The following is a 57,671-nucleotide window of genomic DNA, read 5'->3' as shown; positions in this document are numbered from 1 at the left end:
CGTGACCAAGAATATGCCGGCCGTTTGATTCGTCGTTGGTGCCCGCACAGCGATCACCGCTGCACGAGCACAGTCAAGGCTTGTGGTGCGCTATTGCGCCCTTGGTGCTACGCATTCTGTTGCAAAAAAGCCAGAAACTCTTTGGCTCGATGGCGCTGGGTAATCCGTCCGATTACTTGGCCGGTCAGGATGTCGAAAGCCGCGTACAGACTCGCCGTACCATGGCGCTTGTAATCATGCGTCCTGCGTTCAACTTGACCTGGGCGTAGCGGCAGCATCGGTTGGTTGCGATCCAACGCCTGGATCTGGGTTTTCTCGTCAACCGACAACACCAGGGCATTATCCGGTGGGTTCAGATAGAGCCCGACCACGTCGACTACCTTGTCGGCGAAATGAGGGTCGTTGCTGATTTTGAAGGTCTTCAGACGATGGGGTTTGAGGTCGGAAGCGGCCCAGACCTGCCGAACCTGCCACGTGGTAACCCGCGCATACTTGGCCATCAAACGGACGCTCCAGTGAGTGGCTTCCTGGGGTACACGCCGGGTGGTCAGTGTCAGGATTTCGTTGATTTTATCGGTCCCAAGTTTGAGTGGCTGGCCGCTGCGCGGCAGATCGCTCAACCCTTCGATTCCTGCCTCCAGATAATGTTTTCGCCACTTGAATACCGTCGGCGGCGTGACCTGCAACTGCTCGCTGACGGCCTTGGGCGTCAATCCGTCAGCCAGTAGAAGCAGGATGCGCGCTCGCTGGACGAGGCTCTGCTCCAGCGTACTCATACGCAAGCAACCTTGCAGGGCGATGAGATCGGAAGGCATTAAAGCGAAGGGGGAAGTCGGCCGGGCCATGCGTATAACCAATCCATGACATTGGACGCACAGTATATCGTTACCATTAGATAAATGAATTAACCGCTCAGTCCACTAGGCGCTTCTGCCTCAACCGGCCGGTGTTGTACAAACGTTGCCTTGACCCTTTTAGAGACCAGTATGTAGGGGACCCAGATAGCGGTGGACACCAATCCGCGGAGGGTTTCCTTGGCCGTGCTGTAGTCGAATATGGGTTCATCCACCAGAACAAACGAGCAAACCCAGGCATCAAATGGAACGTAAATAGCCGAGGTGATGAGCGTGACGATATAAATCCTGGGAAATAAATAGTGTTCGGAGAAGAACAGGTAAACCAAATAACCAAAGGCCGCGATAAAGACTGCATTCATGAGTGTTTCTGAAATCAGGATCGCGCCCCATAGGGTGTTATCCATCGTCGTGCCGGATGAGGTAATGGTACTAAACGAGCCATCTGCGAATATCGGGTAATACACCGTGATAATGGCATAGCTCAGACGCGCCAAGGCTATAAACAGCCCCAAGCCAACCACGACCAACCAACCGCCCAATCCCTTCAGTTGTTTACTTTTTTGCATGTTCGCTCCGCAGTTCAATAAAGTTTTCACGGTAGACAGCCAGCCGTGGCGCGCCACGTGCTCTAAGGTCGATGCCTGCTTCAATGTCGAAACGAGCGCTCCAAAAACTCGCTGATCAGCCCCACCAGCTGCTGTTGAATCACCGCCCGTGGCCGAGCCCCCTCACCATCCCGGCAAATCATGCCGTCGCCCGGCGAATCCGCTTCAATCAACGCCATGCCGCCCGGCTTGCAGATCGCCATGAAACTGAAGTGAGTGGCGTCGGCGAGCTCCACGTATTGCGTCGACACTTTCGGCAAGCGTTTGACTAAGGCGGCGGACTCCAAGTTAGGGTCCATCTCCTCCGACGGCACACCCCCCGCGATTACCAGCGCCGGCACTGGCAATGCCGCCAGGCTGGCGTGGGTGAAACCGCGCGACAGGCCCAGGTCCAACGACACAATGGCGGTGATGCGTTTGTCGCTCAGGTCAGTGGCCAGTTGGACCTTGCCGGCGGTTGTGCCTGCAGGGTCCATCTGCCGATAGCCCATGCAACCGCCAAGCTTCGGGTGGACGTTGCAGTCTCGATTGAACAGGTCTGGATCGAAACGGGCACCGGCGATTTCCAGCACGGTCCAGCCACCGAGTGAGTGGCCCACGGCGGCAATCTGGTTGTGCTTGACCGTGCCAAATTGCGTGGGCTGCGCAAGCACCGCGTCGATGGCACGGCTGAGGTCTTTGGGCCGTTGCCACAACTGCGCGGCGGCGGCGGGGCTGCGATCCTTACTGGTGGTACCAGGATGGTTGACCGCTGCCACGATGTAACCCTGATGGGCCAGTGCACTGGCCAGCCACACCTGGTTGCGCCAATTACCGCCGTAACCGTGGGACAGCACCACCAAGGGATGCTCGCCAGCAGCCGGCGGTGCGTCGGGCACGGCGAGAGCCCCGATGAACACCGCGTTGTCGGCGATCAGCTCGGGCTTGGCCGTGGTGGCGGCGGGGTACCAGACGGCCAGTTGCAGTGTGCGCTGGTTCTCGACATCGGGCAGGGTGGCGGTTTTAAAGCCGATCGGGTTTTCGTCAGCGAATGCAGGGGAGGTCAGGCAAAGCAGCAATATCGCGCAGAAAGCCGTTCTCATTGTTTTTATCTTCCATGATGGGATCGAAGGACCGTGGGGCTAAGGTAGTGCGTAGCGCCCATGATCCGGCGTGATCGTATCGTCTTTTGGGTCGCTGACCTACATCAAAAAACCTATGGAGAAATCGACCGCTGTGGCTTCTGTGGTGAGCGTGCGTTCCCCGCTCACCACAGCGGGAAATGGCAGCCTCAGGGTCATTAGAGACGAGATGTAATGACCACAGTGAACGAGCGCCATGTGGGCCCCCGTGTTGTCTGCTTTTCGATTGATACAAAGTAGATACTCGAAAGATCACGAATGAGAATTAGTGGCAAATAGGAATGACTGGTATATCATGCCCCGCGAATTCTTGGCAGGTTCGCCTTACCGTCCGCTCATCCATCAGGTCAAAAATCCATGCGTCGTACCCTGATTTCTCTCTGCGTGCTTCAGGCGTTTTCCCCTTTTACCTGGGCGCAGGTTGCTGGCACCGAAAATGCCAGCCTTGAACTGCAAGCCATCAATGTCACGGGCGATATGGACTCTGAGACGGCTCAAGGGCCGGTCAAAGGGTATCGTGCCACACGTTCTGCCAGTGCGACGCGCACTGACACCTCAATTCATGAGACGCCTCAGTCCATCAGCGTAGTGCCCAAAGACGTGGTCGAGGACATCGGTGCGACTCGTTTGCAGGAGGCCCTGGACTATGCCGGTGGCGTCGGCCGAGCGAACAACTTTGGCGGGCAAGGGCTTACCAATTTCACTGTGCGAGGCTTTACAACCGCAGAGTTCTACCGCAACGGTTTTCCGATTAACCGGGGCTATCCAAGCATGCCGGACGCCAACAGCATTGAGCGCCTTGAAGTGCTGCGCGGGCCGGCGACCATGCTCTATGGACGTGGCGATCCCGGCGGTACCTTCAACGTGGTCTCCAAGCAGCCTTTGCCTGAGCGTAAGGTCACATTGGGTAGCCAATTGGATGATCAGGGTATGAAGCGTGGCACCCTGGATGCTTCCGGTCCGCTGGATGAGCAAGGGCGTCTGGCCTATCGCCTGAACGTGGTAGGCGAGGGCGGCGACACCTTCCGCGACCATGTCTCAACCGAGCGCTATGGGGTAACGCCTGTGCTGAGCTGGCAGGTCAGTGACGACACCAAGGTGATTTTCGAAGGCGACTTCATGCGTAACAACCATCCGCTTGATCGCGGCCTGACCCGCTTCGCCAACCAGCGCGGTACGCCGTCCCGCGATACCTTCTGGGGTGAAAAATACGCCGGTAATCTGCACAACGATAACAACATGGCTCAGCTGCGTTTCGAGCATATGCTCAACGACAATTGGACCCTGGGCGGTGGTTTCCAATGGCTGGACGGTACGATGAAGGGTAATGCTGTTGAGGCCAACGGTGCTGCCAGCTTGAATGCCGACGGTCGAACACTTCAGCGTAACTTCAACTACCGCAATCTGGAATGGACCGACAAAGACTATCAGCTCAACCTGACCGGGCACTTTTCCACGGGTGGCCTTGATCACACATTGCTGACTGGCGTCGAATATGAAGACTATGACTACAAGTCGATCATCCAGCGCTCCAGCGCCGCAGCGGGTGCTTTTCCAATCGATATCTTCAACCCGGTCTATGGCCAGCCACGTCCGGCGCTGACTCGTACACCGACCCACGATAAAGAAAACCTCAAGACTTACGCGGCCTTCGTCCAGGATCAAGTCGCGCTGACCGAGCGCTTAAAAGTCCTCGCCGGTGCGCGCTTTGAGCGCTTCGAGCATGAGTACGAATCCTACGTGTCAGGCGTCAAACCCTGGAACGCTGCCGACAATGCCGTCACCCCGCGCGTCGGTGTGATGTATGACCTCACTGACACTGTCGCGATCTACGCTGATGCTGCTCGCTCGTTCAAGCCCAACACAGGCGCCAGCCGGCAAGGCGGCGGGTTTGAGCCGGAGAAGGGCAAATCCTACGAAATGGGTGTGAAGTGGGAAGCGCTCGATCAGCAGTTGAGCGTCGACGCGGCGATCTACCAGATAGAGAAGAAAAATGTCCAGAGTGTCGATCCCGTTGACTCAAATTTCAATGTCGCCACGGGTCAGGTACGCAGCCGTGGTTTCGATCTGAATGTGGCCGGCAACCTTACGCCCGAGTGGCGCATGATCGGCGGCTATGCCTATGTGGACGCCGCGGTGACCAGGGACACTGCAGTGCGTACTGGAACGCGTCTGGCAAACATTCCGCGCAATAGCTTCAGCCTGCTCAACGTGTATGAGTTTCAGGATGGCGCGCTCAAAGGGTTGGGCCTCGGCGCAGGTGGGAAATACGTAGCCGAGCGTGCCGGGCAGACCGCCAATAACACGTTCTCGATGGACGCTTACACCGTCATCGACTTGCTTAGTTCCTACAAGGTCAACGAAAAGGTCCGACTCAATCTCGACGTGAAGAACCTGTTCAATCGTGAGTACGAAGAAGGCTCGTTCCTGAACTTCTATGCTTACCCCGGTGAGCCCCGGACGGTGCAAGTGGGGATCTCTTACACCCTGTAGCCAAAAATGAATTAACCGCTCAGTCCACTAGTCTAAGTGCTCAGGTTAAAGAAGAGGCACTACTATTGCACGGGTCTACGTTACAACGGTTACCTGCGCGGTTCGCTTTATCTCTAAGCGTACCTATGAGGGGGCCTCCAATTGGCGACTGGACCTGTTACGACCTGCCAGTTTGGCACAATAAAGTGCCTGGTCTCCTCTTAGGAGAGTGTTTTCGAAAGTCGAATCTCCTACTCGGTACGTAGCTATACCTATGCTAAGCGTCACGTTCAGTTGTAGCTGCCCGATCATGAAAGGCTCGCCCGCCACTTTCGTCCTCAGTCGCTCCGCCAGTCGCTCTGCCTCGTTGATATCCGTATCGGGTAAAACAATCAGGAACTCTTCCCCCCCCCAGCGTAACGCGCTGTCATGTTTGCGTATGGCGCTTGTCAAGCGCCGCGAGAGCAGAGTCAGCACGGCGTCTCCTGTTTCGTGTCCTAGAGTGTCATTAACCTGCTTAAAGTGATCAATGTCGCCTATTAGTAAGCTGTAGCACTCTTCCCTATTGGCGTCGGCATGAATTCGTTCCAATATCCGGCGACCTCCCCGACGATTGCCTAGTGCAGTCAGAGGATCGGTTTCGGCGAGGCGCTGCAAGTCCAGCGCTGCCCGTTCGCCAGTCATCGCGATATAACCGAAGTAGACCAGAATACTGGCCATCTGGTCGAAAGCCATGGACACGATGGAACTATCGTAAGCATTCGCCATGAGCATGCCTGCTAGTATCAGAACGGCGGAGATTCCGAGTATCACGATGTAGCCCGCGAAAGCCATCGCCACCAAGTATTGAGAGAAGATACGCCGATTGGCGGATAACAATATCTCATAAAGAGCGAGTGCTGATATCGCTGCAGAAATTAAGTAAATGAAGGGGAGCGTAACCTTTATTGTTACGCCCACATAGACGGCAAAGGTGTAGAGCGCGCTCGGTAGAAGGGGGAGCAGGGCCAGCCAAACTATAGGGACCGATCGACCATAAAACAGTCGTAGACCGGACCATGAGGTCACCAAGCTTGTCAGGAACAGAGACGTCACTATGAGACTGAGAAGTGGTGATGAATTCGACTTATTACCATAGTAAAAAGTGAGTGCGGTACCAAGGCCCGAGCTAAGCAACGCAACGCTCCAATGCCACAGATAACGAGCGTTACGTTGACTGATCAGCAACACTCCGAAAATCAATAGAATGGTAACGCGACTGATTGTACTGCTGAAGTAAAGCGTTTCGATGCTTAGCATGACGGCTATACCTTGCGTAAACTAACGATGGAGCGTACCGCTCAAATGAAGGCCAGCTAACTCACCGGCATCAGAATCGGTAGCCCAGTCCTACTCCGGCTATCAGTGTGTTCATAGAGACGACGGAGTTGAAACCTTGTCCCTGGAATCGATATTCTGGACTGATCACGTAGCGCAGGCTGGTGCTGAATGACCAGTTCGCGCTCAGGCTGTAATCAAGCCCGGCGCTCAAAACTCCACTTGTAATGCCATGGACATTGAAGTTGGGAATCCCGGCAGCCGGCTTCACATCTCGAGTCCAAGCATGATTTATGCCTAGTCCGAAATAGGGGCTAAATTGTGCCTGAGGGTGTAAGTGGTATTGCAGCGTAAGTGATAGCGCGATATTGGAAATGGTACCTACATCGAAATCGCCCAGTCGCGATCTTCTGATCCGATAGTCGCGCTTAAATGGGCCGCCCTGGATCTCGACGGCCCAGTGTTCTGTCATGAAATAGCTGAGGTCCATCCCTATTATCGCTTGCCGTGGTGTTTCTACCTTCCCGCCAATGGTAGAAATCTCCGACCTCATATCGACAGGAGTGACCTCCAACACCATCATCCGTAGCAGCCATGGACTGGTTCCTTTCTCAAGTGTCAGTTGCGCGTCCTCAGCCGCACAGGCTGAGGACGCTAGAAGCCATAGCGTCCCAGAGATTACGATAGTGCAGACGTATCGCTGAACTGACATGGCTTGATTACCTCCTCTACTAAGCGCCGGATTTATTGCGTTTTTCCCAAAACTGCCCGGCCAGTTCGCTTAGCGCGTTGGATAACTTTGCCACTAACATTACACTTTTAGAGTTGTTCTGAGCTATCTGTACATTGTCGATGGCAGTGTCGTGAATGTGCTTTATGCTCACATTTATATCCTCACTGACAGCCCCTTGCTGTTCGACAGCGGTAGCTATTTGGGTATTCATTTCGACGATCTTGTTTACACTTAAACCTATGTCAGTGAGAGCGTCTGCACCTTGCTGAGCAAGACTCACACTTAAGTGTGCCTGCCGACTACTGCTTTCCATTATGGTAACGGCGTAGTGCGAACTCGCTTGTAATGCGGCAATAATATTTTGTATGTCGGTGATTGAGTCTTGAGTTCGAGATGAGAGGCTTCGAACCTCATCTGCGACTACTGCAAACCCTCGGCCATGCTCCCCAGCTCTAGCTGCTTCAATTGCCGCATTTAGAGCCAGTAAGTTTGTTTGATCGGCTACTGACCTAACGACATCTAAAATGTTTGATATCTCAACGCTCTGAGTTTCTAGTTGACATATAACTTCTGTGGCTTTTTTTATTTCTTGCTCAAGCTCAGCGATATACTGACTTGTTTCGGCAACCTTACTTTGCCCTAACAACGTCTCTTCGTAACCTTTAGAGGCAGCATCGGCAGCGTGTTGTGAGTTATTGGCGACATCTTGGATGCTAGCGGTCATCTGTGTTATGGCGGTGGCAATTTGATCAGTTTCGGCTTGTTGTTTGTTAATCAAAGCCTTGCTTGACTCTATATCATCAAGCAGACTTGCAATATATTCGCTAATTTGATTTGATGCATCACCGATACGCCCAATAACAGCACCAGTTTCAGCTTGTGCCATTCTTAGAGCAAATTCGACTTCACCAAACTCATCGCTGCGTCCTGTGTATAGAACTTGACTAAGAGCATTTTCAGATATGTTTTTCCCCATTTTTACTAGTCGCCTCATTGGGAAAAGTAATGCCGCTATTGCAACCGAAATAAGCAGCCCACTCGTAAGCTCTGCTAAGATCAAGTTAAAAAATGGTACTGTTGTGGTTAGATTTAGCTCCACCATGCTTATAAGAATGCTTGTCCACACCAATATGATCAGCTTTGGGCTTAGGCCTATGGTCCATCTTCGAGATAGAGGTTTTCCATCTCTCAATTTTGAATAGACTTTTTCTGCTGCTTTAACATGCTCAGGTTCAGGCTTGGTTCTCACCGATTGATATTCGATTGTTGAACCATCTTTGGTAATGGGAGTAACGTAAGCACTGACCCAATAGTGATCGCCATTTTTGCAACGATTTTTCACTAAACCCATCCATGAACACCCAGCCTTTAAGGTTTTCCACATATTCTGGAATGCGGCGGGCGGCATGTCAGGATGCCTAACTATGTTATGCGGCTGGCCCAGGAGCTCCTCCACGGTAAAGCCACTAATTTCAATGAAGTCAGGGTTGACGTGAGTAATGCGGCTTTGATCATTTGTAGTGGATAGAATATTTATATTAGGAGGTAGCTCGTGATTACGATTTGTAACTGGTAGATTTAGCCGCATGGTTCCCCCTTGAATCTCAGTTTAAGTTAACTAAAAACTCAACTATTTTTCTCAGCCCGTCGTGGACGCTACCAGGCGAACGACACTGATCATCTATAGAATCCATTACGTTTATACAGTAATGGCTAAAGGCCACCTTTGCACGATTTATCTAAGGAAATCCTGAAAAAAACTTCCTGATTTGGCAAGATCTCCGGGCACCAATCGCCGAGCTTTTCAATGAGGCAAATGACCTTCGCCGATGCCGAGTACGCCGGTAAGCGCAAGCAGACCCGCAAGGAATTGTTCCTGATCGAGATTGATCGGGTCGTACCCTGGAAGGGTTTGATTGCCCTGATCGAACCTCATTACCCGAAGGGCGAAGGTGGTCGTCCGGCCTATCTTTTGATGCCGATGCTGCGGGTTCATCTCATGCAGAATTGGTTCGGTTACAGCGATCCTGCGATGGAAGCCGCACTGTACGAGACGACGATCTTGCGCCAGTTTTCCGGTCTGAGCCTGGAGCGGATCCCAGATGAAACTACCATCCTCAACTTCCGTCGCTTGCTGGAAAAGCACGTGTTGGCCGCTGGTATTCTCGGCGTGATCAATGGCTATCTGGGCGACCGTGGCTTGTCGCTGCGACAAGGCACCATCGTCGATGCCACGCTGATTCATGCGCCCAGTTCGACCAAGAACAAGGACGGCAAACGCGACCCTGAGATGCATCAAACCAAGAAAGGTAACCAGTATTACTTCGGTGCCAAAGCTCACATTGGTGTCGACGATGAGTCAGGGCTGGTGCACAGCGTGGTGGTCACTGCTGCCAACGTCGCCGACATAACCCCAGTCGACAAACTGCTACACGGTGCTGAGAACGTGGTCTGCGCCGATGCAGGCTATACCGGTGTCGAGAAGCGCGAAGCGCAAGATCGAGAAAGCCCAAGCCCAGGTTCGCGCCAAGCTTGAGCATCCATTTCGAGTGATCAAGCGTCAGTTTGGTTATACGAAAGTGCGTTTCCGAGGTTTGGTGAAAAACACTGTGTTGAGGCTGATGCCGATTTGACCCGCTTGCCGACGCGGGACTGCCCCTGATGGGTCAAGGTGACTTCGCCAGACGCTTACAGCTAATCGACACTGACAACCGTAAATCCCAGCTCTCAAAGTATCCTCAGCAATTTCCGACAATCCTCAAAGGCGGAAATCGGGCCTAAGGAGGAGGGCAGTCATTAGTCCTCAGCTGACCAGCTTCGAGCGACTGACGTGGCGGTCCTCTAGCAGCAGCCGTAGGTAGAGCGAGCACTCCTTCATGCACTCAAAGTCTTGAGGGGCACTGGGCGTAGAGTGTGAGAAATCCCGATGAAATGCGGGTTTGATCATGTCAAAGCCCATCGCAACACGTCTCGCAGAAGGTTCAACGGTGGTATTACGGTGAAGCCGGAAACCTCTGCACATGTGGGTGTACGATATTGTCTAAAATATTTCGGTCGAGAACGGAGCTAGCGCCCAATGAGTGATGCATTGCCAACTACGTTGATATGCCGGGATGCAGGTGATAGCAGCGGGGACATCGTCATAGATATCCCACCGGATAGACTAGCGGCAATGGGCGTCGGTTTGGGTGATTTCTTAAGCATCGAGTTGGTCGAAAGATCGATAGTGCTGAAGCCAATTTGTCGAATCAAAGCTGAAGGTCGGGTTGACTCAGCAGGCCGGTCGCTCGCCCAACTGCTCTAACAGTGTCACTAGATAACCGTATAAATCGTGTCTGAGTCTCAGGAGGCTTCGGTAGCGCTGAGATGGAAGAAAATATCCAAATGCGGGAACCATTCCGCAATTTAGATTTTTACTTCTCTGAAATTTCGATCTTCACTTCCGGGTACCCCGCGAGCTACTCGATTGAAGATCCATGACATGCCCCATCATTTAACATAATATACATTATGCGAACCACGCCAATTGGATGTCAGGCCCTATGGAGGTCAAATTTCAAGGCCTTAAACATATCCTCTGTGGAGTCTGCTGATGTGTTCGCTGCAATACACACATCCTCTCGCTACACTCGCATCTGCTGCAATCCAATCCATCAAGGTTCAATCCATGGGCACGTCAGTCGTACCGAGTTGTTTGTTTGCTGCGATTGATGCGGTTTATCTGCCGGCTGGCTTGAAATGCTCGGAAGATATTTCTCCTGACGTTGAGGCTAGAGAGTACGGCGGTTGTCGATTCATGCTGGGAACTCGCCAGGTTGTGTTCCGTGTCGCCAAAACCACCCCGACCAAGATTGGTCAGTTCGTGACGCTGTGGAAACGACCCTATGCAACGAGTGTGATTGCTCCGCTGGATAGCAACGATAATATCGACTTCGTTGTGATCCACGCGACTGGCACCGAACAAAGTGGTCAGTTTGTATTTGACCGTGCAACGTTGCTGTCCCATGGCGTGATGTCCATAAATGGCGTCGGTGGCAAGCGTGCTTTACGTGTGTATCCGCCCTGGAGCCGACCTATTGCCAAGCAAGCGTTACAGACTCAGCGGTGGCAACTCCAGCATTTCGTGACAGTTGACCCCTCAGACCAGGCCTCGTTACAGCATATAAAATCGTTGTTCAGGTCCTCGTTAAAGTGAGCGTATGCCCTATTCCAGTCCTTCTCACATGACTGTTAGTTATAACTCAACTAAATAGGTATTTAGTTGAGTTATATAAATCAGCTGTGATGCTCAAAGCCGAAATCGATCCACCGACTGCGACAATTTCCCCGCCAACGCAGACAACTCGTCCGTCGTCGAGGCTGTCGTGCCGATCACCTGGCTATTACGCTCCGACATACTGGCAATCATCTCCACTTGATGGGCAATTTCGTTGCTGGCCAGGCTTTGCTCGCTGATGGTGCGGGAGATGTCGTTGACCAATTCGGTGGTGTTGAGGGTGGCCTGGAGAATCTCGCGGATGGCGCGCTCGACTTCGGCGGTCACGGCCATGCCCTTGTCCACTTGAGTGACGCCCTCCTCCATGCTGGTCACCGCTTCCCGGGTGTTTTGCTGGATGCGACCGACCATGCTGGCAATCTCCTCGGTCGACGCGCTGGTGCGTCCGGCCAGGCTGCGCACCTCATCGGCGACCACCGCAAAACCGCGTCCTTGTTCACCGGCGCGGGCGGCTTCTATCGCGGCATTCAGGGCCAGCAGGTTGGTTTGATCGGCAATGCCCTTGATAACCTGGATAATGCTGTAGATCGCCTCGGATTCCTTGTCGAGCGTGCGGATCACCTGGGCTGATTGCTGCGCCGAGCGGGCAATGCCGTCCATGTCACTGACCACCTGATGGATCACCCGACCGCCGTCCTTGGCCAAGGCTTCTGCCTGGTTGGCCATATTCAGTGCGCGTGCGGCATGTTGGGTGATTTCCTCGATGCTGGCGGTCATTTCACTGGCGGCCGCCGCCATGGTGCTGGCGGCGGCGCTTTGCTGCTGACTACTGCCCGCCACTTCATGGCAACCCTGGCTCAGTTGCTCGCTCATGCCATTGACGCCGTGGGCATTACTGCGCACCACTTCGATCATGCCGCGCAAATCCCCCTGCATGGTGGCGAGGCTGCGTATCAGCGCGCTGGCCTCGTCCTTGCGATGGGGCACGACAATCGGCTCGCTCAAATTGCCATGGGCAATACTGTCAGCGATTCGGCTCGCGGCCTGCAACGGCCCCATGATGCTCCGGGAGACCCATCGGCCCTGCACCAGGAGCAACAACAGGCTTGCGATCAACACCACAGCCAAGGTGAAGTTGGCGTTGCTGATGGTTAGCCGGGTGCCAATGCTGGTTTGCTGCGTATTGTTTTCGATCAGTTCGCTGAGGGTAGCCATTTGACCCTCCAACTGGCTGAACGCTGTATTGAAGGTCTCCAGTTCGCCGCGAGCGGCCTCCGGGTTGTCCAGCGCGAGTGCGACAATACGTTCACCGGCGTTGATATAGGTATCCAAGCTGGGTTTGATTTTTCCCAGGCTGGTCTTTAACGTTTCGCCCAACGGCAGCTTAAGGTTGTCCTCCAGCACCTGCCGAAAGTGCTCGGCATGCTCCTTGAGTGAACTGCTGACCTCGGCTTTGGTGCTAGTGCTTTTCCCCAACCCGACTAACATCGCCGACAACACGTCGGCGCGCAGTGCGTCGTGCATCATGTCGGCTTCCATGTGGTTGCGCAGCACCGTCATGATGACCTGATTGTCCTGCACCGCATCGGCCATACGGGTGTTTCCCAGGTAACCGGCCAGGCTCATGATCAAGGCGGTGATCAATCCAGTCGCAATCAATAGCCATAAGCGTAATTTGATCGTCATGCTAGTCATCCCCGTAGACTTTACAGTCGGTTGGGAACCCAACCACTTGACCGTCGTTGATATTGTTATCGGAATTGGCTCTCTGTATTGAAGCTCAATTGCACAGATCTGCGCAGTCGAACTCGAAGTCTTCCCCAGCTTGTTTGCGTGGGAGCGGTTCTTTAAGCTGGCCAACCTTTGCTTCACGCGGAACTGCTTATGCCTAAACGTATCGCCCACCTTGCTTTGCTGCTTGGTCTGATCACTGCCGTCGGCCCCTTCGCCATTGACATCTACCTACCGGCGCTACCGACCCTGGGCGCCAGCCTGCAGGCATCGCCGGCAGCGGTACAGATGAGCCTCACGGTGTTCTTCATGATCATCGGCGTCTGCCAGTTGTTTTATGGCCCGATCAGCGATGTGTTCGGGCGCAAGCCGCCGATCTACGCCGGGTTGCTTATCTTCGCCGTGGGCAGTATCGGCTGCGCGCTGGCACCGAGCATCGAAGTGCTGATTGGTTTTCGCGCCGTGCAGGCGTTTGGCGCGTGCGCGGGGATGGTGATTCCCCGGGCGATTGTGCGCGACCTGTATACCGGCCATGAAGCGGCGCGGCTGATGGCGTTGCTGATGCTGGTGATGAGTGTGTCGCCGATCCTCGCGCCTTTGGCGGGCAGCCTGGTGATTACGCTATGGAGTTGGCGTGAAGTGTTTGTCGTGCTGGCGGTGGTGGCCGTGTTGTGCCTGGTCATGACCATCGTGCAATTGCCTGAAACCCATCCCGCCGAGCGCCGATTGGGCAAGACCTTGGGTAATGCCTTCAGCAGTTATGGGGCGTTGCTGCGCGACCCGGTGTTCATCGGTTTGTCGGTGGTGTGCGGGTTTGGCCTGGCGACGTTCTTTGTATTTATCGGCAGCGCGCCGTTCGTATACATCGAGTATTTCGGGCTGACCCCCACCCAATTCAGCCTGTGCTTTGCGCTGAACGCCGCGTCTTTTTTTGCCATGAGCCAGCTCACCGCCCGCCTGAGCGCACGCTTGGGCCTGGCGCCGCTGATTCGCTGGTCGGTGGTGGGCGTGGCCGTGGTGATGGTGTTACTGGCCGCTACGACGCTATGGGGCAGCCACCTAGGCTTGATGATGTCGCTGTTGTTTATCGGTTTCGGTTTCCTCGGCTTGCTGTTGCCAGCGGCCGGCGTGTTGTCCCTGGAAGACCACGGCGCGGTGGCCGGCTCCGCATCGGCGTTGCTCGGGGCGATCCAGATGATCACGGCGGCCGTCTCCATGACCCTGGTGGGCGTCTTTGCCGATCACACCCCGGCGCCGATGCTGATCGGCATCGCGCTGTGTGCCGTTGCGGCGCTGCTGACCACGCTGTGGACCTTGCGCCGTCTGCCGGCGCACTTGCTGGCCGGTGCGCCGCCCTCCTCCTGAGCCAAGCCCGGCGACGACCGCGCGTTTTTCACCGGTCGCCGCCGGCTAAAGATCAAACCGATCCACCGCTCGCCGCCGCTCATTGTCGTCACGCACGTCGTAGTTCGCGGTGGTCTGGATATTGGTGTGGTGCGCCAGTTTCTGCGCGATGGACAGGTCATGTTCCTCAATCACCCGCGTGATGAAGGAGCGCCGGAAATCATGGGGCATGATCTTCACCCCCACCTGCTGACCGCGCTGGCGGGCGATGTAGTAAATCGCATGCTTGGTGATGCGTTCGCGGGTGATATGGCTGCCCCTGCGGATGCGGTTGAACAGGAAGGAATCGTCCTGCTCGCCTTCCTTGAGTTGTTCGCGCCGGAATTCGAGCCAGGCCTGCAATTTGGCGAAGGCCCAGCCCGGCGCGTATTTGATCAGTTCCTTGTTACCCTTGCCAATCACGCGCAGGCTGCGCTCGTCAAAGTTGATCTGTGCGAGGTCGAGGTTGACCGACTCCGACTTACGCATGCCCGAGCCGTACAAAATACCGATCACTGCAGCATCGCGCAGGCCCTGGGGCCGTGGGTCGGCGGCGCAGACGTCGATCATTTCGCGGATCAGCGTGCGACGCAGGTTGCGCCCCTGGCTCAGGCGTGTGCCGGGCGCGGCCTTGACCGTGCGCATTTTCAGCAGGTGTTCCTGGCTGATCAGACTCATGCGCCAGGCTTCGTTCATCACCCCGCGCACGGCGTTTACATACAGCGACGAGGTGTTGGGCGCGTAGCCGTCCTCGCGCAAGGCCGCAACCAGAGCGATCACGTGTTCGGGTTGCAGCAGGTGCCAGTCGATGTCTTCAAGGTTGATATCCTCGAAGCCGAAGCGGTCGGCGGCGTCCTGCAGCACGTAGCGCATGGTCAGTTGACTGGAGGGCGCCAGGCGGGTGAGGTAGAGGGTCAGCGGGTTGCGGATTGACTCAGTCAAAGTAGATAAGCCTTTGGATTAAATATCTCGAACAAGCCTTTGTTTATTCGAGATATTCATTGAATTGACGAGGGCCGAGTCTAACGCACCATCGGCCCTGGCACCCAATCACGGGGCGGTCTCTTCATCCCCGCTCGATTCCTGAGGCGGGGTCTGCGCCTGGCTCCATTCAGCATCCTGCTTCTGCATCAGCGCGAACCAGTGCTGGCGCATGAATATCAGGTAGGCCTGCGGTGCCTTGGCAAAATCCTTCTCGTCGCTGTAGCAACCTGGCAAAGGCAATTCAGTGCCCTGTTCCTTGTACTGGCTGACCAGTGCCTGTTGCCCGGCGATGCTGCAATCCTTGGGCAGCGGCATGCCACGCAGTGCTCCTGCTTCTTCGTCCCACCAGGCGGCGCCGACCCGGTCGACACCACGCAGGCGGTACTTCTGCGACTTGCCGACATGCATGATCAGCTTGAATTCATTGGGGCTCACATCACTGGTGCAGGTGCGCGTGTAGCCCACAGTGGCCTGGGTGGTGCCGTCGCCGGCAAGGTCGGTGACCTTGGTCGCCGCCATGTCGAAGCGCATCGCGGCATCGAATTCGCAGCGCTGCACGTCGTCGTAGAGCATCCAGAGGCGTTTGGGGCGGTCACCGTCGATCAAATACTGGGCCGCATAGACAAGCGCCGACTGGGTGCCGTCATCCTCGCGCTGGCTGATTTGCTCGGCCAGCACCAGTAGGTTCTTGCCCTGGCGGTCGTCCCAGGTATAGGCGGCGACCTGCTTGCCTTGCACTTCAACCCCCTCTGGCACTTGAGCGAGCGTGGTCAGCGGCACGCCCTCATCAGCGTATACGGGGGTGACGCAGGCTGCGCTCATCAACAATCCCATCAACACGGGCCGCCATTGGCCGCCTAAACGCTGCACGCTATTCATCCGAGTACCCTGGCAAGAGATGGCTTACTTTACCGGCACTTGAGGGGCAATGCAGAGAAGATTCTTCAATAAACATCAGTAACGGGGGATGCTATTACGTGCAGCGCCGATCCGGGTCCGCTCCGTTGAGCCCAGCGCCATGCAAAACGTTCCTATTCCGCCAAATTAGCAACGTCCTCAGTACGTTAGTCATTTAGCTGAACCCTAGCTGTCTACCTGTCAAATAAACGATTTTTTCATTAGGCTTTCATATTCGTTGAACATTTTTACGCTTAATCTTGGCCGCAGGACTTGAGAACGAGCCGCACTGTGCCGACTAACTTGTTGATTCCCCTTTACCTTTGTGGTTTTTGGTCTTTACTCTCGTATACACATGGAAGGTCTCAATAACCCACCAGGATGGTCGGATGAACACCATAATTCCACACCAGGTTTAACCACGCACCTGCCTTTTCGGCCAGTGACTGTTGTCTTTACGCTCCAAGTTGCTCAACCCCCGAGGTCATGAATCTTTGAAACCCTACCCTATTCATTGTGTGTCGATCGTTATCCCGGTCTACAACGAACAAGAAAGCCTGCCTGAATTGCTGCGTCGCACGACGGCAGCTTGCAAGCAACTGGCCTACGAATACGAAATCATCCTGGTCGATGACGGTAGCCGCGACAAATCCGCCCAATTGCTCGAAGACGCTGCCGCCGAAGACGGCAGCAACGTGGTCGCGGTGATCCTCAATCGCAACTATGGCCAGCATGCGGCGATCATGGCCGGTTTCGAGCAGTGCCGAGGCGACGTGGTGATTACCCTCGACGCCGACCTGCAGAACCCGCCGGAAGAGATCCCGCGCCTGGTGGAACAAGCCGCGCTGGGCTACGACGTGGTCGCCACCGTGCGCAACAACCGCCAGGACTCGGCCTTTCGCCGCTGGCCGTCGCGCCTGATCAACCTGGCCGTGCAGCGCTCGACCGGCGTCGCCATGACTGACTACGGCTGCATGCTGCGCGCGTACCGCCGCACCATCGTCGACGCCATGCTCGCCTGCCGCGAACGCAGCACGTTTATCCCGATCCTGGCCAACGGCTTTGCCCGTCACACCACGGAAATCCTCGTACACCATGCCGAGCGCGAACACGGCGAATCCAAATACAGCGCCATGCGCCTGATCAGCTTGATGTTCGACCTGCTGACCTGCATGACCACGACCCCACTGCGCCTGCTGTCCATCGTCGGCTTCGGCCTGGCGGGCCTGGGCGTTCTGTTTGCGTTTGCGCTGATCGTCCTGCGTCTGGCCTTTGGCGCTCAATGGGCCGGCGACGGCACCTTCGTGCTGTTCGCGGTGCTGTTCGTGTTCACCGGCGGCCAGTTCATCGGCATGGGCCTCTTGGGTGAATACCTGGGCCGCATGTACAGCGATGTGCGCGCCCGCCCCCGATTCTTTATTGAAAAAGTGCTGCGCAACCAACCGGCAGCACCGGCACCCGTAGTCGTCGTTGACGGCCTGGTGTCCTCCCATACCACCACTACTTCCCCTTCCGATCAGGTTTCGTCATGAATTCAAAAGCTGTTGTCTTCGCTTACCACGATATTGGCTGTGCTGGCATTGAAGCCCTGCTGACTGCCGGTTACGACATTGCCGCCGTATTCACCCATGCCGATGACCCCAAGGAAAACAATTTCTACGGTTCAGTCGCGCAACTGTGCGCCCGCAAAGGCATCCCGGTGCATGCGCCGGAGGACGCCAACCACCCGCTGTGGATCGAGCGCATTGCCAAGCTCAACCCGGACTTCATCTTCTCCTTCTACTACCGCAACCTGCTGAGCGAACCCCTGCTGGCCACCGCCCGCAAAGGCGCGTTCAACCTGCACGGCTCGCTGCTGCCGAAATACCGTGGCCGCGCACCCGCCAACTGGGTCCTGGTCAAAGGCGAAACCGAAACCGGCGTGACCCTGCACCGTATGGTCAAGCGTGCCGATGCCGGCGCGATCCTGGCCCAGCAGAAAGTCGTGATCGAGCGCTCCGACACCGGCCTGACCCTGCACGCCAAACTGCGTGACGCCGCCAGCAGCCTGCTGCGCGATGCCTTGCCGCAACTGGCCGCAGGCAAACTGACCGAAACCGCCCAGGACGAAAGCCAGGCCACTTATTTCGGCCGTCGCACCCCGGCAGATGGCAAGTTGGAGTGGCAAAAACCGGCTGAAGAGCTGTTCAACCTGGTACGCGCCGTGACTCAACCGTACCCGGGCGCTTTCTGCGCCGTGGGCGAGCACAAGCTGATCGTGTGGCAAGCCGAAGTGGTCCAGGGCAACGAAGGCCTGGCGCCTGGCCGCGTGATCAGCGTCAACCCGCTGCGCATCGCGTGCGCTGAAGACTCGCTGGTGATCAAGTTCGGTCAGCGCAACGACAACGGCCTGTACCTGGCCGGTCCGTCCCTGGCCAACGAATTGGGCCTGGTGGACGGTTCGGTCCTGCGCGGCGCCGAGTCTGGCCGCAAGCCACGTCGCACCCGCGTGCTGATCCTGGGCGTGAACGGCTTTATCGGTAACCACCTGTCCGAGCGCCTGCTGCGTGACGACCGTTACGAAGTCTACGGCCTGGACATCGGCTCCGACGCCATCGAGCGCCTGCGCAGCCACCCGAACTTCCATTACGTGGAAGGCGATATCAGCATCCACACCGAGTGGATCGAGTACCACATCAAGAAATGCGACGTGGTCCTGCCGCTGGTGGCCATCGCCACGCCGATCGAATACACCCGCAACCCGCTGCGTGTGTTCGAACTGGACTTCGAAGAGAACCTCAAGCTGGTTCGCTACTGCGTCAAGTACAACAAGCGCGTGATCTTCCCATCGACTTCAGAAGTCTATGGCATGTGCCAGGACCAGTACTTCGATGAAGACACCTCCAACCTGGTGGTCGGCCCGGTCAGCAAGCAACGCTGGATCTACTCGGTCTCCAAGCAACTGCTGGACCGCGTGATCTGGGCCTACGGCGCCAAGGGCCTGAAATTCACCCTGTTCCGTCCATTCAACTGGATGGGCCCGCGCCTGGATCGCCTCGACTCGGCACGTATCGGCAGCTCCCGTGCGATCACCCAGTTGATCCTGAACCTGGTGGAAGGTACGCCGATCCGCCTGTTCGACGGTGGCGAGCAGAAACGCTGCTTCACCGACATTGCCGACGGCATCGAAGCCCTGGCGCGCATCATTGATAACGACAACGACGTGTGCAACGGCCAGATCATCAACATCGGTAACCCGGAAAACGAAGCGAGCATCCGCCAGTTGGGCGAAGAACTGCTGCGTCAGTTCGAAGCTCACCCACTGCGCAGCAACTTCCCTCCGTTCGCCGGTTTCCGCGACGTAGAAAGCAAGGCGTTCTACGGCACCGGTTATCAGGACGTGGCCCACCGCAAACCAAGCATCGAAAACGCCAAGCGCCTGCTGAACTGGGAGCCAACCGTGGAGATGAGCGAAACCATCGGCAACACCCTGGACTTCTTCCTGCGTGAAGCCATGCTCGAAATCGCGGACAAGCGCTGATGCAGGCAGGTCTTCGCATCGACGTCGACACTTACCGTGGCACTCGCGAAGGCGTGCCACGGTTGCTCGAGGCCCTGGATGAAGCCGGGGTGAAAGCGACGTTTTTCTTCAGTGTCGGGCCGGACAATATGGGGCGCCACCTGTGGCGCCTGATCCGCCCGCAATTCCTGTGGAAGATGCTGCGTTCCAACGCTGCCGGCCTGTATGGCTGGGATATCTTGCTGGCCGGCACCGCCTGGCCGGGCAAGCCGATCGGCCGTGACCTGGGGCACTTGATGCGCCAGGCCAAGGCCGCCGGGCACGAAGTCGGCCTGCACGCCTGGGATCACCATGGTTGGCAGGCCAACGCCGGACGTTGGAGCGACGCACAGTTGATCGAGCAGATTCGACGCGGTGTGGACACCTTGAGCGACATCCTCGGTGAACGTATCGACTGTTCAGCGGCCGCCGGTTGGCGCGCCGATGAACGCGTGGTGCAAGCCAAGCAAGGCTTCAACTTTCGCTACAACAGCGATTGCCGGGGCACCAGCCTGTTTCGTCCAACCCTGGCCGACGGCAGCGCGGGCACCCCACAGATTCCGGTAGACCTGCCGACCTTCGACGAAGTCGTCGGGCCGGTGGTGGCTGCCAAGGATTTCAACGGGTTCATCCTCGACCGCTTCGCGCAGTCGAAGCTGAACGTGTACACGATCCATGCAGAAGTAGAAGGGATTCTGATGGCCAATGATTTTCGCCAGTTGCTAGCCCAGGCAGGGCAGCGCGGCATCGATTTCAAACCGCTGGGCGACTTGTTACCGGCGGACGTCTCCACCCTGCCCCAGCAACAACTGGTGCGTGGCGCCCTGAGCGGCCGTGAGGGTTGGCTCGGAGTGCAGCAGGCATGATCCGCCGTTGGGCGCTGCCCCTGCTGTTGCTGGCATTCGGCGCATTTTATCTGTTGCCACTGGCCACCCATGGCCTGTGGATTCCGGATGAAACCCGCTATGCACAGATCAGCCAGGAAATGCTGCTGACCGGCAAATGGGCTTCGCCGCATTTCATGGGCATTCGCTATTTCGAAAAGCCGGCTGCCGGTTACTGGATGATCGCGCTGGGCCAGGCGATCTTCGGGCAAAACCTGTTCGGCGTGCGGTTTGCGTCGGCCTTGAGCACCGGGCTCAGCGTGCTGTTGGTGTACCTGGTGTCGCGCCGGTTGTGGAATGACCCGCACAAGAGCCTGGTCAGTACGGTGCTGTACATGAGCTTTGTCAGCGTCGCGGCGCTGGGCGGTTATGCCAACCTGGACCCGCAGTTCACCTTCTGGGTCAACCTGACCGGCGTGGCGCTGTGGTTTTGCTTCGACAGCAGCACACGCAGCGGTCGCGTCTGGTCCTGGGCGTTGCTCGGGGTTGCCTGTGGCATGGGCTTCATGACCAAAGGCTTCCTCGCGTGGCTGCTGCCGGTGCTGATCGCCCTGCCCTACGCGATCTTGCAGAAGCGCCTGCGCGACTTGCTGGGTTATGGCCTGGTTGCCGTCGCCGTGGCGGTTGCCATCAGTCTGCCCTGGGCACTTGCGGTGCATAGCCAGGAGCCGGATTACTGGAACTTCTTCTTCTGGCACGAGCATATCCAGCGCTTTGCCGGCGAAGACGCGCAACACGCCGAGCCATTCTGGTACTACCTGCCACTGCTGGTCGCATTCAGCCTGCCGTGGGTGGCGCTGTTGCCGTCCACCGTCAAGCAGGCGTGGCAGCACAAGCGCACGCCTAACATCGCCTTCCTGCTGCTGTGGCTGCTGATGCCGCTGGCGCTGTTCAGCCTGGCCAAGGGCAAGCTGCCGTCCTACATCATGCCGTGCCTGCTGCCGCTGGCGTTGCTCATGGGTAACGCGCTGAGCGACAAACTGGCGCAGGCCCAAGGCCGCGCCTTGCGCATCAACGGTTGGCTGAACCTGACCCTCGGTGTTGTGGCCTTGCTCGCGCTGACGTGGTTCCAACTGAAAACACCGCTGTACGAGCACGGCCAGGAAACACTCGGCCTGGTGCTGGTGTTCGCCTGCCTGTTCGGCTGGATCATCGTCAACCTGCTGCAGGCTGCACGCCCATTGAAATGGTGGGCCGCGCCGGCGCTGGGCAGTTGGTTGCTGGTGGCGTTGGCCCCGGCCGCGCTGCCCCATTCGGTGGTGTACAACAAGACCCCGGATCAATTCATCATTGACCACCTGCCGGACCTGCAGCCGACGTCCGCCCTGCTCAGCAATGACCTGGGCGCGGCATCGGCCCTGGCATGGCGCCTGCAACGCGCTGACGTCACCCTCTATAACACCGTCGGTGAAGTGAAATACGGCCTCGCCTACCCGGACGCCGCCCAGCGTAAGGTGGACCTGACCCAGGTCCAGCAATGGATGAGCGAAGCCCGCCAAAAAGGCGCGGTGGGTGTGGTGATGCGCGTCAAAGGTGACGACGAGATCGCCGAAGTGAACCTGCTGCCCCAGGACGGCAAGCGCTTTGAGCAAGGCAATCTGGTGATCCTGGTTTTCCCGCAGGCTGCGCCATGATCACCCTGTTCTTGTTGTTAGCCGCCTGCCTGCTCACCTGCATGGGCCAGGTCTCGCAGAAGTTTGCCGTGGAAAGCTGGCGCGACCAGCCTGACGGTTGGGCGCTGAAACTGCGCTCAGCCTGGTTATGGGCAGCGCTGCTGTGCCTGGGTTTCGGCCTGCTGGTCTGGCTGCTGGTGCTGCAGCGCCTCGAAGTCGGGATTGCCTACCCGATGCTCAGCCTCAATTTCGTATTGGTCACGTTAATGGCGCGCTTCGTATTCAAGGAGCACATCGACACTCGGCATTGGCTGGGCGTGGCGCTGGTAATTGCTGGCGTCGTGCTGCTGGGGCGCCAAGTATGAGCCGGGTGCGCGGGTTTACCTTTGCCCTGGGCAGTGTCGGCCTGGTCAGCGCCGCCCAGTTGGGGATGCGCTGGAGCATGACGCGCCTGCCCCTGCCTGACGAATGGCTCGGCGCGTTCAGCAGCAACGCCATCGATCTGGGCGCCCTCGGCGTGGTGAGCCTGGCGATCCTCGCTTATGCGCTGTCGATGCTGTGCTGGCTCTGTGCGCTCAAGGATTTGCCCCTGGGCCGCGCCTATTCGCTGCTCAGTATCAGCTACGCGCTGGTCTACCTGTTGGCCGCCAGCCTGCCGGTGTTCAACGAACATTTTTCGCTTTCAAAAACCCTGGGGGTGGCCTTGGTCATCCTCGGTGTACTGGTTATTAACTCTCGTCGTGCTAGCGCAGCAAGCCCCAGGAATGCCCCATGAAAATCAGTGTATTTGGTAGTGGTTACGTCGGTCTGGTACAAGCCACTGTATTGGCCGAAGTCGGTCACGATGTCATCTGCATGGACGTTGATCAAAACAAGGTCAAGCTGTTGCAGCAGGGCCATGTGAGCATTTTCGAGCCAGGGTTGGCGGCGATGGTCAAGGAGAACCTTGAAAGCGGACGGCTGAGCTTCACCTTTGATGAAAAGCTCGCCGTCGAACATGGCGAGGTGCTGTTTATCGCCGTGGGTACACCGTCGGATGAAGACGGTTCGGCCGACTTGAAATACGTGCTGTCGGTAGGCGATGCGGTCGCCCGCCATCGGATCGAGCCGGTGATCCTGGTGGAAAAATCCACCGTACCCGTCGGCACCGGCGACACCTTGCGTGCCCATATCGAAAAGGCCATGCACGGCACCGGGCGGTCCCTGGAGTTCGATATCGTCTCCAACCCGGAATTCCTCAAGGAAGGCTCGGCAGTTGCCGACTGCCGCCGCCCGGACCGGATCATCATCGGCTGCGAGCGTGAAGAAGTGCGTGAAGTCATGCGCGAGCTGTATGCGCCCTTCAACCGCAACCACGATCGCATCATCTTCATGGACCTGCGCAGCGCCGAACTGACCAAGTACGCCGCCAACTGCATGCTGGCCACCAAGATCAGCTTTATCAACCAGATCGCCGAGCTGGCCGAACACCTGGGGGCGGACATCGAAGCGATACGCCTGGGCATCGGCGCCGACTCACGCATCGGCTATCACTTCATCTACCCCGGCTGCGGCTACGGCGGCTCGTGCTTCCCCAAAGACATGCGCGCCCTGATCCACAGCGCCAAGCAGGCCCATTGCTCGAGCGACCTGCTCGAAGCCGTCGAAGCGATCAACCAGCGCCAGAAGAGCAAGCTGTATGAACGCATCAACGCCTTCTTCAAGGGCAACCTGCGCGGTAAGACCTTCGCCCTGTGGGGCCTGGCCTTCAAACCTAACACCGACGACATGCGCGATGCCCCGAGCCGCGTGCTGATCGAAGCGCTGTGGGCTGCCGGTGCCACCGTGCGCGCATTTGACCCGGAAGCCATGCAGGAAACCCAGCGAATTTACGGTGACGACCCACGGCTGATGTTGATGGGTACTCCGGAATCCACCCTGAGCGGCGCCGATGCGTTGATCGTCTGCACCGAATGGCAGCAGTTCAAGGCACCGGACTTCGACCTGATCTACGAACGTCTGAACACCCCGGTGATCTTCGATGGTCGCAACCTGTATGACGGCGAGCGCCTGGCGCGCAAAGGCTTCCAGTATTTCCCGATGGGCCGTGGCGACTCCTGCCAGTTACCGATTCCCCAGCAACAGTGGGTGCCACAAGTTGTGGAAGCCTGACCGGTGAAAGATCAAATGCCCCAGCTGATGAACGCAGCGATCCGGCGCCAGTCGTTGGGGCTGGCGCTACTGGCGTTGCTGTTATTCATTGCCGGCAACTGGCACCAGGCAATCATCGGTTTCGACTCGCGCTTCGTGGTCTTTGCCCAGGAGATGTTGCACCATGGGCCGAGCTTTTTCCCCACGACCTACGGGCAACCTTATGCCGATTACCTGGCGACCACGACGCTTATGACGTGGCTGCTGTCCTTGCCCCTGGGCCAGGTCAACAGCTTTACGGCCTGGTTGCCGACGTCCATCGCTTCGGCGCTGATCGTCATGCTGGTGTACCGCCTGACGGCGCCCTACTCCCAGCGCTGGGGCCTGCTGAGTGTTGCGCTGCTGTTGCTCAGCAGCACGTTTATCAGCGAAACCCGCGCGGTGTCCCTCGACCAGATGCTCGCCGCAGTGGCCCTGACGGTGTTCTACCTGGGTTATGCGCATGATCACTTCGGCGCCGCCAAGCGCCTGCACTGGGTGTACCTGCTGTTGATCGTGGGCTTTACGATTCGCGGGCCGATTGGCCTGGTGATCCCCACGGGCGTGCTATGCAGCTACTTCCTGCTCAACCGCCAATGGCGCCAGCTGTTCAGCTTCGGCCTGTTGGCCCTGGCACTGCTGGGGGCGTGCGTTGGCCTGCTGTTGCTGCTGGCCAAGCTCAGCGGCGGCGAAGCGTTCATGCAGGACGTGATCCGCATGCAGTTCCTCGGGCGTATGGATGGCAGCGAAGGCTCCAGCGGTGCGCTGTATTACTTCACCAGTTCCGTGGGCAATTACGCGCTGGCTTACCCGCTGGCGCTGCTGGTGCTGCTGGTGATAGCGATTGGCGGGCGACGCCCACCTGATCCGGCGTTGCAGTTGGTGCTGTACTGCGCAGCGGCGGGCTTGTTGGTGATGCTCGGCTTGTCGATTCCCCAGGCAAAGAAGGCGCGTTATGTGCTGCCGATGTTGCCGATGGCGGCCATTATTGCGGCGTATCCGTTTCAAGTCGCCCACGGGCGGTTGTATGGCTGGCTGCGCGGTTTGATGCTGAGCCTGTGGACCGTGTTGCCCGCGCTGCTGATCGTCGGGCTATGGCTGGCGCGCCGGCGTTACCCGGAGCAGATGGCGCACATCGGCTGGGTGCTGGGCGTGCTGGGCGCGCTTCAAGTGCTGGCGCTGGTGGCGGTGTTCCAGGCACGCCTGCGCACGCTGGTACCGGCCCTGACCGCCGTGCTGGCGGTATGGACGACGTATATTGTGGTGGTCGAGCCAGTGGAGCGCAGCCTCTATGACACTCGCACCTTCAGCCTGCAAGTCCAGGCGCAGGTCCGCCAGCAACCGGCGCCCATCGTGCTGCATGCGCTGGGTAAGGATGCCAAAGCCATCAAGTTCATGGTCAACCTCGATTACGACCGGGTGCCGGTGTTCACCCAGCAGCCCGCCGACCTGGCAACATTGCAAGGTCCGGCGTGGCTGGTCATGAGCCAAGATGACTTTGAAGGGTTGCAGGACCCACGATTGCGCGCAATCACTCCGACGCTCACTGGCACGTTCGACAAGAATCCCTACGTGCTGCTGCACTTGGACAAAACCATTCAACCTTGACCGCGCCGGCGGCGGCCGGCCAGTTGAGTCCATTATTTTTGTATTTAACCTACATTAATATGCATTGGCGACCCTGCATCGCGGTCGGCACACTACGCGGGTTCCTCCCCCAAATGCAGGAACTTTCAAGGGCTTGTCCGGGAAACCAGACAAGCCTTTTTTTGCCCGCCGTTTATGGAAATTGTGAATGCTCGCTCGCTGGTTACCCGCTGCCATCAATACCCGCCCTGCCGAATGGAGCCGCGCCGCGATCGGCATGGCCTTGGGCACTCTGCTCAGCGTGTGGGTCTGCGCGCAAGTGTTTGGCATGGAGGTCGCCCTGCACCTGCTCGGCCCTCTGGGTGCGTCGGCAGTGTTGCTGTTTGCCGTTTCATCCGGCGCGCTGGCACAGCCGTGGTCGATCATCGGCAGCTACCTGTGTGCCGGCGTAGTCGCGCTGCTCGTCGCACGGGTCCTGGGGCGCACCTTGGGCAGCGCCTGCCTGGCGGCGGGCATGACCGTGGTCCTGATCTGCTGGCTGCGTTGCCTGCACCCGCCGGCGGGAGGCCTGGCGATGACGCTGGTACTGGCCGATCCGGCCTCGACGGCTCTCGGCTGGCAGGAACTGCCCGCGGTGATGCTCGGCGCGGGAGCGTTGGTGACCTGTGCACTGGCCTATAACAATGCCACCCGCACGCGCTATCCCAAGGGCGCGACCGAGGCACCGAACACCTTCGTGAGCAAGGCGCAGGCAGCAGGAGACCCGGCAATCACGGCGGCGGACCTGAAGCTGGCGTTGGCCGACATGGAGCAGTTCTACGATATCGAGCCCACGGCGCTGGAACAGTTGATCCACGCCGCCGAGAGTCATGCCCGTCGTCGAAGTATCGGGCAAGTGCTGGCAACTCGCGTCGAATAGCGGTATAGCGAGCGCCCCGCATTAACGACGAGGGGCACAAAGAGTGCCCGGGCATGCGCCACGGCTTTATCAACTACCCCGCTTCTGAGCCGGCCGCCAGGCGTGCCGTGCTGCGCTGTAGCGAGGCCCTGGCCGGCTATTTTCACCTTCCGGACGGCTGATCGCCTGTTCTGCATAAATGCAAAAACGACCTGCATGATTCAAGGTTGTACTGGGCAAATTTGCACTGGTACGATCGCGAGAGGGTTCGTCCGCGAACATCTTGTTTAAAGAACAATAAAAGCAGGGAGTTACAGATGACTGCTCAGGTTTCATCCGAGGCAAGCCACGCCGACATTCTTCAGCAAGAGGTACTGGCCAACGTCCGCAACCATGTTGGCCACCTCACCCTCAATCGCCCCGCCGGCTTAAACGCCATCAACCTGAACATGGTTCGCGGCCTGGCCCAACAGCTTCAGGCCTGGGCAGATGATCCCCAGGTATATGCCGTGGTCCTGCGCGGTGCCGGTGAAAAAGCCTTCTGTGCGGGCGGCGATATTCGCTCGCTCTACGACAGTTTCAAGAACGGCGACACCCTGCACGAGGATTTCTTCGTCGAGGAATACGCCCTCGACCTGGCCATCCACCATTACCGCAAACCGGTACTGGCGCTGATGGACGGCTTCGTCCTCGGCGGCGGCATGGGCCTGGTGCAAGGCGCGGATCTGCGTGTGGTCACCGAACGCAGCCGACTGGCGATGCCGGAAGTGGCGATCGGTTACTTCCCCGACGTAGGCGGCAGTTATTTCCTGCCGCGCATTCCTGGCGAGCTGGGCATTTACCTGGGCGTCACCGGCGTGCAGATTCGTGCGGCCGATGCGTTGTATTGCGGGCTGGCGGACTGGTACCTGGACAGCACCAAACTGGCCGACCTCGACCAGAAACTCGACCAACTGTCATGGCAAGATTCCCCTCTCAAGGACCTGCAAGGCGTGCTGGCCAAGCTGGCCGTGCAGCAACTGCCGGACGCCCCGCTCGCCGCCTTGCGCCCTGCAATCGACCATTTTTTTGCCTTGCCGGACGTGCGCAGCATTGTCGAGCAACTGCAACAAGTGACCGTCGCCAACAGCCATGAATGGGCCTTGAGCACGGCCAACCTGATGCAAACCCGTTCACCGCTGGCCATGGCCGTGACCCTGGAAATGCTGCGGCGCGGGCGCCGTTTGCCGTTGGAGCAGTGTTTCGCCCTGGAACTGCACTTGGATCGCCAGTGGTTCGAGCGTGGCGACCTGATTGAAGGGGTCCGCGCGCTGATCATCGACAAAGACAAGAACCCGCGCTGGAACCCATCGACACTCCATGGGCTGGACGCGAGCCACGTGGAAAGCTTCTTCCACAACTTCACGCAGGTTGCGAGATAAGCCATGCAAGATATTGAATACACTGAAGAACAAATCATGATTCGCGACATGGCGCGTGACTTCGCCCGTGGCGAAATCGCCCCTCACGCCCAGGCCTGGGAAAAAGCTGGCTGGATCGATGACGCCCTGGTGGCGAAGATGGGCGAGCTGGGGTTGCTGGGCATGGTGGTACCGGAAGAATGGGGCGGTACCTATGTCGATTACGTGGCGTATGCCTTGGCGGTGGAAGAGATTTCCGCCGGTGACGGTGCCACGGGCGCACTGATGAGTATCCATAATTCAGTGGGTTGCGGGCCAATCCTCAACTACGGCACAACAGAGCAGAAACAAACCTGGCTGGCGGAACTCGCCAGCGGCCAGGCCATCGGCTGCTTCTGCCTGACCGAACCCCAGGCCGGCTCCGAGGCCCACAACCTGCGCACCCGTGCCGAACTGCGCGATGGCCAGTGGGTGATCAATGGCGCCAAGCAGTTTGTCAGCAATGGCAAGCGCGCCAAGTTGGCGATTGTGTTTGCGGTGACCGATCCGGAACTGGGCAAGCGCGGTATTTCCGCCTTCCTGGTGCCGACGGACACGCCGGGGTTCGTGGTTGATCGTACCGAACACAAGATGGGCATCCGTGCCTCGGACACCTGCGCCGTTACCCTCAACCAGTGCAGCGTGCCTGAGGCCAACCTGCTGGGTGAGCGCGGCAAGGGCCTGGCGATTGCGCTGTCCAACCTGGAAGGCGGGCGTATCGGCATTGCCGCTCAAGCCCTGGGCATCGCCCGTGCCGCGTTTGAAGCGGCGCTGGGGTATGCCCGTGACCGCGTGCAGTTCGACAAGGCCATCATCGAACACCAGAGCGTGGCCAACCTGCTGGCCGACATGCAAACCCGGCTGAATGCCGCACGCTTGCTGATCCTGCACGCCGCACGCCTGCGCAGTGCGGGCAAGCCGTGCCTGTCGGAAGCGTCCCAGGCCAAGCTGTTCGCTTCGGAAATGGCCGAAAAGGTCTGCTCCTCGGCGATGCAGATTCATGGCGGGTATGGGTATCTGGAGGATTATCCGGTGGAGCGCTACTACCGCGATGCGCGGATCACGCAGATCTACGAAGGCACCAGCGAGATTCAGCGGATGGTGATTGCGCGGGAGCTGAAGAACTACCCGCTCTGACTGACACACCACAAACCCACTGTGGGAGCTGGCTTACCCGCTCCCACAGTGGATCTGCAGTGTTTGTGAGGGCGGGTTATTTGTCCTTGAATTCAGGCGCGCGCTTGGCCACGAATGCCGCCATGCCTTCCTTCTGATCCTGCGTCGCAAACGCCGCATGGAATACCCGACGCTCAAAGCGCACGCCTTCCGAGAGGCTCACTTCAAACGCCCGGTTCACGCTTTCCTTGACCATCATGCTGATCGGCACTGACTTGCCGGCAATCAGCGTGGCGACTTTCAGCGCTTCTTCGAGCAGTTCATCGGCCGGGACAATGCGCGCTACAACCCCGCAACGCTCGGCTTCCACCGCGTCGATAAAGCGACCAGTCAGGCACATTTCCATAGCCTTGGCCTTGCCCACGGCGCGGGTCAGGCGCTGGGTGCCGCCCATGCCCGGCAGCACACCCAGGTTGATTTCCGGCTGGCCGAACTTGGCGCTGTCGCCGGCGAGGATAAAGTCGCACATCAGCGCCAACTCACAGCCGCCACCCAGGGCGAAGCCGTTGACGGCAGCGATGATCGGCTTGCGACGGTTGGCCACGCGATCGGCGTCGCTGAACAGGTCGTCGATATAGATCTGCGGGTAGGTCAGCTCGGCCATTTCCTTGATGTCGGCGCCAGCGGCGAAGGCTTTTTTCGAGCCGGTGAGCACGATGCAGCCGATTTCAGGGTTGCGTTCCAGGTCATCCAGCGCCTGATTCAACTCGTTGATCAATTGTGCGTTCAGCGCGTTCAGGGCTTGCGGACGGTTAAGGGTGATCAACCCGACACGGCCCTGCACGTCGAGCAAAATAGTTTCGTAACTCATGTAGTGGCTCCTTAAAGATTGCGTGAGATGACCATGCGCTGAATATCGCTGGTCCCTTCGTAAATCTGGCAGACCCGCACATCGCGGTAGATCCGCTCCAAGGGAAAGTCGCTCAGGTAACCGTAACCGCCCAAGGTTTGCAAGGCGGCGGAGCAGACTTTCTCGGCCATTTCCGAGGCGAACAGCTTGGCCATGGACGCCTCGACCAACGCCGGCTTGCCGCTGTCACGCAGGGCGGCGGCGTAATGCACCATTTGCCGTGCGACGGCGATTTGCGTGGCCATGTCCGCCAGGCGAAAGGCCACGGCCTGGTGTTCGATCAAGGGTTTGCCAAAACTTTCGCGCTCCCGGGCGTAGTCGCGCGCGGCTTCAAAGGCGGCGCGGGCCATGCCCACCGATTGCGAGGCAATGCCGACACGCCCGCCTTCGAGGTTGGCCAAGGCGATGCGGTAGCCTTCACCCTCCTCCCCCAGACGATTGGCGACCGGCACCTTGACGTCTTCGAACAGGATCTGGCAGGTATCCGACGCATGCTGCCCCAGCTTGTCCTCGACCCGCGCCACCGTGTAGCCCGGCGAATCCGTCGGCACGATAAACGCGCTGATGCCGCGCTTCCCCGCCGCCGGGTCAGTGACAGCAAACACAATCACGATGCCGGCGTTTTGCCCGGAGGTGATGAATTGTTTGCAGCCGTTCAACACGTAGTGATCGCCTTCGAGGCGTGCACGGGTTTTCAGGCTGCTGGCATCGGAACCGGCCTGGGGCTCGGTCAGCGCGAAGGCGCCGAGCATCGCACCACTGGCCAGCGGCTTGAGAAATTGCTCTTTCTGCTGGTCGTTGCCGAACGTGAGGATCGGCACGCAACCCACCGAGTTGTGTACGCTCATGATGGTCGAGCAAGCCCCGTCGCCGGCAGCGATTTCTTCCAGGGCCATGGCGTAGGCCAGGTAGCCGGTGTCGCAACCACCCCACTGTTCCGGCACCAGCATGCCGAAAAAGCCCAGTTCGGCCATTTCACCGATGGCCTCCTTGGGAAAGCGGTGCTCGCGGTCCCACTCGGCCGCGAACGGTTTCAGGCGCTCCTGGGCGAATTGTCGGGCCGCTTCGCTGATTTGCAGTTGTTCGTCATTGGGTAGCATGGTCAATCCTTAATACAGGCATTCGACGGCCATGGCCGTGGCTTCACCACCGCCGATGCAGATAGCGGCGACGCCCCGTTTGAGACCTTTCTGGCGCAGGGCCGACAGCAGCGTCACCAGAATCCGCGCACCGGACGCGCCGATCGGGTGACCCAAGGCACAGGCGCCGCCATGAATGTTGACCTTGTCGTGGGGGATATCCAGCTTGCTCATGGTCACCAGGCTGACCACGGCAAAGGCTTCGTTGATTTCGAACAGGTCCACTTCGTTCAGGTTCCAGCCGGTCTTGCTCATCAGCTTGCGTATAGCCCCCACCGGCGCCACCGGAAACAGGCCCGGTTCATCGGCAAACGCCGCATGCCCACGGATCACCGCCAAGGGTTGCAGGCCGCGCTTGTGCGCCTCGGACTGACGCATCAGGAGCAAGGCCGCCGCGCCGTCGGAAATTGAACTGGAATTGGCCGCCGTCACTGTCCCGCCTTCGCGGAACGCCGGTTTCAAGCTGGCAATCTTGTCCGGCTTGGCTTTGGGCGGTTGCTCATCATGCAGGACGGTTTTTTGCTCTTTGCCTACCGTGACCTGCACCGGGACGATCTCGGCAGCGAAGCTGCCATTGCTGATCGCCGCTTGCGCACGGGTCAGGGACGCAATGGCAAACGCATCCTGGGCCTCGCGGGTAAAGCCGTTATGTTGTGCGCAGTCTTCGGCAAAGGCGCCCATCAGGCGGCCTTTGTCGTAGGCATCTTCCAGGCCGTCGAGGAACATATGGTCCAGCACGCGGCCGTGGCCCATGCGGTAGCCGCTGCGTGCGCGGTCCAGCAGATACGGGGCGTTGGACATGCTCTCCATACCGCCAGCAATCACCACCTCGACGCTGCCGGCCAGCAGCGAGTCATGGGCAAGCATCGTCGCCTCCATGCCCGAGCCGCACATTTTATTGAGGGTGGTGCAGCGGGTGGCCTTGTCCAGCCCGGCGCCAAGGGCGGCCTGGCGTGCGGGGGCCTGGCCGAGACCGGCCGGCAATACACAGCCAAACAGCACTTCATCCACGGCATCGCTGGCGATACCGGCACGCTCGACGGCGGCGCGAATCGCCGCAGAGCCCAGTTGCGGTGCGGTCAGGCCTTTGAGATCGCCCTGGAACGCGCCCATGGGGGTGCGCGCGGCGCTGACAATTACGATGGGATCGGTCATGACGCTTCCTCTCTTACTTGGCTGCCATGCGCAAGGCACCGTCGAGACGGATCACCTCGCCATTGAGCATGCTGTTTTCAATGATGTGCCGGACCAGCGCGGCATATTCGCTCGGTTTGCCCAGGCGCGGCGGGAACGGCACACCGGCGGCCAGCGAGTCGCGGACTTCCGGGGTCATGCCAGCCATCATCGGGGTTTCGAAAATGCCGGGGGCGATGGTCATCACCCGAATGCCGAAGCGCGCCAGCTCCCGCGCGGCGGGCAGTGTCAGGCTGGCGATCGCACCTTTGGACGCGGCATACGCCGCCTGGCCGACCTGCCCGTCAAACGCCGCCACCGACGCGGTATTGATGATCACGCCGCGCTCACCGTCGGCATCCGCCGGGGTTTCTGCAATGGCCGCAGCGGCCAGGCGCAGCAGGTTGAAGCTGCCGATCAGGTTGACGTTGATCACCTGGGCAAAGCTGGCCAGCGCGTGAGGGCCGTTTTTGCCGAGGATCTTCTCGCCGCGCACCACACCGGCGCAGTTCACCAGCCCGTGCAAGCCACCAAAGGCGGCAACGGTGGCTTGCACGGCGGCTTCGGCAGCGGCTTCCTGGCTGATGTCCGCCACGGCGCTGCGGGCGTTGTCGCCCAGCTGTTTGGCTTTGGCCGCGACCGCGTCGCCATTCATGTCCACCAGCATCACCTTGGCACCGGCAGCGACCAGCATTTCAGCGGTGGCTGCACCGAGGCCCGACGCGCCGCCGCTGACCAGAAAAACCTTGTTTTCAATCTGCATCATTGTTTCCTTGAAAAGTGGATCAGGCCAACGCGGCTTGCGCCTTGGCGATTTCCTGATTACGCAAAATAAAGCGTTGCAACTTGCCGCTCGGGGTCTTGGGCAAGTCGCTGACAAATTCGATTTCCCGTGGGTAGGCATGGGCGGCGAGGCGCTGGCGTACATGCAGGCGCAGTTCCTCGGCCAGCTCGGGGGTGGCGCGGAACTGCTCGTTGATCACCACGAAGGCTTTGACCAGCTCGGTGCGCTCCGGGTCGGGCTTGCCGACGACCGCCGCTTCCACCACTGCCGGGTGTTCGACCAGCGCACTTTCCACGTCGAACGGGCCCACGCGGTAGCCAGAGGTGGTGATCACATCGTCACTGCGTCCGACGAAGCTGATGCTGCCGTCCGGATTGAGTTCGACGGTATCGCCGCTGAGGTAATACTTGCCGACAAAGGCCTTGGTCCGTGCGCCGTCATAGCCGGCGAACCAGCACATTGGCGATTGCTCGCGGTCGATGGCGAGAATCCCCGGCTGGCCGGCAGGCAACTCCTGGTGATCGTCGTCCAGCACCACGATGCGATGCCCCGGCGAAGCAAAACCCGCCGACCCGACATGCACCGGATGTTCCAGGCCGTGGTGGTTGCACAGCACCATGCCCAGCTCGGTCTGGCCGTAGTGGTCATGGATGGTCACCCCCAGGTTATCGGCAAACCAGCGGATCACTTCCGGGTTCAGCGGCTCGCCGGCGCTGCTGACGATACGCAGCTTGCCCTTGATCGAGCGGGCGAATTGTTCGCCGCCGGCAATCAACAGGCGATATGCGGTCGGCGAGCCGGCCAGGTTGGTGATCGCGTATTTATTGATGACCCGGCAGGTGCTTTCTAGGGTGAACGGGCCATCGTAGAAGGTAATCGGATGGCCCATGGACAAAGGCCCGGTCACGCCGAAATAGATGCCGTAGGCCCAGCCCGGGTCGGCGACGTTCCAGAACGCGTCTTCAGGGCGCAGGTCGATGGCGTCGCGGGTGTAGCTCTGGAACGCAACAATGGCCTTGAGTGGCACCGAGAGCGCTTTCGAAGGGCCGGTGGTGCCCGAGGTGAACATCAGCAGGAACGGCTCGTCTGCGCCCAGCAGCACCGGCTCGCAGTGGTTGGAGTAATTGGGCAGCTCGGCCCAGAAACTGAAATCACCGCGCACCAGGCCTTCGCCTTTGGCGCCAGTGACTGTCACGATCGTCGGGCAGCCTTCCACTTCGGCGAGTTTGGGCCGGTTCACCGCATCGGTGACCACCACGGCTGCGCCAGAGCTGCTCAGGCGGTGTTCAATAGCCTTGGGGCCGAAGGCCGTAAACAGCGGTTGATAGACGGCGCCGATGCGCCAGGTCGCGAGGACCACCACCAGCAATTCGGCGGTGCGTGGCAACAGGCCGGCCACCTTGTCGCCGCGTTTGACGCCCTGGGCCAACAGGAAATTGGCGAAGCGTGAAGCCTGGTCCTGCAAATCGCTGAAGGTGAACGTGGCACTGCGTCCATCCTTGCCTTCCCAGAACAGCGCAATGCGCCCTGGCAATGCATGCCGGTCGCAGCATTCCACGCAGGCATTGAGGCCTAGCAGGTTTCCGGCCAAGGTGCTGTCGACGGTGTGTTGGTAATCGAACTCGGTAGTGGCAGCCAAATAGTCACGCATCGCTTCAAATCCTTCGGTATTTTTATTTTCAGGACGTTTTTTCGGACAAGAACCGCCGAAATAGTGGCTCTAGAGCGCTGCAGCAGCAATAGTCAAAGCCACCAACATGCCTGACTGGTTTGGCCAATGCTTCTTGATCATAGACCCCGCCGATCAAGCAGTCGGCCCAAGCGATTGGACGCCCCGGCCGCCAGCTTCTAACCTGATGGCCGCGCCACCTACGAAGCCCCTCCCGATGATTGTTCGCCCCAAACCCAACCTCCTGGGCATTCTGTTCTCGCTCAAGGGCTCGATCGCCAAGCGGATCGCCCTGCGCAGCCTGTTGGTCACGTTGCTGGCCTCGGTGATCGTGCTGGTGGAAACCCTGCACCCGGCGTATTTCTCCAAGGTCAATGCCACGCCGTTCACCCTGCTCGGGCTGTCGTTGTCGATCTTCATGAGTTTTCGCAACAACGCCTGCTACGACCGCTGGTGGGAAGGCCGCAAGCAACTCGGGCAGATGATCATCGAAGTGCGCTCACTGATCCGTGAAACCCAGGTGCTCAGCGACCCGCTGGAACGGGCCAGCCTACTGCGCGGCCTCTGCGGTTTTGCCCATGGGTTGATCGCGCGCCTGCGCCTGGAAGATGAAGCCCAAGCGCTAAAGCCCTGGATCGAAGTCGACCCAGGCCACCCCAACCTTCCTGACCAGGTACTGCAACAGCTCGGCACGCGGTTTTCCGGGCTGGCCGAACGGGGCGTGATCAGTGAATGGCGCTACACCCAACTGGAAACCCGGCTGGTCAGCCTGAGCCAGGTGCAGGCGGCGTGTGAGCGGATCAAAAGCACACCGCTGCCCTTCCCCTACACCCTGCTGCTGCACCGCACCATTTACCTGTTCTGCATCCTGCTGCCGTTTGCCATGGCCGAACCGCTGGGCTGGCTCACGCCGGTGTTCACCGCAATCGTCAGCTACACCTTCTTTGGCCTCGACGAAATCGGCGACGATCTGGAAGATCCCTTCGGCTTCGATGAGAACGACCTGCCCTGCAACGCGATCGTGCGGACGCTGGAACGCGAGATCCTCGCAGCCCTCGGCGAAACGGCCTTGCCGCCTGCCCTGGAGCCGGTGGAATACGTGCTGACCTGATGCGGGTTTGACACTCGCCGTGGTCTGACCGAAGCTGAGGGCTTTGCCATAGCTGCCTAAGCTCTCGGACGCCTGCATGTCAAAGTCACGCCGTTACTCCATCATCGGCCTGTGCGCCCTGTTGTTGATTGTGCTGATCACCTGGTATTTCTCCCATTCCACCCCGGTGGCCGTACCGCCCGCGATTGCCCATGGCTACGCGAAAGCCTTGAAACAGGCGCTTAACGGCGAACCTGGCGCCGCCCGCGTGCTGTATCAGCAATTGGCCCGGCCGGACCTTTCCGACGAGCGCCGCATCGCCTTGCATGCCGAACTGCCCAATTACCCGAGCCCTCAGGCACTGAAGCTCGCCGACAAGGATCTGGCCGATGACTCACCGCACGTGCGTGAAGCGGCGATTCACAGCATCGTCGGCCTGGTGCCTACGGGCCAGCGCACCTTGTTGCTCGGCCCATTACTCGACGATCCGCAACAAGACGTGCGCTTTACCGCCGCCAATGCGTTGCTCGGTCTCTCGCCCGACACCCTCGGCCTGTATTTCGGGCCCTTGCAGCAAGTGCTCGATGAGTTTGTGAAGAAGCTCAAGGCGCAACCTGAAACCGCCGAAGGTTGGCTCCAACTGGCGCGCCTGTATATCCACAGCGCGCTGTTGCCGCAGGCACAGAACGCCCTGGAGCAAGCAATGCGCCTGCAGCCGGACAACCTGCAAGCCGTGGTTGCGCAAATCGAACTGCTGGACAAACAGGGCAAGACCGACGAGTCGCGCCAACTGCTGGCCCGCCAGTTGGCGGCGCATCCCGAATCCGCGTACCTGCAACACGCCCTGGGCATGTGGTTGCTGCACCACGGTGAGCGCGCTTACGCGTTGCTCGGCCTGTCGAAGGCGGTGGAGCTGGAACCGAACAATCAAGATTACCGTTACGACCTGGCCACGACCCTTCACGCCCAGGAGGAACTCGAAGCTGCCCAGCGCCAGTTGGAAGAAATCATCCAGCGCCACCCGGCCAATCGCAAGGCGCGGGTGCTGCTCGTCACCTACTGGACAGAAAGCGGCCAATTGCAGAACGTGCAAGTGCTGCTGGCGCAGTTGGAACAACAAAACCCGGATGATCCGGCGCTGCAGCAGGGGCTGTAGGCCAACGGCAGCGCTGGCCCCAGCGCCGACACTACGTACAAATCCCGATAAGGTGGAACCCCGCTGACACGCCATGGTCAAGAAGCTATGGCGCGCTCGAACGAACGCGCACCTCTACTCGTATGTGACCTGAGGGCACTTCTTGTCTACATCCAACGCGCTATTAACCGAAAAAGCGGCCACTGGCATCGAAGGTCTTGATGACATTCTTTCCGGCGGTCTGTCCCGCAGCCATCTGTTTCTGCTCGAAGGCGAGCCAGGGACCGGCAAAACCACCGTTGCCCTGCACTTCCTGCAGGCGGGTGCGAAGAACGGTGAACGCTCGCTCTATATCACCTTGTCCGAAACCGAGCGTGAATTGCGCGAAGGTGCGATATCCCACGGGTGGGATCTGGATGACAATATCCATATTTTCGAGCTGACCCCGCCGGAAAGCCTGCTCAATGCCGACCATCAGCAAAGCCTGCTGTACTCTTCCGACCTCGAGTTGGGCGAGGCCACGCGGCAGATCTTTGAAGTGGTGGAACGGGTCAAGCCGACCCGCGTGGTGGTCGACAGCCTCTCCGAGATCCGCCTGCTGGCGCAAAGCTCCCTGCGTTATCGACGGCAGATCCTGGCAATCAAACACTACTTCGTGCGCTACGACGCCACGGTATTGCTGCTCGATGACCTGACCACCGAATCCCTCGACAAAACCGTACACAGCGTGGCCCATGGGGTGATTCGCCTGGAAGAACTGACGCCCAATTACGGTGCCGAACGCCGCCGCGTGCGCGTCGTGAAGTACCGTGGCCAAAAGTACCGGGGCGGCTTCCACGACTTCACCATCATGGGCGATGGCGTGCATGTCTTCCCGCGCCTGGTGGCGGCCGAACATCGCGGCGGCTACGTGCGCGAGACCCTGAGCAGCGGCATTCGCGAAATGGATGCCTTAATGGGGGGCGGAGTCGAGACCGGTTCCAGCAGCCTTATCCTCGGCCCGGCGGGCACCGGCAAGTCGCTGATCTCGATGGTGTTTGCCGCCGCCGCTGTGGCGCGGGGCGAAAAAGCCGCACTGTTCATCTTTGATGAGGAACTGGGCCTGCTCTTCGAGCGCATGAAAAACATGGGCATCGACCTCGCCACGCTGCAAGCCACCGGCAACCTGCTGATCGAACAAGTCGACGCGGCCGAGTTGACTCCCGGCGAGTTCTCACACCGCGTGCGGCGCTGCGTGGATGAGGGCGGGATCAAGACCGTGGTCATCGACAGCATCAACGGCTATCAGGCCGCAATGCCGGAAGAAAATGCGCTGATCCTGCATATGCACGAACTGCTGCTGTATCTCAACCGCCGTGGCGCCGCCACCTTCATGACGGTCGCCCAGCACGGCCTGGTCGGTGACATGCAAGCGCCCGTCGACATTACCTACCTTGCCGACACGGTCATTCTGCTGCGCTATTTCGAAGCGCTGGGCAAGGTGCGCCGCGCCATTTCCATCATCAAGAAACGCACCGGCCCCCATGAGTCGACCATTCGCGAATACCGGATCAGCAGCCAGGGCATGACCGTCGGCGAGCCGCTCGATAACTTTCAGGGCGTACTGCGCGGTATCCCGACGTACATGGGCGCCGGCTCGCCTCTGCTCAAGGATGAGGGCTAGTGACGGGTTTATCTCCACTCTCCGAGCGTGCAATCGTACTTGCGCCGATGGGCCGTGACGGCGCGTTGGCGTTGATGATGCTCAACGAGGCCGGTTACAGCGGCATGATCGCCACTAGCCTGACGGCCTTGTGCGGCGCACTGGAAGACGGTGCCGGCCTGCTGATTATTGCGGCCGAAGCCTTGCGCGGCGTGGACCTGGAGCCGCTGCTCGAACGTTTGCACCAGCAGCCTGCGTGGTCGGATTTGCCCATCGTGTTGATGACCCATCACGGCGGCAACGAGCAGAACGGCTCCTCGCACCTGAGCGGGTTATTGGGCAACGTCACCTTCCTCGAGCGGCCTTTCCATCCCGTGACGTTGATCAGCCTGGTCAGTGCCGCACTGCGCGGTCGGCGCCGGCAATACGATGCACGCGACCGGCTGATCGACTTGAGCGAAAGCGAACTGCGCTTGCAGCGCACGCTGGAGACCCTTGAGCAGCAAGTGGAAGAACGCACGGCGCAGTTGCGCAGCAATGAAGACGCGCTGCGCCAATCACAGAAAATGGAGGCCGTCGGCCAGTTGACGGGCGGCATCGCCCATGACTTCAACAACATGCTCACCGGGATAATCGGCAGCCTGGAGTTACTGCGAAGGCGCGTCTCGCGCGGCAAGCTGGACGACCTGGACAGCTTGATCGACCTGGGCGTCACCTCCGCCAACCGTGCCGCCGGCCTTACCCACCGCCTACTCGCGTTCTCCCGCCGGCAATCGCTGGATTCAAAACCCGTCGAGATCAACCAACTGGTGACCTCCATGGGCGAACTGCTGCAACGCAGTATCAATGAAAGCATTGCGCTGGACATGCGCTTCAGCGACCCGCTCTGGACCGCCGAGGCCGACCGCAACCAACTGGAAAGCGCCCTGCTCAACCTGGTGATCAACGCGCGCGATGCGATGCCCAACGGCGGCAATCTCACCGTGGAAACCAGCAACCGCCATCTCGACAGCGTGTTCACCGCCGCCTACGGCACCTTGCAACCCGGTGACTACGTTGAATTAAGCGTCAGCGACACCGGCTGCGGTATCCCGGAAAGCGTCATGGGTCGCGTCTTTGACCCTTTCTTTACCACCAAGCCGATCGGCCAGGGCACCGGCCTCGGCCTGTCGATGATTTACGGCTTTGCACGGCAATCCGGTGGCCACGTGACGATCCACAGCGAAGTCGAAAAAGGCACCACGGTCAGCCTGTTTCTGCCACGTTTCGTCGGCGAAATGGTGGTGGCCGAAGCGGTAAACCCCGCCCTGCTGCCATTTGCCGATGCCGGCGAAACGGTGCTGATCGTGGAGGATGACCCTGCGGTCAGGGTCTTGGTCTGCGCCGTGCTGAAGGAGCTGGGCTATGCCTATGTCGAGGCCGGCGATGCCAACACGGCCGTGCCGATCATCGAGTCCGACCAGCGCATTGACCTGATGATCAGTGACGTCGGTCTGCCGGGTATGAACGGCCGGCAACTGGCGGAAATCGGCCGGCAGATTCGGCCGGAACTCAAGGTGCTATTTATCACCGGTTATGCCGAACACGCGGCCGTGCGCGGCGGTTTTCTGGACCCGGGGATGCAGTTGATTACCAAGCCGTTTACCTTTGACCTATTGACGGCAAAGGTCAGAGAAATGATCCGTTCAGACGCTACAACGGCGAACCTATAGCCAGTAACAGGTAACAACAGGCAATAAAGCCACGGCGCGAAAATGGAATCAGTCGAGGGGCTTCGGTACGAAGGATTATCACTGGGACTCGGAATTTGCACCCAGTGGACTTCAATCCTGATGATAGAGCCGTAGCCTATGACGATTTCCAGCAGCCTCCTGCACACCCCCCCGCCGCCTCACGTTGCCGCCGACGCGCTCCAACCCGCTGCGCGGGGGCATGTGGAGTCCGGTCACGAAAGCGCCCCCCTCATTGCCTCTGGCGATTCCCCGAGGGCCAGCGGCGACAGCGCGTTGGCGCAAAACTATGGCAAGGCCTTGCTGGGCTTCACCGGTGTTCCCACCAACGACAACGCCATCTTGGTGGATATTCCACCAGACTCAACATTTGGCCAGTGGTGGAAGCTGTTGGGCGAGGCCACTCAGTCCCCCGAGTTCCTTGACTGGCGGCGCCACGCCAGAGCCCTGCCTGGGTCGATCAAAATCCTGCCGCAAAGCGGTCAAGTCACCTACCGCGTGACCCCGGATGTTTCGCTCGATACGCCATTACAGATGCGTGCAAGCGAGGACAAGCACTGGTCGGCGGTGCGAGGGCCGTTAATGGATGCCGGACGGGTCATATCCGGCAGGAATAGGCCGTTCCCGCTCCCTTCGCCCGAGAGCGCCAACCGCGCGCCGGCCTGGCTGGTTGGGCAGTTCTACCAAGAGCCGACGCGAATTTCCCCTTCTGAATTCCAGCAACGCGCCACCGAACTAGAGCGCGATAAAACCTTTGCACAGCTTGATACGGCGGTGTTCCCTGGCCTCTATGACGAGCGCAGCGAGCACGCACTCGACACTCAGAAGGCGCTGCTGGGGAATATCAATAACCGACATCAAGCCGCTGTGCTGTTAAAGCATCTGGGGACAGCGCTTGCCTCAGGCACCCTTGCGTCGTCGCAGATCCCCGAGTATCTGCGGGAAAACACCTTCGAGCTGAACCCCCATTCCTCATACCAACAGGACCAAGGCTTGCAGGAAGGAGGCGTCGTCAGCCTGGCTGACTTTTTTGAACACCACGGCTTTGATAAACCCGGCGCTGCGCGAGAAGTGGAGAACCTCAGGCTATCTCTCCTCACTCCCACATCGCGAAGTCCCGCCAATGGCAACTATGGTGGCGCGCTGTCCTGGCCGCAGCCGATTGACACGGACACCCAGCGCCAACTATTGGCATTCTTGCAGCACGGCAATGTTGGCGATCTGAACCTGGGATCCAACCGCAATGTGCTGGAAGCATTGATGCAAGGTGTGGTGATCGAAGCCAACGAGTTTCGCAATCCGCGGGAACTGCTCGATCGACTCATCCAATGGCCCAAGGGCCAGGCGCTGGGGGCGGCCATCCAGGCCAAGTTCAACACACTGTCAGTCAAAGGCAGTGTCAATGACTGGTTAATGGCTGCCTTGAACCTGAATTACACCGATGCATTTACCCGGGCGACCTTGCCCCAGAAGCATATTTCAGGCTTTGACCTGGCCGGCCAGCAGCTTAAAGGCAAGCCTTTGTCAGAGACGGACCAGCGCGTGGCCAACCATTTGTACTTCATCACAAAAGAGGCTTCGTCACCGGAAAAAGCCAGTATCCAGGCCTACCTGAAACTGGCATCCAAGGCGCCGGAATTGCTGGTAAAGGATATCCCAGCCGTGGTCACTCATGGCTCCCCTGCCCACGTCAGCTTCAGTACGGCGGTGGCCCGCATTGAGGCAGAGACCCCGGGCCGGGCATCAACGATGACTTACGGGGAAGTCATGGTGTACGCCGATATCGCCCCGGTTTCCCATGCTCAGCGTCAGATCGAATATGTCGCTCAGCATGACGCCCTGAAGGAATGGGGCCTGACCAACAGTATCGTCGCGCGTGTGATGTCGCCTGCGGATATGCAAACCATCACCGATGCCTTTAACCAACAGGTCGGCGAACTGAGAGCCGCTTCCGAAGCACAGCGCACGCCTGCGCCTGCGTCTCGCAAAGAGATGGCCCTGGCCGAATTGCGCAAGACGTTGGGCAATGACGCACGCCTGGAACTGAAGTGCATCGTACTGAGCACCTACGACAAAGATCGACCAGGGCCTTACTCGATATTGGACTTATACATGGAGAACATGCTGCACAACCCGCCCAAGGTGCCCTACCACCCCGCCAGGCGCAACGGCGCCTCACAACCCCCCAACCAGTGGGTGATTGAGCCCTACACAGCACCACGCAGAGGCCCTGGACGCTCTGCCGCCAACACGCCCAATTTCACCCTCGAAGAAGTCTTGAGCAAGACCCAGTCGCTGAAGAACATCAGCAGGGAATTCGTGAGTGAGTTCAAACAGTTTGGCCGCGCTCTGGACAGCAGCGTCGCCACGCAAGTCAAGCACTTGATCGCCCAGTTGCCGCTGGAAGACCGCCAGAATATCGAATACGGGAGCCTCTCGATCTTCACGGAGTTCAAGGGCGAATATCAGGCCAGCGGTATCGTCCGGGTACCGGCTGCCGAGGGTAACCCTGTGCTATTGAAAGTGATGCGCGACGGGATTGCCCACACCTATGAACTGAATGTCCAAAAGAACACGCTCACCAAACGCCGGGATCTCGGCGATTTCCAGCCCGGTTATCAGCCTGGGTTTCATATAGAAGACGGAAAACCGCGTGATAACAGGACGCCTTACACGGACATGGTCCCCGTCACACTGTCCATCCCCGATGAAGGTAGCCCGCTTGTACGGCAACAGCTCGTACAAGAAAAAACCGACACCGGGGCGCCGTTGAATAGTTTCTCCAGCGCCAGAAGCGTGGCCATCGGTGCCACGGTGGCCACGGTCAGCAGTGTATGGGGAGCGCTGGAAGCCAAGGCCCAAGGGGTCACGACGGTTGAGTCCGAGGTTCCGTTCTACAGGAAGTTGAACACGTTTCTGCTTAACTTGATCCCACTGCGCTCGGCGATCAAAAACTTCACAGATGGCAATATCGGCGACGGCATCGTTGACCTGTCACTCGACGTATTTGGCGTCATGACGGCCGGGGCGGCGACCGTGGGCAAAGCAGCGAAAGTGGTAACCAGCACTCTCTCTGCGGGTAGCAAGGCCTTGCGCATAGGAAAAACCCTGGGGCTTGGGGCGATCAGCCTGGTCAACCCGCTGGACGGTGCGGCGGATTTGCTGCGCGCTACAGGTCGCGGCGTGGCAAGTGCAGGCAAACGCGTCATCAGCGACGCGATTCAAGACATCCGGCAACTGCGAGGCACGCACACTGGCTACGACTTGGTCGCCGCAAGCAAACAGTACGACGCCGCCGCGATGGGCACCTTCAAGACTTCCGGCGAGACGCAGCAAGGTGCCGCTGTGCTCCAGGAAGGTAAATGGTATGCCTTTGATACTGCGACCCAGCGCCCGTTCGGCAAGGCACTGGACGATTTCCAAGCGTCCATTCGAGGCGGCACTCCGGCGCTTCGTGCGTGGCAAAACGTCCTGACGCCTCCCTCACCGGCGTCGATTCAAATCCGCAAAGACTGGGGAAAGTTACTTGATCGTCACCAAGGAGATGGGATGCCCAGCGCAGCCTTTAAGAATGGCTATGAAGAGGGCGCGCCGGAACGGATCAAGGGTTATGTCAAGGGCATGAAATCAGAAGACGTGATGAAGCTGGCACTGCGTCCGGACCGAACCGCAAGAGAGGTGGGCACATTAGTCCGGCAGCAGGAAAGGCTGGCTGTGCAGCACGGGCTCAACGGCACACAGCATTTCAACGCCCACGTAAATACTGTCGGAGGAACGTTCACCCCCGTACCTCAGGCCTTCTACCTTAGCCAGGTCAACCGTCTTTCCGAGGGCCAGTGCGCCGCCCTTGCTCGTACCTTCGCGTCAGCCAAGGCTCAAGGAAAAGAGCGGGTGTTCATCGACAACCTGTACATCGCCGCCGCTAATCCACGGAGCGAGGCGGCGCGAGTATTTACTCGCACATTAGGTGAGGTGCAAAAAAGCATCAGCACACCGACGATGTTTCACGCCGGTAATCCGCAGCGCCAGGTAACGTACCAGGACATGATTACGGAACTGGCCAACGCACCGGGCGGCAAGACAGTGATGATCGACTCCCCTGGCCATGCAATGCTGGCAGGGTCCGTGCCGGATGGCGACGCTAAGAAGTTCTTTTTTTACGACCCAAATTTTGGAGTGGCCGAGTTCTCAAGCGAGGCCATGATGAAGCGTGGCCTCGAAAAAATATTCAATGATAAGAAGCTGCCGGTCCAATACAAAACTTATAGCAATGCCCCCAAAAAACTTGAATTCAAGATCAGTGACCATAACGAGTCGTGGATAGGCACCGCGAGTCTTCATGACAGACCTATCAAACGGCTTTATGAAGACCCTATCCCGACGACTACCACTAACGTGAAGCCCCCCGCTCAGACCCACTACGTCCATATGTCGGAGTATACGGACGTCACCGTCACTGACCCGACGTCAATCATCAGCACCCGAGGTATTGGTGACTGTTCGACACTGGCAGTGCTTACCGACTTGAACGACGGTGTCTACCGGAAACGAACATTGATGCACTTCCCTGGCGGCACGCCGACGACTGAACAACATAGGGTGCTTAAACAACTGGAGGGGAAATTGGATCAGGGAAGCAAAGTGATTTATGTGGGCGGCGATAATGTCCGGAGCATCCCGGGATTAGGCATCGCACTGAAGCAAAGTCACGCCAGTGAACAAGTGGTGTTCAATATCGCAAACAAATACCCGGCCTCCACTACGATCGCAACGGCCAACCGCATTGACATAAAACCCGATGGATCATTTGAGCTCTTCGAGGGGAATAACCCAGCTCGGGTACTTGATCCGCAAGCAAAGGCCGAGGTGCTTGCCTGGTAACCCTGACTTCTCGCCGGTCAGGAGCGTCAGAGCCTATTCGAGGGTTGACTGACACACGGACGTGTCACACCAACAAGCGCTGGATATGCTCTTGCAGCGTATCCAGGTCAAACGGCTTGGCCAGGATCGGCGCCTTGCGGGTGATCGGGCTGTTGCAGTCGAGGATTTCCTGAGGATATCCGCTGATAAAAATCACTTTCAGTTCCGGGCGCAACTTGATCGCCGGCTCGGCGATCTGCACACCTGTGACGCCGCCAGGCAGGCGATAGTCAGTCACCATCAGGTCCAGGTGCGGTTTACTGGCGAGGATTTCAAACGCCTCCTCCCCATTGATCGCCTTCAATACCCGATAGCCCAGGCCTTTGAGGTATTCGTCCAGCACAAACATAATGGATTCGTCGTCCTCGACGATCAGAACAACGTCTTGTGCATCTTCACTCATGGGAAGCCTTTGTCCGGTCAATTGCTGCAATTACGACCATGCAGTCATGTAGAGGTTGCGTCGAAGTGACGATTGTTTTCACAGCGACGCTTCCAGAGGCAGGCACACCCGGAACAACGCGCCCTCGCCTATCTGGCTCTCCACCTCGATGGTGCCGCTATGGGCCGCGACGATCTGCTCGGAAATAAACAGCCCCAGGCCCAGGCCTGCGGCAACATGGCTGGCGGACACCCGCTCGAACTGCTGGAAAATCCGCTTCTGGTTGTCTGCGCTGATGCCGATGCCGTGGTCTCGAACCTCGATCCGTGCCATGCCCTGTTCACTATACACCCGCACTTCCACCGGGCTCTTGGCGCCATAGCGCAAGGCGTTGGTCAGCAGGTTGGACACGACCTGCTCGATGCGAAACTCATCCCAGCTACCTTCCACCGGGCCTTGGGCCTCCAACTGTATGGACGACTCGGCGGCGGCCACTTGCGGCGCGAAGTTTTCCAGCAGGTTGCGCACCAATTGCGTGAGGTCAAAGCGTGCCGGACGAATCGACAGTTTGCCGGTGCGGATGCGCGAGACGTCGAGCATGTCTTCGATCAGGCGGATAAGGCTATGGATCTGCCGCTCATCACGGTCGACCATGGCGTGCATCTTGTCCAGGGTAAACGCTGCGGCGTTGTCCCGGGCCAGGTGCATTTTGCGCAACTGGGTTTCGAGGATCAGCCCATTGAGCGGCGTGCGCACTTCGTGGGCGACGATCGACATGAAGTCATCGCGCATGCGTACCGCCTGCTCCAGCTCAGCCTGAGTGGCCTGCAGGCGTGCCAGCAGCAGCTCCTGTTCGCGACGGCTGTGCTCCAGCGCTTCCACCTGCAGCTTCATCGCCTTGCTTTGGCGGTACAGGTCGACGAACACATTGACCTTGCTCTTCACCGCATGGATATCCAGCGGCTTGTGCAGGAAGTCCACGGCGCCGCTTTCGTAGCCCTTGAAGGCATAGTTGAGTTCGCGGCCGGCGGCGCTGACGAACACAATCGGAATGTTCTTGGTTTTTTCGGTGCCGCGCATCAACTCGGCCAGCTCGAAACCGTTCATGCCGGGCATCTGCACATCGAGAATCGCCATGGCGAACTCGTGCTCCAGCAACAGGGACAAGGCCTCGTCGGCGCTCAATGCCTTGAAGACTTGACGGTCCTCGCGCTTGATCAGCGCTTCGAGGGCCAGCAGGTTTTCCGGCAGATCATCGACGATCAGCAGTTTGGCCTGGACAGTACTTAACATGGGGAAGATTCCAGGGAAGCCAGCAATGAGCCAATCCGGCTCAAGCTCAGAATATGATCAGGAGAGTGTAAGGCCAGGGCCGCCAGGGGCATCACGGCAATCCGGGCGTCCTTGGGGTCCTGGACCACGGTGGTGGCGCCGGATTGCTTGGCGTGGGCCAGCCCTTGGGCGCCATCCTGGTTGGCGCCGGTCAGCAAAATCGCCAGCAAGCCCTGGCCATAGGCATCTGCGGCCGAAGCGAACAGGTAATCGATGGCGGGCCGGGAGTGGTGTACCCGGTCTTCCTGGCTCAAAGACAGGCTGCGGTCATGCTCCACCGACAGGTGATAACCGGGGCTGGCGAAGTACAAGGTGCCCGGTTGGATCACTTCCTTGTCCTGCCCTTCGCGTACCGGAATCCGCAAACGCCGCGCAAACACTTCTGCCAACTGGCTACGGCGCTGGTCCGGCAGGTGCAGCACGGCAATGATCGGTAGGCTGAAGGTCTCCGGCAGATCGCCAAAAATACTCAGCAACGCCTCAACGCCGCCGGCGGACGCGCCGACGACGATGGCTTCAATCCCACAAATCGGGTTGGCGGCAGCGTCGTTCATGATTTTCGGTAGATCCGTTCCTGTTTGACCAAGGGCTCGAATTGCGTGCTGTAGGCGGAAAAATCCACGGTTTCCTTGCTGCCAAGCACAAGAAAACCACGATGACACAACGACTCATGAAACAATCCAAAGGCCCTATCTTGCAACTTTTTATTGAAGTAAATCAGTACATTGCGACACGAAATTAATTGAGTTTCTGAGAATACACTGTCAGTTGCCAGGCTGTGGTCGGCGAACGTGACATTTTCGCGCAACGTCTTGTCGAAGATCGCGTAATCGTAAGCTGCCGTGTAGTAGTCGGCAAATGAACGCTGCCCGCCGGCTTGCTGGTAGTTGGCGGTATAGGCTCGCACATTCTCCAGGGAGAAGATCCCCTGCTTGGCTTTATCCAGCGACGCAGGATTGATGTCCGTGGCGTAGATGATGGTGCGTTCCAGTAGCCCTTCTTCGCGCAGCAGAATCGCCATGGAGTACACCTCCTCCCCCGTGCTGCAACCAGCGATCCAGATCTTGATCGACGGGTAAGTCTTGAGCAGCGGCACCACTTCCTGGCGGATCGCGAGGAAGTGCGACGGGTCGCGAAACATCTCGCTGACCGGGATCGTCAAAAACTGCAGCAACTGCATGAACGCCGCCGGGTCGTGCAGCACGCGCTCCTGCAGCGCCGAAATCGTCGCGCAGTCAAACTGGCGCAGGGCATGGGCCACACGGCGTTTGACCGACGCCCCGGAGTAGTCGCGAAAGTCATAGCTGTACTTGAGGTAGATCGCCTCAATCAGCAAGCGCAGTTCAATATCACTGCTTTTTTCCAAAAAACTGCGCTCCACTTAAATACGTTCCATCTTCGGTAGCCATACGCGAATCAGCGAGAACAGGCGATCCAGATCAATTGGCTTGGCCAGGTAATCGTTGGAGCCGGCCGCGAGGCAACGCTCCTGATCGTCCTTCATCGCCTTGGCCGTCACTGCGATGATCGGCAGCTTCTTCCAGCGTGGGTCCTGGCGGATCAAGGCGGTGGCCTCGTAACCGTCCATTTCCGGCATCATCACGTCCATCAGCACCAGGTCGATATCGTCGATTTCATTGAGTCTGGCGATGGCTTCATGGCCGTTACGCCCGATCACCACCACGGCGCCTTTGTGCTCCAGGGCGCTGGTCAGGGCGAAGATGTTGCGCACATCGTCGTCCACCAACAGGATCTTGCGCCCTTCGAAGACCTTGTCGCGGCTACGCGCGGTCTTGAGCATCTTCTGGCGCTCATGGGACAACTGCGATTCGACTTTGTGCAAAAAGAGTGTGACTTCGTCGAGCAGGCGCTCCGGCGAACGGGCGCCCTTGATGATGATCGAGCGCGAATACTTGCGCAGCTCGGCCTCTTCGTCGCGGGTCAGGTTGCGCCCGGTGTAGACGATCACCGGCGGGAACGAGCAGATATCCTCGGTGGCCATGCGTTTGAGCAGCTCGTTGCCGAGCATGTCCGGTAACTTGAGGTCGATGATCATGCAGTCGTAGATGTTGGTGCGCAGCAGATCGAGGGCTTCCTGGGCAAAGCCGACGGCGGTGATCTCGATGTCATCGTCGCCGATCAGGCGGGCAATGCTCTCACGCTGCAGGTCGTCGTCTTCTACCAGCAGGATGCGCTTGACCTTCTGGGTCAGCTTGGCTTCCAGGCGCCCAAACACGTCCTTGAGCTCTTCGCGGGTGGTGGGTTTCACCGCGTAACCGATGGCGCCCATGTGCATGGCAGCTTCGACGCGGTCTTCCACAGAAATCACATGCACGGGGATGTGGCGGGTATTGGCGTGTTCCTTGAGGCGTTGCAGCACCGTCAGCCCGGAATGATCCGGCAAACGCATGTCGAGCAAAATGGCGTCGGGGATGTATTCCTCGGCCAGGCTGTAACCCTCATCCGCGCCATGGGCCACCAGGCAGTGGTAGCCCAGCTCATGGGCGAGGTCGAACAGGATGCGCGCAAAATTCGGTTCGTCTTCCACCACCAGGATGCAACGCGTGGTGAACGGCGCTTTTTCGCGGTCGTCGGCAAACTGCGGGATCTGTGTGGCATCGGCCACCGGCAGCGGCGAGACAGCGATGGGCTTAGGCGCCGGGGCGGCAACGACCTGGCGCGGTTGTTCGGCCGGCGCAGCGTCTTCATCGCGTTCGACGTACTGCTCCGGGACGACCAGGGTGAAAATGCTGCCCTGGCCGGGTTCGCTGGTGACGCTGATATAGCCGCCGAGCAACGCGGCCAGGTCACGGGAGATCGACAACCCAAGGCCGGTGCCGCCGTAACGGCGATTGGTGGTGCCGTCGGCCTGGCGGAAGGCTTCGAAGATGCTTTCCTGCTGATCCGGGGCGATACCTATCCCGGAATCGCGCACGGTAAAGGCAATGCCCTCACCCGGTGCGCGGGACACCGACAGGCTGACCTGGCCCTGCTCAGTGAACTTGACCGCGTTGGACAGCAGGTTCTTGAGAATCTGCTCCAGGCGCTGGCGGTCGGTAAAGAGCAGGGTCGGCGTACCTTCCTGCACCTCCACCTGGAACCCCAGCTTGCGGTCGGCCGCCAGCGGCTCGAACATCCCGCGCAGGCCGTCGACCAGGCGCGCCACGCTGGAGTTTTCCGGGCGCATTTCCAGCTTGCCGGCTTCGACCTTGGAAATATCCAGGATGTCGTTGATCAGGTTGAGCAGGTCATTGCCGGCGGAATAGATCGATTCGGCAAACTTGACTTGCTCGGCGCTGAGGTTTTCCTGGGGGTTCTCCGCCAGCAACTTGGCCAGGATCAGCGAACTGTTCAGCGGCGTGCGCAGTTCGTGGGACATGTTGGCGAGGAATTCGGATTTGTACTTGCTGGAGCGCTGCAACTCTTCGGCGCGGTCTTCCAGTTCGAGCTGAGCCTGGTTGAGCTCGACGTTCTTGCGGTCCATGGCATCGCGCTGCTCGACCAGGGTCTGGGCCTGCTCGGCCAATTGCTCGTTCGTCTGCTCGAGTTCCGCCTGTTGCGTTTCCAAGTGGGTCTGGGACTCCTTGAGGATGCGCGATTGCTCTTCCAGTTCTTCGTTGGCGGTTTTGAGTTCTTCCTGCTGCACTTGCAGCTCTTCATTGAGCTGTTGGGTCTCGGCCAGAACTTCCTGCAGGCGCTGGCGATAGCGGGCGGCCTCGATGGAGGTACCGATATTGCCGGCGATGAGTTCCAGCAACTCGACATCACGGTCTTCCAACGGGCGCAGGAAGCCCAGTTCGACCACGCCGTTGACCCGGTCGTCATCACTGGTGGGCATCACCAGTACGCTTCGCGTCGGCCCCTCACCCAGGCCGGAACTGACCTTGAAGTAGTCGACAGGCACATCGTCCAGGCGAATCAGGCGATCGAGCTGGGCGGCCTGCCCAACGATGCCTTCGTCGCTATAGATCGCCTGCTCCTGCTGCTCCTGTTCGCGGGAGAAACCATAGGTGGCAACGCGTTTGAGGCCGCCGTGTTCTTCACGCACATACAGCGCCGCGACCGCCGAGCCCATGTACTGGGCAAAGAACTGCAGGATATTGCGCCCCAACAGGTTCAGGGTCAGTTGACCGAGCACCTGCTCGGCCAATTCAGTCTGGCCATTGCGCAGCCAGGCTTGCTGTTCCAAGCGTCGCGCAATCTTCTCTTGTGACGCGAGGTTTTCACTATAACTATTTGATAGAGAAAGTAAATTTTTACGGCCAATGTAGGCCAGGAAGCCACTCAACCCCAGCACGAACACCAAGTACAGGGTGACGCTGATGACGGTAGTACGAGTGACTTCTGCGTTGCGCGCGATCCGGAACTGTTGCTCCATCGCCACCGCTTCGTCGTATTCGTTACGAATCTCATCCGTCAGGCGTTTGCCCCGGCCAGCCTTCACCGCGCTGCGGTAATCACCGCTCTCGCGCTGCATATCAATCATCGACTGGGCGTATTTGTTCCACTCGATTTGCAGGGCTTCCAGGCGCTTGAGGCGGTCCACCTGCTGGGGGTTGTCCGCTACCAGCTCCTGCAAATTGCGCAAATCGGCAATGATCCGCGGCTTGGCCACTTCATATGGGTCGAGAAAATGCTCGTCGCCCGTGATCAGGAAGCCGCGCATGCCGGTTTCCAGATCAACCGTCAGCTTGGACGTTTCATTGAGGTTATTGATGACCCGGTCGGTGTGCTCTACCCATTGGATCACCGACAACAAATAAGTGATCAGGCACACGAAAAACACCGCGCTGAGAACGCCCACACCGAGGGGCAGTGCCACGTTGCGGCTCAACAGTGCACGAAAACTCTTTTCATCGACGGACGACGAGGGGGTCATGGGCATACCTTGGCCAAATACGGAAAAACCCGGAGTTTGCCCCAAAGTTGCCGTTGAACGCTATTTTTCTGCCATGAACGGGTGCAATCCGAAAAAAAATGCAGCAAAAGTGCCCTGAGCACCGTGCAACTTCCGTCGTCGTTTCAGTTGCTCACACTCTGCGCGCCCTGATCCGGAACCTGGGTGGTCAGGTTTCACACAGAAGAAAGCGTCTTGGGAAAAGGGAAGCTCCGCGAAAAAGACGTTCACCTTCTTTTCAAAAAACGGTGCTCGCATGACTATTTCTTCTTTGCAAACCCGACCCAGCGCTTCATTGACATCCCTTTTCGCGCAAACGCCAGAACCTCTCGATACCCGGCCTGCCATGACGCTCACATCCGGCCACGACTCACCGGTGCCAACACTGCCGCCCGCCAGCGTCACCGTCGAGCAAAGCTCCAGCCTCAAGGCGAAGCTGGGGCATCATCACAACTTCAAAACACTCGGAGACAAACTTAACGAAATCGCCCGGCGGCTAGGGCCTGATGCCTCCCCTTCGGCGGTGCTGGCGGCCCTCAAGACAACACCTATGGACGTTCACCCCGACTCGGTTTATTACGCCGAAGTCGGCAGCAGCACCACATTGGAGACCTTCATCAATCGTCAGGGGGGATTGCTTTTACCCTATAGCCATTTATCCCTGACCGGTCTCTCGGACGCCGTGACCCACCAATCCCTGGCACACCCCTTGGGTAACCTGGGCGGCGCCCTCAGTTGGCAGGTCCCCCCGAGCGCCGACGTGCAACAACGCTTGCGCGCCAGCACCCAGAATTACACTGACCCCCTTGGGCAAAAACAACCGCTCAAGCAAACCACAGGCGGGATATTGGAGTTCTTGCGGCATCAAACCCCTCTCCCGCCAGAAGCGCTGACGACCCCAGTCGCTACGTTGAACGCCCTCATCGGTTCGCCAGAGGCACAATCGTTGGGCAGCGCGCTTCAGGAACAGATGCAGGGTATTGCTACCGATAGCAGCACGCTCGACTACCTCCTCGCTGCCGTGATACTGCAACTGGACCCTGAGTCCATCGCCGCCCCCCAACGCAACAGCGTTGCCGGTTTTGACCTGGCCGACGAAAAACTCAAGGGCAAGTCGGCCGCCGAGATAGTCGCTGCGCTGCGTCAACACTTGGTGGCAGACGGTAAAACCAGTCCTGAACTGGCAGGCGCAGCCGCCCACCTGCTACTGGCGGGTCGTGCGCCAGTACTCCTGATCAAGGACATTCCAAGCAGCGTGACCTATGGCAGTCCGGCCTGGGTCAATCTCGCGGTGGCCGCGACGACAATCGACACCAGCACACCTGGCCGGGTCGCCAATATGACCTTCGCCGAGGTCATGCTGGAGGCCGAACACGCAAGCGGCGCAGACGAGAACGTGACGGACGCCGCGCAGCGTAACGCCTTGACCGACTGGGGCGTGACCAATGGCATGCTGGAAAAAAAAGCCGACCGCCTATACACCTCCGACGACTTGAACGACCTGGTGACCCGTTTCAATGAGCGCCGATCGTTGATGTCGTCAGCGTCAGAGGCATTCGACAAAGACATCCCGTCGCGCAAAGAGTTGGCATTGGCCGAGTTGCGAAAGCGCTTTCCCGATCAGGAAGCGCTGTTTGAAGAAAAACTGATTCATGTGAGCCGCGTCCCCGGTGGCGATATCCGCCGCAGCAACCTGATAGTGGGCCCCCATTCGCTATTGGATATCGCCATGATGGACGTGGGACCCGACGCGGTTTACAGCACTCGCGACAGCCGCGTGCCTCTGGCGGCATTGAACGCCAAACCCAGCTTTGGTGTGGCGGAGGCGTTCGAGTCGCAATTCAACAGCGTCATTGAGGAAAAAAAGAGCGCGATCAACACCTATGTAAAGCACTTGATCGGCCAATTACCTGCCGACGACCGAAAGAACTTTGAAGAGGGCAAGGTTAGTTTTTTTCAAAAACATTCCCATAAACTGGGATTGGGCTTTTTCAACGACAAAACGGAGCTACCAAAAGGCGAACAATTGTTGGTAAGGATTGAGCGCGACGGGGTGACCCGCGCGTATGAGATCAACTTCAACGCCGGCGCTATCCGCAGTATTCCGCAGTGGCAAGCAACGCCTGACTCTTCAAGGACTGCGAATATCGTCTACGAAACAAAAGAGTTCTCGCCCAGCGCTGGTCAATCCCTGCTCAGCACTGAACAGGCCGCGTCTGGTCGATCACCCACTGATACCTTTGCCTCGCCGCGTGTTCACCTGATCGCCGACGCCTTTGTTGAGCACCTCAATCTCGATGATCCCGCTATCAAGCAACAGGCGCGCGGCCTCACCACGGACGACAAAAACCGGGACAGGGCCGAGACGGTTGAGAACTTCCTGTTAAACCTGATCCCTTTGCGCTCGGCTATCAGCCATTTCCGCAACGGCCATGTTGTTGACGGCTTGATCGATCTCAGCCTGGACGCATTCGGTTTTGTGACCGCAGGTGCAGGTGCGGCTGGAAAGGTGGTCAAGATTGCGGGCACCGCCGCTTCGACGGCAACCAGGGTGGCACGGTCGGCAAAAGTCATCGGCATGGCCACTGTCAGCGCGCTCAACCCGCTGGGCGGCGCGGGCGACTTGGCGGTTGGCGGGGCCCGCCTGGCCGGTGGCGGGCTCAAGTTCCTCGGCGCCAAAGGCCTCCAGAGCGTGAATGCCTTGCGCGGCGCTTCGGGCAGCTATGACCTGTTAAAAGCCGCCAGCAAAGACAATGTGGTCGCCGCAACGGGCACCTTGAAAATCGGCGAGCACAGTATCGACGGGGCCGCCGTCCTGAAAAATGGCCAATGGCACGCCTTCGACACCGAAAAAATGCGCGCATACGGTGGGCCGCTCCAGGGTTTCACACCCGCCACCGTGTCGGCGAAGGGTCAGCTCAACCAGAGTTTTACCGACTGGCTCTACAAGAAACTGGTGGGCGATGCATTACCGCTGCAGGCCCCGCCGAGTGTACTCGGTCAATATGTGCCCAAGGCGTTTGAAGATGCGTTGAGACGCGCCCAACGTCCCGAAAATATTTTCGACTTCAACGTAGGCTATACGAACGGGGACCCGCACAAGGTGCCTGGTTATTCATCCGATTTGAATGTCATTGAGCTACAGGCCATGGTCTCCCATGGGTGGATGAGCGCCAGCGACGTTGGCACCCTGAGCAGGCAGATTGAGCGCAAGAAAGTAAAGCTTATCCAGGAAGGCTTTATGCTGTTCCAGCGGGACATCCACGCCGCTGGCGGCTCCTTGACCCCAATGCCCCAGGAGTTTTACCTCAGCCAGGTCGACCTTGCGTCGCCAGGCGAGTGTGCGGGTATGGCCAATACCCTGGCGCTGGCAATGCACTCCGGCGAAGAAACCACCTACATGGGAAACATGTTCAAAGCCGCCGCCAATTCACAAGCCCCCTCGGCTGCACAGTTCATCCACAACCTCAAGGCTTTTCATGACCAGGTCAAACACCACGACACCTTCCATATGGGCAAGCAGCCCAGGCAAATTCCCTATCAGCAAATCACTAAAGAACTGACACATGCGGCGCCGCCAAGGAGCCTCAGGATTGCCACGACGGATCACGCGTTGCTTGCCGGCGTCACCGTCAGGAACGACAAGCCTGTCTGGTTTTACTTCGATCCGAATTTCGGGCTGGCCAAGTTTGACTCGGCCGAGGCGATGAAAAATGGCCTGGAGCGGACCTTGAACCGAGGCACCAGCCCGTTTCGGCACAGGGCGTTTGGCGCCAATCCGGGCTCACCTGAGTATCAGGTGAGCTATTTTGATGTCGGTGATATGGCCGCTTACCGCGATTCCGCACAGGTCAGCCGTATGGCAACTGCACCGTTGTGAGTATTCGCAAAAACCTGACGGGACATTCTGCTTCGCCAAGGTCACAATGCCAGCAGCTTTTCGGAACTTGCTGGTATTGCCGCCACTCACTACTGGGTTGCGTTTAAACCTGTCACGCCCAGCACCTTCACTTTTTCAGGAATGTTCACTATGTCGTCCCTCACCTCAACCATTCTCGTAGTCGAAGACGACACGATTGTGCGCATGCTGATCGTCGACGTACTCCAAGAGCTGGGGTTTCGTGTACTTGAAGCTAAAGACGCCCAATCGGCGCTCAAATTCGTAAAAGAGACGGACAATGTCATTGACCTGATGATGACTGATGTCGGCCTGCCGGACATGAATGGTCGGGACTTGGCCCTCCTGGTGCGCGAACGGCGCCCGCAACTGCCGGTCCTGTTTGCCAGTGGTTATGCCGAGAGCATCGAGGCTGTGCCCGGCATGCAATCGATCGCCAAGCCGTTCTCCATCGATCAACTGCGCGATAAGGTCAAAGCCATGCTTGGCGCCGCCTGACATTGGTGCTCCTCTCCAATGCCGCCCAGTTGGGCGGCATTTTTGCGTCAAGCAGAGCGTCATGCCGGGATTAACGTGACCTTCGACCAATAAAGTTGGAAACTCGACGCTTTGCCACGCCACTCAATAGCACTCCTCACAAGACCTCTGGAAGGACGCAACAACATGATTGGAAAACCGACGCGCCTGCTGTTGGCGAGCCTCTCGATACTCATGAGCACTGGTGCCTGGGCCGACTTTACGGCCACCCCCTCTGAGGCTCGGGCGATTGCCAAGGAAGCCTATTTGTATGGCTACCCGGTCGTGGAAATGTACAAGACGCTCTACACCCAGGCGGTCGACAAGGGCGGCGTCAACTTCAAGGCACCGTTTAACCATATCGGCAATACCGCCCAGGTCTTCACACCCAAGGACACCGCGCTCGCCACGCCGAACCCCGACACGCCCTACTCCTTCGTCTGGATGGACCTGCGCAGCGAGCCACTGGTGCTGACGTTGCCCAAGATTGAAGACAACCGCTATTACTCGGTACAACTGATCGACCTCTATACGCAGAACTTCGCGTACCTCGGCACGCGCAGCACCGGCAACAATGGCGGCCACTACATGATCGCCGGGCCCGACTGGAAAGGTCAGCAGCCGGTCGATGTGGATCGCGTGGTGTACAGCGAAAGCAATATTGCCTACGCCCTGTACCGCACGCAGTTGTTTGATGAAAAGGACCTGAACAAGGTCAAGCAGATCCAGAATGGCTACAAAGTGCAGTCGCTCAGCAGCTACGTGAAACAGGCCGCCCCGGCCAAGGCGCCGAAGATCGATTGGCCCAAGCCGCTGGCCGGCATGAGCGAAGGCCCGCAACTGTTTCGCTACTTGAACTTCATGCTCGCCTTCGCTGCGCCCCAGGACAGCGAG

The 57,671-nt window shown here is 58.8% G+C and carries 41 protein-coding genes and 3 pseudogenes (2 of these 44 cut by a window edge); 24 read left to right on the top strand and 20 right to left on the bottom strand.

Annotated features, from left to right (window positions below; translation table 11 throughout):
- A protein-coding gene (locus tag ACP7CJ_RS05465; protein ID WP_426099779.1) for an agmatine deiminase family protein crosses the window boundary here: on the top strand, nt 1-28 show its final stretch. 1,094 nt of this gene lie to the left of the window's left edge; 28 of the gene's 1,122 nt are visible here — the last part of the coding sequence; its start codon lies beyond the left edge, outside the window; it ends in the stop codon at nt 26-28.
- Nucleotides 29-116: 88 nt separating this feature from the next.
- Here ACP7CJ_RS05465 and ACP7CJ_RS05460 read toward each other — a convergent pair.
- From ACP7CJ_RS05460 to ACP7CJ_RS05450, 3 genes and pseudogenes are all read right to left on the bottom strand, one after another.
- Nucleotides 117-845, bottom strand: a pseudogene (locus tag ACP7CJ_RS05460) (IS630 family transposase); the annotation flags it as partial.
- 59 nt (nt 846-904) lie between these two features.
- Nucleotides 905-1,423 carry a DUF2569 domain-containing protein gene (locus tag ACP7CJ_RS05455; RefSeq protein ID WP_426099778.1) on the bottom strand — a complete coding sequence of 173 codons (519 nt, stop codon included), beginning with the start codon at nt 1,421-1,423 and terminating at the stop codon, nt 905-907.
- Between the two features lie 80 nt (nt 1,424-1,503).
- Nucleotides 1,504-2,544 carry an alpha/beta hydrolase family protein gene (locus ACP7CJ_RS05450; protein WP_276192971.1) on the bottom strand — a complete coding sequence of 347 codons (1,041 nt, stop codon included), beginning with the start codon at nt 2,542-2,544 and terminating at the stop codon, nt 1,504-1,506.
- 396 nt (nt 2,545-2,940) lie between these two features.
- Here ACP7CJ_RS05450 and ACP7CJ_RS05445 point away from each other — a divergent pair, with 396 nt between their 5' ends.
- Nucleotides 2,941-5,076, top strand: a complete 2,136-nt coding sequence (locus ACP7CJ_RS05445; protein WP_426099777.1) for a TonB-dependent siderophore receptor — start codon at nt 2,941-2,943, stop codon at nt 5,074-5,076.
- Nucleotides 5,077-5,199: 123 nt separating this feature from the next.
- Here the strand turns inward: ACP7CJ_RS05445 and ACP7CJ_RS05440 are convergent, their stop codons facing one another.
- From ACP7CJ_RS05440 to ACP7CJ_RS05430, 3 genes are all read right to left on the bottom strand, one after another.
- Nucleotides 5,200-6,354 (bottom strand): GGDEF domain-containing protein, encoded by a 1,155-nt coding sequence (locus ACP7CJ_RS05440; protein ID WP_426099776.1) that lies wholly within the window; start codon nt 6,352-6,354, stop codon nt 5,200-5,202.
- Nucleotides 6,355-6,424: 70 nt separating this feature from the next.
- Nucleotides 6,425-6,952: an OmpW/AlkL family protein gene (locus ACP7CJ_RS05435; RefSeq protein ID WP_426099897.1), complete on the bottom strand. Its 528-nt coding sequence runs from the start codon at nt 6,950-6,952 to the stop codon at nt 6,425-6,427.
- Between the two features lie 151 nt (nt 6,953-7,103).
- Nucleotides 7,104-8,693: a methyl-accepting chemotaxis protein gene (locus tag ACP7CJ_RS05430; RefSeq protein WP_276192966.1), complete on the bottom strand. Its 1,590-nt coding sequence runs from the start codon at nt 8,691-8,693 to the stop codon at nt 7,104-7,106.
- A gap of 219 nt (nt 8,694-8,912) precedes the next feature.
- Between ACP7CJ_RS05430 and ACP7CJ_RS05425 the strand changes: the two are divergent.
- Together ACP7CJ_RS05425 and ACP7CJ_RS05420 are read left to right on the top strand one after the other, a co-directional pair.
- A pseudogene (locus ACP7CJ_RS05425) lies at nt 8,913-9,714 on the top strand (IS5 family transposase); the annotation flags it as partial.
- A gap of 983 nt (nt 9,715-10,697) precedes the next feature.
- The gene (locus tag ACP7CJ_RS05420; protein ID WP_426099775.1) at nt 10,698-11,300 is read left to right on the top strand and encodes a MepB family protein; all 603 of its coding nucleotides are present in this window, start codon (nt 10,698-10,700) and stop codon (nt 11,298-11,300) included.
- A gap of 93 nt (nt 11,301-11,393) precedes the next feature.
- On the opposite strand, the gene ACP7CJ_RS05415 is transcribed toward ACP7CJ_RS05420, so the two are convergent.
- Nucleotides 11,394-12,119: a methyl-accepting chemotaxis protein gene (locus tag ACP7CJ_RS05415; protein WP_426099895.1), complete on the bottom strand. Its 726-nt coding sequence runs from the start codon at nt 12,117-12,119 to the stop codon at nt 11,394-11,396.
- 132 nt (nt 12,120-12,251) lie between these two features.
- Nucleotides 12,252-13,007 (bottom strand): annotated as a pseudogene (locus tag ACP7CJ_RS05410) (MCP four helix bundle domain-containing protein); the annotation flags it as partial.
- 198 nt (nt 13,008-13,205) lie between these two features.
- On the opposite strand from ACP7CJ_RS05410, the gene ACP7CJ_RS05405 reads away from it, so the two are divergent.
- Nucleotides 13,206-14,417 (top strand): multidrug effflux MFS transporter, encoded by a 1,212-nt coding sequence (locus tag ACP7CJ_RS05405; RefSeq protein WP_426099774.1) that lies wholly within the window; start codon nt 13,206-13,208, stop codon nt 14,415-14,417.
- Nucleotides 14,418-14,462: 45 nt separating this feature from the next.
- Here the strand turns inward: ACP7CJ_RS05405 and ACP7CJ_RS05400 are convergent, their stop codons facing one another.
- Nucleotides 14,463-15,377 carry a site-specific integrase gene (locus ACP7CJ_RS05400; RefSeq protein ID WP_276192960.1) on the bottom strand — a complete coding sequence of 305 codons (915 nt, stop codon included), beginning with the start codon at nt 15,375-15,377 and terminating at the stop codon, nt 14,463-14,465.
- Between the two features lie 108 nt (nt 15,378-15,485).
- Entirely contained in the window at nt 15,486-16,298 is an 813-nt protein-coding gene (locus tag ACP7CJ_RS05395; protein ID WP_276192959.1) for a M949_RS01915 family surface polysaccharide biosynthesis protein, read from the bottom strand.
- Between the two features lie 512 nt (nt 16,299-16,810).
- On the opposite strand from ACP7CJ_RS05395, the gene arnC reads away from it, so the two are divergent.
- The 11 genes from arnC (at nt 16,811) to ACP7CJ_RS05340 (ending at nt 29,581) form a co-directional block, all read left to right on the top strand.
- A complete protein-coding gene (arnC, locus tag ACP7CJ_RS05390) occupies nt 16,811-17,848 on the top strand; it encodes an undecaprenyl-phosphate 4-deoxy-4-formamido-L-arabinose transferase (RefSeq protein ID WP_276192958.1) in 1,038 nt (345 codons plus the stop codon).
- A complete protein-coding gene (arnA, locus tag ACP7CJ_RS05385) occupies nt 17,845-19,836 on the top strand; it encodes a bifunctional UDP-4-amino-4-deoxy-L-arabinose formyltransferase/UDP-glucuronic acid oxidase ArnA (RefSeq protein WP_276192957.1) in 1,992 nt (663 codons plus the stop codon). Before arnC ends, arnA begins: the two co-directional genes overlap by 4 nt.
- Entirely contained in the window at nt 19,836-20,720 is an 885-nt protein-coding gene (gene arnD / locus ACP7CJ_RS05380) for a 4-deoxy-4-formamido-L-arabinose-phosphoundecaprenol deformylase (protein ID WP_276192956.1), read from the top strand. The genes arnA and arnD overlap by 1 nt, the downstream gene beginning before the upstream one ends.
- Entirely contained in the window at nt 20,717-22,372 is a 1,656-nt protein-coding gene (gene arnT / locus ACP7CJ_RS05375; RefSeq protein ID WP_276192955.1) for a lipid IV(A) 4-amino-4-deoxy-L-arabinosyltransferase, read from the top strand. Before arnD ends, arnT begins: the two co-directional genes overlap by 4 nt.
- On the top strand, nt 22,369-22,716 hold the full coding sequence (gene arnE, locus ACP7CJ_RS05370) for a 4-amino-4-deoxy-L-arabinose-phosphoundecaprenol flippase subunit ArnE (RefSeq protein WP_276192954.1): 348 nt from the start codon (nt 22,369-22,371) through the stop codon (nt 22,714-22,716). Before arnT ends, arnE begins: the two co-directional genes overlap by 4 nt.
- A complete protein-coding gene (arnF, locus tag ACP7CJ_RS05365; protein WP_276192953.1) occupies nt 22,713-23,126 on the top strand; it encodes a 4-amino-4-deoxy-L-arabinose-phosphoundecaprenol flippase subunit ArnF in 414 nt (137 codons plus the stop codon). Before arnE ends, arnF begins: the two co-directional genes overlap by 4 nt.
- Nucleotides 23,123-24,502 (top strand): UDP-glucose dehydrogenase family protein, encoded by a 1,380-nt coding sequence (locus tag ACP7CJ_RS05360; RefSeq protein ID WP_276192952.1) that lies wholly within the window; start codon nt 23,123-23,125, stop codon nt 24,500-24,502. Before arnF ends, ACP7CJ_RS05360 begins: the two co-directional genes overlap by 4 nt.
- Before the next feature lie 15 nt (nt 24,503-24,517).
- The gene (locus tag ACP7CJ_RS05355) at nt 24,518-26,128 is read left to right on the top strand and encodes an ArnT family glycosyltransferase (RefSeq protein ID WP_426099773.1); all 1,611 of its coding nucleotides are present in this window, start codon (nt 24,518-24,520) and stop codon (nt 26,126-26,128) included.
- A 187-nt stretch (nt 26,129-26,315) separates the two neighbouring features.
- Nucleotides 26,316-27,026 carry an HPP family protein gene (locus ACP7CJ_RS05350; RefSeq protein WP_426099772.1) on the top strand — a complete coding sequence of 237 codons (711 nt, stop codon included), beginning with the start codon at nt 26,316-26,318 and terminating at the stop codon, nt 27,024-27,026.
- 296 nt (nt 27,027-27,322) lie between these two features.
- Entirely contained in the window at nt 27,323-28,426 is a 1,104-nt protein-coding gene (locus ACP7CJ_RS05345) for an enoyl-CoA hydratase/isomerase family protein (RefSeq protein ID WP_426099771.1), read from the top strand.
- Nucleotides 28,427-28,429: 3 nt separating this feature from the next.
- Complete coding sequence (locus ACP7CJ_RS05340) at nt 28,430-29,581, top strand: acyl-CoA dehydrogenase family protein (RefSeq protein WP_426099770.1); 1,152 nt, start codon at nt 28,430-28,432, stop codon at nt 29,579-29,581.
- A gap of 76 nt (nt 29,582-29,657) precedes the next feature.
- On the opposite strand, the gene ACP7CJ_RS05335 is transcribed toward ACP7CJ_RS05340, so the two are convergent.
- From ACP7CJ_RS05335 to ACP7CJ_RS05315, 5 genes are read right to left on the bottom strand one after another with little or no spacing between them, the layout of a single operon-like run.
- The gene (locus ACP7CJ_RS05335) at nt 29,658-30,431 is read right to left on the bottom strand and encodes an enoyl-CoA hydratase (RefSeq protein WP_276192944.1); all 774 of its coding nucleotides are present in this window, start codon (nt 30,429-30,431) and stop codon (nt 29,658-29,660) included.
- 11 nt (nt 30,432-30,442) lie between these two features.
- Nucleotides 30,443-31,570: an acyl-CoA dehydrogenase gene (locus ACP7CJ_RS05330; protein ID WP_276192943.1), complete on the bottom strand. Its 1,128-nt coding sequence runs from the start codon at nt 31,568-31,570 to the stop codon at nt 30,443-30,445.
- A 9-nt stretch (nt 31,571-31,579) separates the two neighbouring features.
- On the bottom strand, nt 31,580-32,764 hold the full coding sequence (locus tag ACP7CJ_RS05325; protein WP_426099769.1) for an acetyl-CoA C-acyltransferase: 1,185 nt from the start codon (nt 32,762-32,764) through the stop codon (nt 31,580-31,582).
- Between the two features lie 13 nt (nt 32,765-32,777).
- Nucleotides 32,778-33,545: an SDR family NAD(P)-dependent oxidoreductase gene (locus tag ACP7CJ_RS05320; protein ID WP_276192941.1), complete on the bottom strand. Its 768-nt coding sequence runs from the start codon at nt 33,543-33,545 to the stop codon at nt 32,778-32,780.
- Between the two features lie 22 nt (nt 33,546-33,567).
- Nucleotides 33,568-35,217 (bottom strand): AMP-binding protein, encoded by a 1,650-nt coding sequence (locus tag ACP7CJ_RS05315; protein WP_426099768.1) that lies wholly within the window; start codon nt 35,215-35,217, stop codon nt 33,568-33,570.
- A gap of 235 nt (nt 35,218-35,452) precedes the next feature.
- On the opposite strand from ACP7CJ_RS05315, the gene ACP7CJ_RS05310 reads away from it, so the two are divergent.
- From ACP7CJ_RS05310 to ACP7CJ_RS05290, 5 genes are all read left to right on the top strand, one after another.
- A complete protein-coding gene (locus tag ACP7CJ_RS05310) occupies nt 35,453-36,346 on the top strand; it encodes a bestrophin family protein (protein WP_426099767.1) in 894 nt (297 codons plus the stop codon).
- A 76-nt stretch (nt 36,347-36,422) separates the two neighbouring features.
- Complete coding sequence (locus tag ACP7CJ_RS05305; protein WP_426099766.1) at nt 36,423-37,481, top strand: tetratricopeptide repeat protein; 1,059 nt, start codon at nt 36,423-36,425, stop codon at nt 37,479-37,481.
- Between the two features lie 142 nt (nt 37,482-37,623).
- Nucleotides 37,624-39,123, top strand: a complete 1,500-nt coding sequence (locus ACP7CJ_RS05300) for an ATPase domain-containing protein (protein WP_276192936.1) — start codon at nt 37,624-37,626, stop codon at nt 39,121-39,123.
- Nucleotides 39,123-40,814 carry an ATP-binding protein gene (locus ACP7CJ_RS05295; protein WP_426099765.1) on the top strand — a complete coding sequence of 564 codons (1,692 nt, stop codon included), beginning with the start codon at nt 39,123-39,125 and terminating at the stop codon, nt 40,812-40,814. Before ACP7CJ_RS05300 ends, ACP7CJ_RS05295 begins: the two co-directional genes overlap by 1 nt.
- A gap of 294 nt (nt 40,815-41,108) precedes the next feature.
- Nucleotides 41,109-45,713: a hypothetical protein gene (locus ACP7CJ_RS05290; RefSeq protein WP_426099764.1), complete on the top strand. Its 4,605-nt coding sequence runs from the start codon at nt 41,109-41,111 to the stop codon at nt 45,711-45,713.
- 64 nt (nt 45,714-45,777) lie between these two features.
- On the opposite strand, the gene ACP7CJ_RS05285 is transcribed toward ACP7CJ_RS05290, so the two are convergent.
- From ACP7CJ_RS05285 to ACP7CJ_RS05265, 5 genes are all read right to left on the bottom strand, one after another.
- Nucleotides 45,778-46,155 (bottom strand): response regulator, encoded by a 378-nt coding sequence (locus ACP7CJ_RS05285; protein WP_247398395.1) that lies wholly within the window; start codon nt 46,153-46,155, stop codon nt 45,778-45,780.
- A gap of 78 nt (nt 46,156-46,233) precedes the next feature.
- Nucleotides 46,234-47,427, bottom strand: a complete 1,194-nt coding sequence (locus ACP7CJ_RS05280; RefSeq protein ID WP_276192933.1) for a hybrid sensor histidine kinase/response regulator — start codon at nt 47,425-47,427, stop codon at nt 46,234-46,236.
- On the bottom strand, nt 47,421-48,020 hold the full coding sequence (locus ACP7CJ_RS05275; protein WP_247398400.1) for a chemotaxis protein CheB: 600 nt from the start codon (nt 48,018-48,020) through the stop codon (nt 47,421-47,423). The genes ACP7CJ_RS05280 and ACP7CJ_RS05275 overlap by 7 nt, the downstream gene beginning before the upstream one ends.
- Entirely contained in the window at nt 48,017-48,847 is an 831-nt protein-coding gene (locus tag ACP7CJ_RS05270; RefSeq protein ID WP_426099763.1) for a CheR family methyltransferase, read from the bottom strand. Before ACP7CJ_RS05270 ends, ACP7CJ_RS05275 begins: the two co-directional genes overlap by 4 nt.
- Nucleotides 48,848-52,345, bottom strand: coding sequence for a response regulator (locus ACP7CJ_RS05265; protein WP_276192932.1), 3,498 nt, complete (start codon nt 52,343-52,345; stop codon nt 48,848-48,850).
- A gap of 274 nt (nt 52,346-52,619) precedes the next feature.
- On the opposite strand from ACP7CJ_RS05265, the gene ACP7CJ_RS05260 reads away from it, so the two are divergent.
- From ACP7CJ_RS05260 to ACP7CJ_RS05250, 3 genes are all read left to right on the top strand, one after another.
- The gene (locus ACP7CJ_RS05260) at nt 52,620-56,243 is read left to right on the top strand and encodes a hypothetical protein (RefSeq protein ID WP_426099762.1); all 3,624 of its coding nucleotides are present in this window, start codon (nt 52,620-52,622) and stop codon (nt 56,241-56,243) included.
- A gap of 150 nt (nt 56,244-56,393) precedes the next feature.
- Nucleotides 56,394-56,759, top strand: a complete 366-nt coding sequence (locus ACP7CJ_RS05255; protein ID WP_426099761.1) for a response regulator — start codon at nt 56,394-56,396, stop codon at nt 56,757-56,759.
- Between the two features lie 165 nt (nt 56,760-56,924).
- On the top strand, nt 56,925-57,671 hold the 5' portion of the coding sequence (locus ACP7CJ_RS05250) for a DUF1254 domain-containing protein (RefSeq protein WP_426099760.1). It continues 654 nt past the right edge of the window; the window shows 747 of its 1,401 coding nt (coding positions 1-747); the start codon lies at nt 56,925-56,927; its stop codon lies beyond the right edge, outside the window.

Source organism: Pseudomonas sp. PSPC3-2 (assembly GCF_049897085.1).
Classification (GTDB): Bacteria; Pseudomonadota; Gammaproteobacteria; order Pseudomonadales; family Pseudomonadaceae; genus Aquipseudomonas; species Aquipseudomonas paraveronii.
The sequence above is the reverse complement of the archived record's forward strand: the minus strand, read 5'-3'. Positions and strand labels throughout refer to the sequence as shown.

What these genes read in the sequence shown, in the direction of transcription:
- ACP7CJ_RS05455 (WP_426099778.1), bottom strand. Translation starts at nt 1,423, where the DNA reads ATGCAAAAAAGTAAACAACTGAAGGGATTGGGCGGTTGGTTGGTCGTG.
- ACP7CJ_RS05450 (WP_276192971.1), bottom strand. Translation starts at nt 2,544, where the DNA reads ATGAGAACGGCTTTCTGCGCGATATTGCTGCTTTGCCTGACCTCCCCT.
- ACP7CJ_RS05445 (WP_426099777.1), top strand. Translation starts at nt 2,941, where the DNA reads ATGCGTCGTACCCTGATTTCTCTCTGCGTGCTTCAGGCGTTTTCCCCT.
- ACP7CJ_RS05440 (WP_426099776.1), bottom strand. Translation starts at nt 6,354, where the DNA reads ATGCTAAGCATCGAAACGCTTTACTTCAGCAGTACAATCAGTCGCGTT.
- ACP7CJ_RS05435 (WP_426099897.1), bottom strand. Translation starts at nt 6,952, where the DNA reads ATGGTGTTGGAGGTCACTCCTGTCGATATGAGGTCGGAGATTTCTACC.
- ACP7CJ_RS05430 (WP_276192966.1), bottom strand. Translation starts at nt 8,693, where the DNA reads ATGCGGCTAAATCTACCAGTTACAAATCGTAATCACGAGCTACCTCCT.
- ACP7CJ_RS05420 (WP_426099775.1), top strand. Translation starts at nt 10,698, where the DNA reads ATGTGTTCGCTGCAATACACACATCCTCTCGCTACACTCGCATCTGCT.
- ACP7CJ_RS05415 (WP_426099895.1), bottom strand. Translation starts at nt 12,119, where the DNA reads ATGGCGGCGGCCGCCAGTGAAATGACCGCCAGCATCGAGGAAATCACC.
- ACP7CJ_RS05405 (WP_426099774.1), top strand. Translation starts at nt 13,206, where the DNA reads ATGCCTAAACGTATCGCCCACCTTGCTTTGCTGCTTGGTCTGATCACT.
- ACP7CJ_RS05395 (WP_276192959.1), bottom strand. Translation starts at nt 16,298, where the DNA reads ATGAATAGCGTGCAGCGTTTAGGCGGCCAATGGCGGCCCGTGTTGATG.
- arnA (WP_276192957.1), top strand. Translation starts at nt 17,845, where the DNA reads ATGAATTCAAAAGCTGTTGTCTTCGCTTACCACGATATTGGCTGTGCT.
- arnD (WP_276192956.1), top strand. Translation starts at nt 19,836, where the DNA reads ATGCAGGCAGGTCTTCGCATCGACGTCGACACTTACCGTGGCACTCGC.
- arnT (WP_276192955.1), top strand. Translation starts at nt 20,717, where the DNA reads ATGATCCGCCGTTGGGCGCTGCCCCTGCTGTTGCTGGCATTCGGCGCA.
- arnE (WP_276192954.1), top strand. Translation starts at nt 22,369, where the DNA reads ATGATCACCCTGTTCTTGTTGTTAGCCGCCTGCCTGCTCACCTGCATG.
- arnF (WP_276192953.1), top strand. Translation starts at nt 22,713, where the DNA reads ATGAGCCGGGTGCGCGGGTTTACCTTTGCCCTGGGCAGTGTCGGCCTG.
- ACP7CJ_RS05360 (WP_276192952.1), top strand. Translation starts at nt 23,123, where the DNA reads ATGAAAATCAGTGTATTTGGTAGTGGTTACGTCGGTCTGGTACAAGCC.
- ACP7CJ_RS05355 (WP_426099773.1), top strand. Translation starts at nt 24,518, where the DNA reads ATGCCCCAGCTGATGAACGCAGCGATCCGGCGCCAGTCGTTGGGGCTG.
- ACP7CJ_RS05350 (WP_426099772.1), top strand. Translation starts at nt 26,316, where the DNA reads ATGCTCGCTCGCTGGTTACCCGCTGCCATCAATACCCGCCCTGCCGAA.
- ACP7CJ_RS05345 (WP_426099771.1), top strand. Translation starts at nt 27,323, where the DNA reads ATGACTGCTCAGGTTTCATCCGAGGCAAGCCACGCCGACATTCTTCAG.
- ACP7CJ_RS05340 (WP_426099770.1), top strand. Translation starts at nt 28,430, where the DNA reads ATGCAAGATATTGAATACACTGAAGAACAAATCATGATTCGCGACATG.
- ACP7CJ_RS05335 (WP_276192944.1), bottom strand. Translation starts at nt 30,431, where the DNA reads ATGAGTTACGAAACTATTTTGCTCGACGTGCAGGGCCGTGTCGGGTTG.
- ACP7CJ_RS05330 (WP_276192943.1), bottom strand. Translation starts at nt 31,570, where the DNA reads ATGCTACCCAATGACGAACAACTGCAAATCAGCGAAGCGGCCCGACAA.
- ACP7CJ_RS05325 (WP_426099769.1), bottom strand. Translation starts at nt 32,764, where the DNA reads ATGACCGATCCCATCGTAATTGTCAGCGCCGCGCGCACCCCCATGGGC.
- ACP7CJ_RS05320 (WP_276192941.1), bottom strand. Translation starts at nt 33,545, where the DNA reads ATGCAGATTGAAAACAAGGTTTTTCTGGTCAGCGGCGGCGCGTCGGGC.
- ACP7CJ_RS05315 (WP_426099768.1), bottom strand. Translation starts at nt 35,217, where the DNA reads ATGCGTGACTATTTGGCTGCCACTACCGAGTTCGATTACCAACACACC.
- ACP7CJ_RS05310 (WP_426099767.1), top strand. Translation starts at nt 35,453, where the DNA reads ATGATTGTTCGCCCCAAACCCAACCTCCTGGGCATTCTGTTCTCGCTC.
- ACP7CJ_RS05305 (WP_426099766.1), top strand. Translation starts at nt 36,423, where the DNA reads ATGTCAAAGTCACGCCGTTACTCCATCATCGGCCTGTGCGCCCTGTTG.
- ACP7CJ_RS05285 (WP_247398395.1), bottom strand. Translation starts at nt 46,155, where the DNA reads ATGAGTGAAGATGCACAAGACGTTGTTCTGATCGTCGAGGACGACGAA.
- ACP7CJ_RS05280 (WP_276192933.1), bottom strand. Translation starts at nt 47,427, where the DNA reads ATGTTAAGTACTGTCCAGGCCAAACTGCTGATCGTCGATGATCTGCCG.
- ACP7CJ_RS05275 (WP_247398400.1), bottom strand. Translation starts at nt 48,020, where the DNA reads ATGAACGACGCTGCCGCCAACCCGATTTGTGGGATTGAAGCCATCGTC.
- ACP7CJ_RS05265 (WP_276192932.1), bottom strand. Translation starts at nt 52,345, where the DNA reads ATGACCCCCTCGTCGTCCGTCGATGAAAAGAGTTTTCGTGCACTGTTG.
- ACP7CJ_RS05260 (WP_426099762.1), top strand. Translation starts at nt 52,620, where the DNA reads ATGACTATTTCTTCTTTGCAAACCCGACCCAGCGCTTCATTGACATCC.
- ACP7CJ_RS05255 (WP_426099761.1), top strand. Translation starts at nt 56,394, where the DNA reads ATGTCGTCCCTCACCTCAACCATTCTCGTAGTCGAAGACGACACGATT.